At 66.5% G+C, this 57,671-nt stretch carries 33 protein-coding genes (1 of these 33 running past the window's edge); 8 read left to right on the top strand and 25 right to left on the bottom strand.

Annotation, left to right across the window (positions count from 1 at the left end; all coding sequences use genetic code 11):
• The 8 genes from fxlM to ACTMTF_RS00130 form a co-directional block, all read right to left on the bottom strand.
• Nucleotides 1-1,614, bottom strand: the 5' portion of a protein-coding gene (gene fxlM / locus ACTMTF_RS00165) for a methyltransferase, FxLD system (RefSeq protein ID WP_441108648.1). Its footprint begins 636 nt before the window's first position; 1,614 of the gene's 2,250 nt are visible here — the first part of the coding sequence; the start codon lies at nt 1,612-1,614; the stop codon falls past the left edge of the window.
• A 24-nt stretch (nt 1,615-1,638) separates the two neighbouring features.
• On the bottom strand, nt 1,639-2,895 hold the full coding sequence (locus ACTMTF_RS00160) for a lanthionine synthetase C family protein (RefSeq protein WP_441108647.1): 1,257 nt from the start codon (nt 2,893-2,895) through the stop codon (nt 1,639-1,641).
• Nucleotides 2,892-5,990, bottom strand: coding sequence for a lantibiotic dehydratase (locus tag ACTMTF_RS00155; protein ID WP_441108646.1), 3,099 nt, complete (start codon nt 5,988-5,990; stop codon nt 2,892-2,894). The genes ACTMTF_RS00160 and ACTMTF_RS00155 overlap by 4 nt, the downstream gene beginning before the upstream one ends.
• A gap of 67 nt (nt 5,991-6,057) precedes the next feature.
• Entirely contained in the window at nt 6,058-6,231 is a 174-nt protein-coding gene (locus ACTMTF_RS00150) for an FxLD family lanthipeptide (protein WP_441108645.1), read from the bottom strand.
• Between the two features lie 104 nt (nt 6,232-6,335).
• Nucleotides 6,336-6,767: a hypothetical protein gene (locus tag ACTMTF_RS00145; protein ID WP_441108644.1), complete on the bottom strand. Its 432-nt coding sequence runs from the start codon at nt 6,765-6,767 to the stop codon at nt 6,336-6,338.
• A gap of 98 nt (nt 6,768-6,865) precedes the next feature.
• Nucleotides 6,866-7,711 carry a DUF5753 domain-containing protein gene (locus tag ACTMTF_RS00140; RefSeq protein ID WP_441108643.1) on the bottom strand — a complete coding sequence of 282 codons (846 nt, stop codon included), beginning with the start codon at nt 7,709-7,711 and terminating at the stop codon, nt 6,866-6,868.
• Nucleotides 7,712-7,737: 26 nt separating this feature from the next.
• On the bottom strand, nt 7,738-8,277 hold the full coding sequence (locus tag ACTMTF_RS00135) for a DUF6879 family protein (RefSeq protein ID WP_441109807.1): 540 nt from the start codon (nt 8,275-8,277) through the stop codon (nt 7,738-7,740).
• Nucleotides 8,267-8,488 (bottom strand): hypothetical protein, encoded by a 222-nt coding sequence (locus tag ACTMTF_RS00130; protein ID WP_441108642.1) that lies wholly within the window; start codon nt 8,486-8,488, stop codon nt 8,267-8,269. Before ACTMTF_RS00130 ends, ACTMTF_RS00135 begins: the two co-directional genes overlap by 11 nt.
• Nucleotides 8,489-8,838: 350 nt before the next feature.
• Between ACTMTF_RS00130 and ACTMTF_RS00125 the strand changes: the two genes are divergently transcribed.
• A complete protein-coding gene (locus ACTMTF_RS00125; protein ID WP_441108641.1) occupies nt 8,839-10,266 on the top strand; it encodes a helix-turn-helix domain-containing protein in 1,428 nt (475 codons plus the stop codon).
• A gap of 79 nt (nt 10,267-10,345) precedes the next feature.
• Here ACTMTF_RS00125 and ACTMTF_RS00120 read toward each other — a convergent pair whose 3' ends face one another.
• Nucleotides 10,346-10,729, bottom strand: coding sequence for an SSI family serine proteinase inhibitor (locus ACTMTF_RS00120; RefSeq protein WP_441108640.1), 384 nt, complete (start codon nt 10,727-10,729; stop codon nt 10,346-10,348).
• 641 nt (nt 10,730-11,370) lie between these two features.
• On the opposite strand from ACTMTF_RS00120, the gene ACTMTF_RS00115 reads away from it, so the two are divergent.
• Nucleotides 11,371-11,610, top strand: a complete 240-nt coding sequence (locus ACTMTF_RS00115) for a hypothetical protein (RefSeq protein ID WP_441108639.1) — start codon at nt 11,371-11,373, stop codon at nt 11,608-11,610.
• 28 nt (nt 11,611-11,638) lie between these two features.
• Here ACTMTF_RS00115 and ACTMTF_RS00110 read toward each other — a convergent pair whose 3' ends face one another.
• From ACTMTF_RS00110 to ACTMTF_RS00075, 8 genes are all read right to left on the bottom strand, one after another.
• Entirely contained in the window at nt 11,639-13,504 is a 1,866-nt protein-coding gene (locus ACTMTF_RS00110) for an N-6 DNA methylase (protein ID WP_441108638.1), read from the bottom strand.
• The gene (locus tag ACTMTF_RS00105) at nt 13,501-14,427 is read right to left on the bottom strand and encodes a serine/threonine-protein kinase (protein ID WP_441108637.1); all 927 of its coding nucleotides are present in this window, start codon (nt 14,425-14,427) and stop codon (nt 13,501-13,503) included. The genes ACTMTF_RS00110 and ACTMTF_RS00105 overlap by 4 nt, the downstream gene beginning before the upstream one ends.
• Nucleotides 14,394-16,520: a UvrD-helicase domain-containing protein gene (locus ACTMTF_RS00100; RefSeq protein ID WP_441108636.1), complete on the bottom strand. Its 2,127-nt coding sequence runs from the start codon at nt 16,518-16,520 to the stop codon at nt 14,394-14,396. The genes ACTMTF_RS00105 and ACTMTF_RS00100 overlap by 34 nt, the downstream gene beginning before the upstream one ends.
• Nucleotides 16,517-22,888: a DEAD/DEAH box helicase gene (locus ACTMTF_RS00095; protein ID WP_441108635.1), complete on the bottom strand. Its 6,372-nt coding sequence runs from the start codon at nt 22,886-22,888 to the stop codon at nt 16,517-16,519. Before ACTMTF_RS00095 ends, ACTMTF_RS00100 begins: the two co-directional genes overlap by 4 nt.
• Complete coding sequence (locus tag ACTMTF_RS00090) at nt 22,885-27,852, bottom strand: class I SAM-dependent DNA methyltransferase (RefSeq protein WP_441108634.1); 4,968 nt, start codon at nt 27,850-27,852, stop codon at nt 22,885-22,887. The genes ACTMTF_RS00095 and ACTMTF_RS00090 overlap by 4 nt, the downstream gene beginning before the upstream one ends.
• Nucleotides 27,852-30,596 carry a DEAD/DEAH box helicase gene (locus tag ACTMTF_RS00085; RefSeq protein WP_441108633.1) on the bottom strand — a complete coding sequence of 915 codons (2,745 nt, stop codon included), beginning with the start codon at nt 30,594-30,596 and terminating at the stop codon, nt 27,852-27,854. The genes ACTMTF_RS00090 and ACTMTF_RS00085 overlap by 1 nt, the downstream gene beginning before the upstream one ends.
• 10 nt (nt 30,597-30,606) lie before the next feature.
• Entirely contained in the window at nt 30,607-31,608 is a 1,002-nt protein-coding gene (locus ACTMTF_RS00080; RefSeq protein ID WP_441109806.1) for a serine/threonine-protein kinase, read from the bottom strand.
• Nucleotides 31,609-31,744: 136 nt separating this feature from the next.
• Nucleotides 31,745-33,487: a serine/threonine protein kinase gene (locus tag ACTMTF_RS00075; RefSeq protein ID WP_441108632.1), complete on the bottom strand. Its 1,743-nt coding sequence runs from the start codon at nt 33,485-33,487 to the stop codon at nt 31,745-31,747.
• A gap of 446 nt (nt 33,488-33,933) precedes the next feature.
• Between ACTMTF_RS00075 and ACTMTF_RS00070 the strand changes: the two genes are divergently transcribed.
• Nucleotides 33,934-39,969, top strand: a complete 6,036-nt coding sequence (locus ACTMTF_RS00070) for an nSTAND1 domain-containing NTPase (RefSeq protein ID WP_441109805.1) — start codon at nt 33,934-33,936, stop codon at nt 39,967-39,969.
• Nucleotides 39,966-42,005, top strand: a complete 2,040-nt coding sequence (locus ACTMTF_RS00065) for an MBL fold metallo-hydrolase (protein WP_441108631.1) — start codon at nt 39,966-39,968, stop codon at nt 42,003-42,005. The genes ACTMTF_RS00070 and ACTMTF_RS00065 overlap by 4 nt, the downstream gene beginning before the upstream one ends.
• Nucleotides 42,006-42,301: 296 nt before the next feature.
• Here ACTMTF_RS00065 and ACTMTF_RS00060 read toward each other — a convergent pair whose 3' ends face one another.
• Together ACTMTF_RS00060 and ACTMTF_RS00055 are read right to left on the bottom strand one after the other, a co-directional pair.
• Nucleotides 42,302-42,706, bottom strand: coding sequence for a DUF4352 domain-containing protein (locus tag ACTMTF_RS00060; protein ID WP_441108630.1), 405 nt, complete (start codon nt 42,704-42,706; stop codon nt 42,302-42,304).
• Between the two features lie 45 nt (nt 42,707-42,751).
• Nucleotides 42,752-43,111, bottom strand: a complete 360-nt coding sequence (locus tag ACTMTF_RS00055) for a DUF1707 domain-containing protein (RefSeq protein WP_441108629.1) — start codon at nt 43,109-43,111, stop codon at nt 42,752-42,754.
• Between the two features lie 2 nt (nt 43,112-43,113).
• On the opposite strand from ACTMTF_RS00055, the gene ACTMTF_RS00050 reads away from it, so the two are divergent.
• From ACTMTF_RS00050 to ACTMTF_RS00040, 3 genes are all read left to right on the top strand, one after another.
• A complete protein-coding gene (locus ACTMTF_RS00050; protein WP_441108628.1) occupies nt 43,114-45,024 on the top strand; it encodes an ATP-dependent nuclease in 1,911 nt (636 codons plus the stop codon).
• Between the two features lie 831 nt (nt 45,025-45,855).
• Nucleotides 45,856-46,800, top strand: coding sequence for a hypothetical protein (locus tag ACTMTF_RS00045; protein ID WP_441108627.1), 945 nt, complete (start codon nt 45,856-45,858; stop codon nt 46,798-46,800).
• 30 nt (nt 46,801-46,830) lie between these two features.
• Nucleotides 46,831-47,091 (top strand): hypothetical protein, encoded by a 261-nt coding sequence (locus ACTMTF_RS00040; RefSeq protein ID WP_441108626.1) that lies wholly within the window; start codon nt 46,831-46,833, stop codon nt 47,089-47,091.
• A 226-nt stretch (nt 47,092-47,317) separates the two neighbouring features.
• Here ACTMTF_RS00040 and ACTMTF_RS00035 read toward each other — a convergent pair whose 3' ends face one another.
• Entirely contained in the window at nt 47,318-47,596 is a 279-nt protein-coding gene (locus ACTMTF_RS00035) for a tetratricopeptide repeat protein (RefSeq protein ID WP_441109804.1), read from the bottom strand.
• A gap of 66 nt (nt 47,597-47,662) precedes the next feature.
• Between ACTMTF_RS00035 and ACTMTF_RS00030 the strand changes: the two genes are divergently transcribed.
• The gene (locus ACTMTF_RS00030) at nt 47,663-48,577 is read left to right on the top strand and encodes an IS982 family transposase (RefSeq protein ID WP_441108625.1); all 915 of its coding nucleotides are present in this window, start codon (nt 47,663-47,665) and stop codon (nt 48,575-48,577) included.
• 60 nt (nt 48,578-48,637) lie between these two features.
• Here the strand turns inward: ACTMTF_RS00030 and ACTMTF_RS00025 are convergent, their stop codons facing one another.
• The 5 genes from ACTMTF_RS00025 to ACTMTF_RS00005 form a co-directional block, all read right to left on the bottom strand.
• Entirely contained in the window at nt 48,638-49,726 is a 1,089-nt protein-coding gene (locus ACTMTF_RS00025; RefSeq protein ID WP_441108624.1) for a hypothetical protein, read from the bottom strand.
• A complete protein-coding gene (locus ACTMTF_RS00020) occupies nt 49,723-54,126 on the bottom strand; it encodes a hypothetical protein (protein WP_441108623.1) in 4,404 nt (1,467 codons plus the stop codon). Before ACTMTF_RS00020 ends, ACTMTF_RS00025 begins: the two co-directional genes overlap by 4 nt.
• The gene (locus tag ACTMTF_RS00015; RefSeq protein WP_441108622.1) at nt 54,123-54,854 is read right to left on the bottom strand and encodes a hypothetical protein; all 732 of its coding nucleotides are present in this window, start codon (nt 54,852-54,854) and stop codon (nt 54,123-54,125) included. Before ACTMTF_RS00015 ends, ACTMTF_RS00020 begins: the two co-directional genes overlap by 4 nt.
• The gene (locus tag ACTMTF_RS00010; RefSeq protein WP_441108621.1) at nt 54,851-56,452 is read right to left on the bottom strand and encodes a hypothetical protein; all 1,602 of its coding nucleotides are present in this window, start codon (nt 56,450-56,452) and stop codon (nt 54,851-54,853) included. Before ACTMTF_RS00010 ends, ACTMTF_RS00015 begins: the two co-directional genes overlap by 4 nt.
• Before the next feature lie 442 nt (nt 56,453-56,894).
• Entirely contained in the window at nt 56,895-57,068 is a 174-nt protein-coding gene (locus ACTMTF_RS00005; RefSeq protein ID WP_441108620.1) for a hypothetical protein, read from the bottom strand.
• Nucleotides 57,069-57,671: the final 603 nt, after the last annotated feature.

The raw sequence follows: 57,671 nt of genomic DNA, 5'->3' as shown, positions 1-57,671 counted from the left end.
GATCGAGCGGGAGACGCCGCCGCTGATGCGTAGCGGTACGAGCAGCAGGCCGTCCGGGGCGAGCTGGTCGAGCCAGGCGGGAGGGATGTCGCCGGCGCCCACGGTTGCGATGATCCGCTGGTAGGGGGCTGTTTCCGGGTGGCCGAGCGCGCCATCCTTCAGAAGGGCGGTGACGTTGTGGACACCAGCGGTTTGGAGGTTCGCCTGAGCGTCCTGGATGAGGTCGTCGTCCACATCCAGCGTGGTGACGTGCCCGTCCGGGTCGACCAGGTGGCCGATGAGGGCGGCGTTGTAGCCAGTACCGGCGCCTGCCTCCAGTACGTTGTCGCCGGGTTGGGCGTCGAGCTGCTCCAGCATCATGGCGACCACGGTGGGCTGGGAGGCTGCGGAGATCGCTTCGCCGGTTCCTGCATCGTGCTTGGTGTAGAGCGCTGTGTCGGCGTAGGCGTCCACGAGCGGCACGCCGGGGACGAACTTGTGCCGCAGGACGGTGATGACGGCGTCGGCGACGCGGGCCGAGCGGATCGTGCCGCGCTCGCGCAGACCCGTGACGAGCTGTGCGCGGAGGCGAGCGGCTTCTTCCTCGGAGATGGGGCTGCCCATCTGAGCGAGGCTAGGCTCGGCATCGCTGGCGGCAGGGGTGGACACGGTCGGTTCGTGCATGATCACTTCTTTCGCGAGGTGGGAAAGGGCGGACTGCTGCTCGGCGGACAGCCCGGCCCGGTTGAAGGCGAAGATCAGATGATGGGCGAGGACAGCGCGCAGTCCTCGCTGGAGCCGACCAGTGCGGACGAGGCGGGCGAGGTCGCGACCTGCGGTCTCGAAGGCGGCCAGCCGGGCAGGCCAACCTTCGCCGACTCGATGGGCGGCAGGCGTGGCGGTCATCAGGCGGCGCATCGCGGTCAGCGCCTCGGCCACCTGCGCAGTCGACGCCGATGGCGGTGGCGGACGGTGTTTTGCGATCAAGGCCCAGACCGCACCCTGTTCATACCAGTCCAGGCCCGCAGCACGCAGGAGAGCGCTGGCCAGCAGGATCGCGAGTTCGCGAGGACCGGGTCCGCGGTGGTCGGTGGTGTGTCCGGCAGCGGCCAAGGCGGCGCGGGAGTCGGCGCAGAACAGCGCATGGGCCACGTCCATGGCTGCCGGGCCACCGAAGGCGTACTCTTCCGGCTCGTAGATCCCGCGTACCCATCCGCTGATCTGGTCATCGGCGGCCAGGCCGTCCAAGACGGTGGCCAGGCTCTGTTCGGCTGTTTCGTCGTTGGGGGTGACGCGCAGTCGAAGACCGCCCTGTTTGTACAGGAAGTGGTAGCCCTCGATCATGCCGTCTCCCTCAGCTCTGGTCAGCTCGAGTGCGAGCCAGGCGAGCGTGACCGGCGAAAGCCCGTGGCGGGTGTGGCTCCGGTTCACGCCGGTGAGGGTGGCCTGCAGCCAGGCAGGCCGCTCGGCCATCCGTAGCAGGGCCGCCTCCCCAGCGGTTCTGTACGCCTCAACCGCGTGACTGAGGTCGGGTTCGGAGAGCTGGAAGCGACCGGCGACGGCATCGGAGGGCTCCCCGGCCAGGACAGCGAGCACGGCCGGTCCGACGGTGCGAAGGTCAAGCTGTGAAGGCATGGATAGTGCTCCCGACGTGTGGGGTTAGACGACCAGCAGGGCGCGATCCCAGCCCGTGCTCGGCCGTACGGACAGAGCGTGCAGAGCCAGGGCGGTGCCCGCCTTGCCCTCCATCCAGCCCGGATCGCGCTGGCCGGTGAGGCGATGCGTGAGTGCCTCGATCAAGGGAGCGATCGTGCTGGTGAGCGGGTTCGGGGTGGACGAATCAGCGGCCATGAGCCCAGCGATGTGGATCACACCGGCGTGCCCATGGCACAGGGAGGTGTCTTCGATCAGGCGCAGTTGCTCGGGATCGCTCAAGGCCGCGGCGCCGGCGAGCTCAGCTTCTGCTTGGCGTCGTGGGTCGCCGAGTGCGAGCGCGGCCAGTTGCTGGGCGCGGGCCACGCCCAGGGTTCCGTAGCACCAGGAGGGGCGCCGGGGTTGCTCCTCGATCGCCCCTTTGGCGTGCAGTTGCTGTCGGGTGATCCAGTACGGCCACCACGGGCCGACCCGCCTGTGGTGTTGCCACAGGTCCAGCCAGGCCAGGATCCGCGCGATGGCGCTGGCGTGCCCTGTGATCGTGAGTCCCCGACGGTGGGCGAGAGCGAGCACGGCCAGTACTCCGGCGATCCCGTGTGCCATGCCGGTGTTGGCGTGACCGCCCGGGTACTCGGGGGAAAGCGTGCCGTCGGGCCCCATATCGCTCCACCAGCCGGGCAGCAGTTCGTCGCCGTCGGCAACGGGTTCGGTCAAGGCCACCAGGTGGGCCAGCACCTTTTCGAGCGGGCTGGCGGTGGGATCGGCCCGGCAGAGCAGGAGGGCGCCGAGCCCGGCCAGGCCTCGGATGCTGTCGAACTCGGCCAGCGACGGCCGCTGCCGCCGGTTCAGGCGGTGCCGGGCTGCCTCCAGGCGGTGGTCGATGACGCGGTTGGTGGCCTTCTCCAGGGTGGGCAGGTTGTGCGTGGCCAGGCCAGGAAAGTGCGGGGCGGCGGCGTGCATGACGAACTCCACGGCGGGGGCTCCGTAGTAGAGCGCGGCGTTGGAGCCGATGCTGAGCTCGCCGGTGGTGACGAACCGCAGCCAGTGCTGCGCTTGGCTCTGAGGTCCGCGGCCTGTTGCCGCGCGCTCGATATGCAGCAGCGCGATGCCGGCGCCGCCGTGCGCGAGGGACTGTGGCCACCAGTTGGGCAGGTGGCCACCGAGGTGTGGCGGCACGGCGAGCTCATCGGCGAGGCGGTCCGCGATCTCTTCGGCGGTCGGGGAGAGCGCGGGCGGCGTGATGGCTGGGGCGGTGGGGGTCACGCTTCTCCTTCGGCGTGCAGGTAGGCGAGGGCGGCGGTGCGCGCCAAGCGCAAACTGGTGCGGTGATGGACGTCATCGACGCCCCTGGCGCGCACAGCGTGGGCGTGAAGGATCGCGGCGAGACTCGCGTCCAGGTCGCTGCCTGCGTCTTGGATTGCCGTTCGCCGGTAGGTGGCCAGTGCTTGGGCGCGTTCTCGCCACGCCTGCTGGGCGGCCGGCGTGGTGTCGAGCGCGGTGTGCAGGGCGGCGAAGTCGTCAGCCGGATCGGCCAAGCGGATCGATTCAGCGTGCACGGCGCGGGTCACTGGTGGCGGAGCGGGCTCCGGCCGGGCGTGCTCGGCGAGCCAGTGCATCGCGCGGCTGGGCGTACCGAAGAAGCCGGTGGCGAGCGCGGCGATGTTCGCCGCACCGAGCACCGCCGCGTTCACCGAGTGAGGTGTGGTGAGCTGCGCGAGGACCACGCGAGAGTCGGTGTGGAACACGCGCTCCGCCGTCGCCAGCGCCTCCCCGCTCCCCCACCGTCCGGTGTGTGGGGTGTAACCCGTCAGCTGGAGCTCGCGCAGCAGCCCTTGAGCGCGAAGCCCGTTCGCCCAGGCGCCGAGCGCCTCGGCGGCCGTCCCGAAGGCCGCTTCCTCGGGCAGCGTGATGTGCAGCCGCAGGCGCGGCTCCGGGGCGTTGATGCGGTCGAACCACCACAGCGCGCCGGGGACGAGGGATGCCATCAGTTCTGGTATGTGGAGGAGGACGTGGGTTTGTGCCTCTGGGTCGACCGACAGCTCGGTATCCAGGCGTGGACGGGTTGCGGGCATGGATCCGTGGCTTCGGGCGTGGATCATGGCGGAGGCGCGCACGTGCCGTGGCGGCGCGGGAGGTTGAGTGGAGATCAGCGGGACGACGAGGCTGTGGGCTCGCCCGTTGATCCACCCGAGGTCGCTGGGCTCGGGGGCTTCGATCAAGGTTGCTCGCCAGGTCCGGTCCAGGTGGTCACGTAGCAGTTCGGCCGGACCATCCTGATCGAGATTGAGGAGAAGGTGCTGGTCTCCCTCCGCGAGTAGGACGCGCGAGGGAACATACCGCCGCTCCCGCCACGCGTGCAGCGCCTGAATCCACTCGGGTAGGGGCGCTCGTGGGCCGGGCAGCTCCGTGCAGGCAAGCCTCCAACGAGCAGGAATCATGACGATGCGGCCGTAGCGCAGAGCGGGCAGGAACGGCAGCACGCTGGCCGCACCCCAGTCGAACCCGGTGACCTGGGCGACGCCGGCGCGGGCGATCTCGGCCAGGAACCGGCCCAGCGGCGGAGTGTGTACGGCGGTCCGGTAATTCAGGGAGGTGGGTGCCAGCGTTTCGACCGCGCAGCCGCGCGACAGCGAAGCGAGAAACAGCCGGTGATCCTCTCCGCAACCGACCGCCAGATCGTCTACCGGGATCGGGCGAGCGGCCTGGTCGGGGTATTCGCCCAGGCTGATGATCGATGGCAGCATGCGAGGGGACCGCACCACGTGATCGGCCCGCAGGCGTAGCGGAGCGAACGACAACTGTGCGGTGGTGGCCTCGGCGGTGACGGTGGACAGGTGCGTGAACGCGGCGACCATCCGCGCCTGATCGTCCGGCTCCAGAAGGGGGATGAAGCGGCCGGTCATGGTGGCGGCGGCGCGGGAGACACCGAGGACCCGCACGATGAACCTTCCCGTGGACAAGGCGTCGTGCGATTCGGCGAGCACCTGGACGTTGAGCTCCAGATGGGGCGGCCACCGTACCTGCTGCCCGTTTGAGGCGGCTTGCAGATCGGCGATCATCGTGTCGGTCAGAGGGACCTCGGTGACGCGGTCGAGCGCAGCGCGCTGGGCCAGGGCGAGGAGATTCTCATCGCGCGGCGTGTGGACCGGCGGAGGCTGGGGCGCGGAGGTGGAGTATCCGTTCGGGTAGCCCAATCCGGCGAGTGGATCCACGAGTTCGGCGACCGGGACCAGCGTTCCAGGACCGTACCGGCCCGCGAACCGTTCGGCGTACTCACGCCAGGCCGGGCTCCCCTGCGGATAGGCAGCCAGGCGCGCCAGCACCCCGGCCGCGATCTCCACTTCACGAGCGACCGCTTCCGGCAGCACGACTCGGCCATCCAGCCGTACGTCCACGGCCAGCGGTGCGCCGATCACTGGCGCAAGGCCGCGCATTCTCTCGGCCACGACCGCGCGCAACGTCCGACTCGGGCCGGAGAACACCGGCGCCTTTCCTGCGTCCTCCATACATGCGTGGATTTCGTCCAACGCCTGCAGTTGCGGCAGGGTGTCCACGCCGAGCGTGTTGAGCTGGTCGAGAAGATATCCGAGCGGGTCGGGCACCGTTGCGGGTGCGCGCAAGACGCTGATCAGCGCCCGCTGCTTGACCAGGTCGGCGAGCAGTGCGTGGGTCTTGTCCGGGGGCGCGCCCTGGAACTCCGCCGCCAGTTTCGCGGCAAGATCTGCGAACCTCACCGGTGACGCCGCGGTGGCCAAGGCGAAGGTCACTGCGCGGGTCAGCCGCAGGCAGACCTCGGCCGGGGCTGAGCCGTCGGCTGCCGAAGCAGGAATGCGCAGCCGGTCGCCGACGACTCGGCCCAGGATGTTGGTGACGACGGGAAGGCGGGGCAGCAGCACCGGGTCTTGCTCCAGGAGTGAGATCACCTCATCCAGCCAGCGGGCATCCGGCCGCAGCCGGCCGCGATGCTGCTGGCCGAACCGTACGTCGGGCATGGTCGCGAACCTGGCGGGGATAACGCCCGCGAACATGCCGTACGGGGTGGCGCGCGATCCGGCCCGTAGTACGTAGCGGGCGAGCGCGAGCGCCATCCGCCGCGCTCGGCGCTCGTCCACCACCGCGCCGCCGACCACAGCCTCGATCCGGGAGGCAAGAGCCGGGCTCGCGACCTCAACGGAATCAGCGACCCAAGAGTCGGCCCAGGCCAGACGCAGCCATGCAACCCACCGCTCAGCACCGGCTCTGGCCGAGTCCTGCGGCGTCGGCCAAAGCGGTAGCGCCGATTCAACCGGCTGCGTGGCGGCGCGCAGCTGCGCGGCCTCAACACGCCGGTACTCGTATCGGTTCTTGCCGGGTGGCATCACGGAGTCTTTCTGGTCATGGCGGCGGAGCGGATGTGATCGCAGACTCGGCCTGCGTCAGGGGCGGTTAGGCGCCGGAGGACGTGGTGCAGGCGCTCGGGCAGGTGGTGCCGCAGTTGTCGTCCGTCATGGCGATCACCATGTTCGCGTTCGGCCCGTGTTCGATGAAGGTGATGTCCAGCGTGAACAGGTCCTCGAGATCCGTGCTGGAGCTCGTCAGGACCGGCGTCTGAGCGGTCATGATCTTCCTTTCTCAATAGGGGTGGTTGATTCCCGTGGCCTGGACCGTCTCCAGGCCACGAGCTTGGGGAGTGCCGCGGGCCGGCAGAAGCCACGCAGCCGCGGTCATGGGCAGTCGCCGCCGGCCACGGTAAGCAGGACGAGCTCGGCGAGCGGTTCCGGCAAGGGCCGCTTCCGGCACTCGCGATAGTGGGCCAGCAGTCGCGGAGCTGCTGTGGCGGGAGTCCAGGCCATCGTCCACAGGGCGCTTCCGCGCGCGCTGGGGTGGGGAGCCTGCCACCAGATCCTCTGCCCGTCAGTCATGGCAACGAGGTAGGGCCACAGCGAGACGGCCGCCTTGTTCTTGCCGCCTAGGACGTGGGAGGGGACGTTCAAGTGCTCCAGCGTGGTCTGCAGTTCGCAGGCCATCGCCATGGCCGATCCCGCGCCGTCGCCTGGCAGACACGCGGTGCTCAGCGTCGCGGACGGCGGGTTGGCGGGGAGGGCCTGCGCTTGGGACATCTCAGCGATGTCCTGGAGGTGCTCGACTGAAACCATGGGGAGTCTTCCTGCCGATGGGGTGTTGGCCCGTCACCGGCACATTAGGCTCGCCCCTCTCGCCGTCCCCAGCGGTGTGACGGTATGTGACAAGGGACCTACGGGAGCGTCTCGGCAGCGGCCTCGATGAGCTGCCGCGCACGCGCCCCATAGACCGCTGTCTCGGCCATCGTCGCGAAGACCTGGGCATACATCGCGATCTCATGCGGCTGAGTGATCGTCAGATAGCCCGACACCAGCTCGACGCTGACCTGCTCGCTGTCGAAGATCCAGAAGTCCTCAACGGGACGCGAGCCATCACGATCGGGCCCGCTGGGGATCACGCCGAGCGAAACGGAGGGCAACGTGGAGATCTCACGCAAATGAGCGAGCTGAGCGGCGACGACCGCTGCCCCGCCCACGCCGGTTCTCAGCACGGATTCCTCGATCAAGAAGGCGAACGTCCGACCGCCACGGCGCAAGATGCGTTGGCGGTCCATCCGGACCGCGACGGCCGCGTCCACGTCGTCGATGATTCCGCGTCGCCGGGCGACTGCTTGGAGCAGGACGCGTGTCGTTGCCTCGGTCTGGATCAGGCCGGGGATCACCCAAGAGGAGTAGGCGCGGAACATTCTGGTGCGGTCGAAGAGGGGGCGTACCGCCTCTTGGGGTCGGCGGAGCCCGGCGCGTTCCATTCGGCGCCACTCGATCCACATGCCTTCGACGGCATGCAAGGCGGCGACGAGATCGGCCGCCTTCTGTTCCGCGTCGCAGATCTGACACCACGTGCGGATGTCTTGGACGGATGGGGATCTCCGCGCATGCTCGATCTGGGAGATCTTCGTCCTGTCCCACCCGGCGGCGGCCGCGAGCGCGACCGCCGTCAGGCCGGCCTCCTCACGGAGTTCGCGGAGTTCTCTGGCAAGGGCCTGCCTTGCCTGCTGAGCGCTGGATGAGGTGGACATATACGCAAGTTGCGGGCGACGTCGGATTACTTCAGCTCATAGTCTTCATGAGGGATCGCGCGTTCCCACACGGCCTTGAAGGCCGCGGCGCACAGCTTGATCACGCTGGGTTCGGCGCGGAGTTCCTTGTCCCCGGACGAGCCGTCTCCGGCGAAGTGGTTGAACAGCACCGCCCTGTCGTCGAACAGCCAGAAGTCGTTACCGGGCAGGCACAGGTCCGAGGCGTGCCTGCGAGGAAGCCACCGCACCGACTCGCCGGAGCCGATGTTGAGGCGTGCCGTCAGCGCGTGCTCGTACCTGATGTAGTCGGTCACGGGCTCGGAGACGATCCTCGCGCGCCGTACGACCACCCCACGAGCCGCCATTCCACCGACCAGCTCCCCCCATTCGGGCCACCGTTCGAGGGGGTCGAACATGTCGCCGCCCCGCCATCGCAGGTAGTCAGGGTCGGCAGGCGTGTACGCATCCCGCATCTCCAGATGCACTGCCGATGAGGTGCACCCTCGCATCAGGTCGATGAAGGACTGCGGTACCGGAGCCGGTGACGTGGCGTGGTTAGGCAGCACCGGCGACCCCGTGCCGGCCTGGTCCTTGGCGACCGCGTTCGTATCTGCCACTGACGGCCTCCAGAATGATCGACGCCATGATCGGCGGGAGCTTGACGACGGACTCGTGCGCGCCGATGGGGCTGTGGGCTGCCACCTCGGCGAGCGCGACGGGATCCGTCACCGTTTCACCCTGGAACCAGAACTCGCCGGTGTCCTCATCGACGTACACCGCCGGACACTCGTTCACCGGAGTGTTAGGAGTGATCCCAACGAAACTTAGCCGCATCGTGCCCTCCGCTGTCGGATGTGTGACCAAACGTGACCAGGGCAGCTCTCAGCTTCACCCGTCCCCATACCGAGGATCAAGGGAGCGTCCGAACCGCCGGGTTCTCCTCCGCCGTGAGCTGTCGTCTCCTGGCCCCACCCCGATGGTCCGTGCGTACGACGGCCACGTCATTGCGCTTGGCGGCGGGCGTCATTGCGGGCAGGGGTCAATGCTGGAGGTTGTGGCTGTCCATGCTCGTGTCTCTGAGTTACGGTGCAGTCCCAGACAGGTAGCGCACCTCGGAGGCACGGGAGATGCCAGCGGTCACTCGAGCGCGGCGTACCGAGATCCAGCGCGAAGCGGCGCGGATCCGCCAGCGGGGCCAGCTGGACCGCTTTCCGGTCGAGCGCATCGTCACCGCGATGTGTTCGGCCATCCCGGAGGTGTCCGCTCTGGAGGCGTGGCGGCTGGCATTGGGGTGGACGCGCACCGAGGCGGTTCAGCAGGTCGCCGAGCAGTACGTCTCCGATGGGCTGCTGCCGCCTGGCCTGTCCCAGCAGCAGCTCTGCCGATTCGAGCATGGACAGGACAGGCCGGGAAGCGAGTACTCGACCATGCTCGCCCGCGCGTACGGGGCTGACCCGGCGCAACTTGGGCTCACGATCTGCGGCTGCAACCTCGCCAACGGTCATGTTGATCTCGGGTACGGTCAGCCTCATAAGACTCCGACCGCTTGGGCGCACCCCCCATATGAGGTGGAAACGATGAGCACAGCCGCCGGGCTACCTGCCGTCCGCGAGTCCCTCCACCTTGCCGTCCTCGAATATCCCGAGGGCGGGGCCGTAGTGGTAGAGGTGGCCGAAGCCGCCGTCACCCACTACGCGCTGAACTACTCCAAGCACCCGCCGGCCATCCTGTTCAGCGAGGTACACGCCGCCCGTAGCCTGCTCATGAGTCCCATGGCGGCCGTCTCCGGGCAATCCGGTGGCGTCGAGCTGCGCCGCCTGCTGGGGTGGATGTCCGCCTTGCTCGGCAACCTGGCGTTCCACTTGGGAGATCATTCAGGCGCGCGAACGCATCTGCTGACGGCCACCCACCTAGGCAGCAGCACAGGTGATCAACGTCTGACCGCCTGGGCGTACGGGGCGCAGAGCATGACCACCCGCGAACACGGCAACCCCGAAGATGCCCTGCTCCTGGCCGAACAAGGGGTGACGCTCGCAGTGGACGATCTCCAGCGGGCGCAACTCCTCGCCTGGGCGAAGTTGCCGGCCTTGGCCGCCCAAGGCCGATCCGACGACGCGAACGCCGTCTTGACCGAGGCCTCTCGGGCGCTCGAAACCGCACCAGGCGAATCTCCCGGACGCTTCGGGTTCGACACCGCAGAATTCCGCCTTCACGCGGCCGAGTCCCACCTCAGGCTCGGGCACCTCGACGAAGCAGCTGCCCAGGCGAGCGCATCCATCGAAGCCTGCCAACCCGACACTCCAGGGTGGGCCGCAGCCACGCTGGTGCTGGCCCAGGCCGAGGCACCTCGCCACCCTTCCGACGCTGCCCAGCGAGCACTGGACGTCCTTCGCCGAGTCCCAGCGCACAGGCTCCGGGCCACCGCGCGCACGCGCCTGACCGCTCTGAGCCACTCGTTGGCGAACGTTGACGCGAGCGACGTGTCCGATCTCGCTGAGCGCGTACGGTCCTTGCCGGCGCACATCGACTCGCAAGGCGGAGCCGCAACAGCGTAGGTGTCTGGGCTGTGCGCTCCCGGGGGTCGGCGAGCTCCGGTCGTCACCGCGAACGGGGTCAGCGGCGTAGAGAGGAGCTTCAAAAGCGGAAGATGGGTCCTGTCCTGGCGTCGAGCATGCAGGCGTTGGAGTAGGTCTTTTGCCACCCGATAGGCCGGTTCCGCCACAAGCCGTTCATCGTCGCGGTGACAGGGTCATACTCCTTGGTGCACAGGCGCGGGTTACCGGGGAGACGATCGAAGTCTCCATCCACAGCATCGACGATGGCGCAGGTGATCTCGCCGTATGGGTGCTGGTCAGCACGATCCGGGCATTGAATCGCTATCGCGCTGAGCGAGGTGTTTCCGTGGGACGAAACAGCCAGGAAGAGAACGTTCGACTTCGAGGACGCATGGGCCGGCAGCACGGCGAAGACGAGACTAGCGCCAAAACCGACACAGGCGACAGAAAGGGACAGGCGCATGTAGGCTCCAAGCACCTCGGAAACTATTGGTAGCTGTAAAGTTACAGTCTGCTATACGCAGGTGTCTGGTACTCCTTCGGTAAGCCTTATGAGACTGATCGAGCAGCGCGCCAAAGAGCTGTGCGTAGTCGGTCCTCTCCACCCCTCGGAGGACCGCACCCGTCGCCCCTCCTTGACTGCAACGCCCGCGGTATCAACGCCTCCTTGCACACATAAGTCGGGGCGGCGGACCCTTGCCTGACCCGGAGCGGCAGTTGGCGGCAGTCGGAGGTGCAGCCTGGACGAGTTGTGGGCCAGTGGCAGGCGTTCGCCGAACATACGTTTGTGGTCATCGACTTCGAGGGGTTGACCCCGAAGGGGCGTCCGACCGTGCCGATCAAGGTAGCCGCGCTCGCCGTGGTCGCCTACGACGGCGACTTGATCGAACGGTGGCGCTTCGAATCACTGAGCCTTTTCCAACCTCCCACGTCACAAACAGCGCTCCCTGCCCCGCCGACTTGCGATCTTGCTCCGGATCGCCCACTCCCGCCATGATCGATACGCCGGGACGGCAAAATGGCCTCATGGCTGCCATCCCCGACTCGACCAAGACCTCCCTGTCCCAGCGGTTGCGCCAGCACGCCCGCGACCACTAACCCCAATTGACCGGCCTGCGCGTCCGCTACCACGGCCAGTTCGCCTACGTTGAGGAAGAACTGGCCGACGGAGATCGGCTGCCCCTCCTCCGGCACCGATACAACGGGCCAGCCTCCACCTGGGGCTTAGGCCTCTACCTCGCCAGCAGCGGCAAGTACGAGAACCAAATCCTGCCGACCGGGCTACCCATCGACACCGCCCAAGAAGCCCTCGACTGCGCCTGCGATCTCTACCTCAACTACTGACCCCCGGCGAGCTTCCGGGCGGGACCATTTAGCCGTTAGCCGAATTGACAACTCTCCCGCTACCGAGCCCCGTGATCCCCAGGTCAACGAGAGCCGCGCCCTGCTCCGCCACTCTACGGACGATCTCCTCGAGCCTCTCCAGCCGTGTGAACGCCACACCGAGACGACGCTGTTCCTCTAGGGGAAGTCTGGGGATCTCCACCCTGCGGATATCAGATCGCGAGGTTCCTGACTGGCTGCGTCCGGCGGCCTGAGTTCCGGCGATCCGCAGAAATCCGGCCAAGCAGGCGGGGTCGATTCGTGACGGATCCGCTCGGAAGAGATGGAGACCGCTGCCGAGGACAGCGTCTTCTTCCTGGATGATCCGCGCGACGAACGCCCGGCCTCCCGAAGGCACCACCACATCACCCGGCTCCAGCCTGACCATCTCCGCCGAGAGGGAAGTGCGACCGCTGGGATCACGGCCGGCGAGCACGTCATCGACGGTCAGCAAGGGTAGCTTTCCGGAGTCGGCCTGCTGTCGAGCAGCCTGATGTGCGGTGACCGCCCCTGCCCTCACCTGTTCGGCGATCGACGTCTTAGGCAGCTCGGACTGCGTGTCAGAAAGTCCTTGAACGTCGCGCAATGCCTGCTGCAGTTCGGCCACGGCCGCAGCGAGGTCCTGATAGGACGAATTGAATGTTCTCCCTGTGCCGTCCGCCGACTTCCGGGGAGTGAGGTCCACCTCTTCATCCAGCAGCTCGATGACGGCCCTCGCCCCTTGCTCACCTGACTCCGAGGCGAAGTCCCGCCAACCGTCCAGGACCTTCGGGCCGAGCTGCGGCCACGGGATGTCGGAGGCATCGAACATGAGCACGTGCGAGGGTATGGCGTCGCCGAGAGCAGGCTTACGCAGCATCCAGAGATGGGGTGCGCCGAGCGCGTGCGGGGCCGCGCCGACGGGCAGGGACGCCACCGCCCGAAGCGTGCCGCTGCGGAGCAGCTGGGCCCGAATACGGCGTCCGGAGCGCCGGTTGGCGGCAGCAGAGGGCATCAGGACGACAGCATGCCCGCCGGGCTTGAGGTGAGAGAGGCAGTGCTGGACCCAGGCCAGCTCTGATTCGCCGCGTGGCGGCAAGCCGTGTTGCCAGCGCACATCGCTGGCAAGCTCCTCGTATCCCCAGTTGCGTTCGCCGAACGGCGGTGCACACACCACAGCGTCGGCCAAGACGTCTGCGAAGCCATCGGCGCGAAGGGAGTCTCCGGTCCTGATGACGGCGTCATGCCCGCGCAACAGCAGGCGCGCGGTCGCGATCCGGGTCGCGTCCTCGTCCCGATCCTGACCATAGATGCGGGAGGCACCCGCGCCGGCCGCGGAAACCAGGAGGCTGCCCAACCCACACGTTGGATCGATGACCGTGCCCCCGTCTGGCACGACCAAGGCCGTCATCAGATCCGCGACCTCGGCCGGCAACGTGACGACGCGCCGGGAATGCGCCTCCAGGTAACGGTCGTAGAGGAAGTCGAACGTCGATGCGGCACCGCGCTCGGCCGCTAGTTCGGACACTGCGTCGAGCAGCGAGCGGGGAAACGCCGTCGACACTTCCGCGGACTCACCGGAGAGCAGGAATGTTCCGATACTGCCGACCACCCGCGCAAGCTGGAGATCCTCGACCCCGGCACGGAGTTGCTGCCAGACCCGCTCGTTCAGCGGGACCTCGGCGAGTTTGCCCTGGCGGCGCAGCCATTCCTCCACTTCGGTCAGGGAGAACAGTGGGCTGCTGGACGTCCCGCCGACCGGCGCAGGGAAGTCGTCGAACCTGCGACGCCAGTTGCTGACGGCGGCACGCCCGACCCCCGCCAGCCTTGCGATGTCGGCTGCTGCGACCGTGGCGCTGTCCTGCACAACCTTCACCCCAAACCCGATAGAGCCGCCGCCGCGTACAGGTGAACGGGATCGGTGGCCGCGTTCCCAGCCACCCATCCGTGCAGCGGCGGTAGATCATGTATCCAGGGGCGAAGTCCCCGATACACGGTTACCGCGCTGTCCGGTCGCCGCTCAGGTGTCTTGGCGAGCAGTCGCCGGATCAACGCCTCCAACTCGCCGGGAACCTCGTCCATGGCAGGAGGGTCCTCCGTCCTGCTCCGCGTGATCTCCCGTAGCAGATCGTCATGCTGGAACGGCCGGGATCCCGTGCACAGTTCGTACAGCAGGCACCCGACCGTGTAGAGATCGCTGGCCCGGCTGGCCGGCTCTCCCACGAGCAGTTCAGGCGCCATGTAGCGAGCCGACCCGGGGATCTGGCCGGCAGCGGTGATCGTGGAGAACTCCCCCGTGCCAAGCGAGGTCGCGACGCCGAAGTCGATGACCTTGACCAGGCCATTCGGGCAGAGTACGAGGTTCTCCGGCTTGACGTCACGATGGATCAGTCCGGCGTCGTGTGCGGCCGCCAGCACCGCACACACCTGCGCGCCGATGAAGGCCGCCCAGGGGTACGGCAGGCGTTCGTATTCGTCCTTGAGCTTGCCGACACTGTCACCGGGCAGCGACTCCATCACCATGAACAGATCACCGTCGTTGCCGAAGTCATAGACCACCGGCACACCGGGATGGCTCAGCCTGGCCGTGATTCGAGCTTCCCGGCTGAACCGCCGCCGCGCATCCTCAGCCGAGACCAAATCGGCGGAGCTGATCAGCTTGATCGCCACCGGCCGGTTGAGCCGCAGATCCTTACCTCCCCAGACCTCTCCCATCCCTCCCTGCCCGATGGGAGAGGTGACCTTGTAACGCTCGGCGACGGTTCTCATGGCAGAAACCGGCTCTTCCTGCCATTCCACGAGATAACGATGCTGTCCCTGGCCCTCGTGCTGGCCACGAACAGCAGTGACCGAGCCCGTCGCATCTCGCGCCGGAACCGCAGCGGATCGCTCTGCTCGAAGTCCAGATTGCGGGGCACCAGTCCTTCAGCCACTCCTGCGATGATCATCCGCTGGTACTCCAGGCCCTTGAACCGGTGCATCGTCCCGATGTGCACGGGCGCCTCGACCAGTCGGGGACCGTCATTGGTGATGGAGCACGAAACGATCTCGGCTAGCGCGAGATGCCTCTCCACCTGGGCCACCATCGATCGCTGGGGCACCGCGACGGCGATCGACCCGCCGTCCCACTTCTTGACCTGTTCGACGATTCCGTCCAGCTCCGCGGCCCAGGTGGCGTACGGCACGAGCGAAGGCTCGGGACCGCGCAGCACCGACCGGTAGCCGGTCAGGTCGTCGCTACCTTCGTCCAGGTCGTCCCAGTCCTCATGACCCAGCAGTCGTACGGCGGCGCCGAGGATCTCGTGCGTGGTGCGGTAGCTGAGTGTCAGCTTGGCGGATCGACCGCGGATGTTGATGCCCAGGCTGCCCAGCGAGACGTAGTTGCCGTAGATCCGCTGGTGAGTGTCACCCGCGATGAACAGATCGTCCGGACCTTCCGGAATCATCGCCCGCAGCATCTTCCAGTGCGCGACAGACAGATCCTGGGCTTCGTCGACGACGATGTGGCTGTAGCGGGGCCGATGCCAGACGCCGGACTCCCGCTGCAACCCCGCGTTGGCCTCGTAGGACGCCCTGTCCCTGGCCTTCTCCATCTCCAGCCGGGCCGCCCGTTCGGCGAACTGCTGGTACGTCCAGACATCTTTCGCGTCCAGCCGCATCACATAACGCTCGACCAGTCGCCAGATGGCCGCGCGGTCCTCCCGGCTGATGGAACGGCCACGACCCGCACGGCGGACACGGAAGTAGTCGGCCCGGGTGGCGCAGGCCTGCCCGAGGATCACCTGGGACCATTCGGCGTACAGGAAGTCGGCGTCCCAGCGGGATTCGCCCTCCTCCAGCAGCAAGTCCTCCCATTCCTTCAACGCCTTGGTGTCGTCGATCCGCGACCGGTGCCTGCCGGAAGCCGCTTGGGCGACGATCGTGCTGGCGACCTTGTCGACGTTGAGGATCTCCACGCGCTGCAGGATCTCGGAACCGGCCAGGTCGATCAGCCGCTGCCGCAGATCGGCGGCGAGGTTGGTGTTGTACGTGGTCAGCAACACTTTGCCCGAGCCCGGGCCGAGCCGGTCCACCAGATGCTTGACCCGATGCAGCGCGACGATCGTCTTACCGGTGCCCGGACCGCCGCTGACGCGGGCCGGGCCGCTGTAGGACCGTTCGACGATCTTGCGCTGGGTTGGGTGGAGGAACACCCTCCAGCGGCCGAAGTCGCCCTGTTCCAGGATCTCCTGCAGATCGGCGTCGTCGGTCGTGACCGTGGCGGGGCGTACCAGTGCCGCCTGGTAGTCCTCGGCGTCGATCGCCTCGGTGACCGCGACCGGGGTGGTGATCTGGTCCAGCACCTCGTCCGGCGTCTTGCCCGAATACAGCGCGAGCAGGACTTCCCCGGTGAGGTGGGGCGCGTAGGAGGCCAGTCCCAGGAGTTCGTCCTCGGTCGTGATCTTCGCGATCAGGCCGAGCAACGGCTCGGCCACTCCCAGATCACGAAGCTGTTCAGCGGAGAACTTGGCGAACAGCGGCTCCGGTCCGGCCGGCTTCTCGACGAGCGTGGCCTCGATGGTGACCAGGTCGACGAACTCGATGCCGCCCGTGACCGGGTTGATCTGGTAGGCGAACTTGTCGAGGTTGTCGTAGACCTCCTGACGCGGTTTGACCGCGACCAGGATGTAGTCGTGGCCGCCCGCGTGCAGCAGCAGCGCCCGATAGTCGAGATTGATCCGCGCCGAGAACAGCCGTGGATGCCCCTCCAGCCGCTTGAACCTCAGTCCCGGATTGTTGAGGTCCTGCCGGAACTTGTGCTGGAAGTCGTAGATCGCGCCTTTGACCGCCCGGGGCAGCTTGAGAATCTCCTTGTCGGCCTTGTCCAGCAGCCGAAGAGTAGCCCCACTCACGCGATGCCTCCCATTAGTTCCTCGGGCGTCCAGCCCGCCACGGTCCGTGCGTCCCATCCGGCTTCGGCGAACGCGGCATCACGCCGTCGAGTCTCATCGTCGTCTCCGGCGAGTACGATCGCCACCTTTGCCGCAGGCCAAGCCAGCTCCGCCAGCCACAACTGCTCGCCCAACTCAAAGCCCACCTCCGGCACGGGCACCCCCAGGGCAGCCAACTCGTGCACGAAGTCGGCCAGCCCTGGCTCGTCCGAAGCCAGCAGATCGAGCACCTCTTCCCAGCGTTTGGTGATCCCGGGTGCGGTTGCCGCCTGCCGCACCACGGTGACCTCTGCCTCCGACCGCAGCTCCTCATCAAGTGGCATCAGGCTGAGCGCGGACAGGAACCCATCCCCACCCGCCGCAGCGAGCTGCGCCGGGTCGAACAGGTCAAGCCCGGTGTGAGCGAGCTGCGCGCTGTCACCCTGCCCGGCATCGAGGAATTGCAGAAGATTGCCCCAGTAGAGCCAGTCGGCCCAGCGGCGTTTGTGGGTCACATCGTCCGCGACGATCGTCCCGTTTCGATCGTCGATCACGGTGAAGGCGCTGAAGACCCGCTGGTCGAGGACGATCGTCAGCGATTCACCACGGCAGACCGCGATCTTTCCGGGAGCCCCGTCGGGAAGCGGCAGCCCTCGCAACGAGGCGTTGATGCGCTCGGCCACTCCCCCGACGTCACAGACACTCTTGTCCGTCGCCACCGAAACCGCGCCCGCGACCACCGCCTCGGCCCTGCGCAACCACAGCTCCTGATCGGGCGAGCCGAGGTAGGTCAGCAGCGTCTCGATCGGGTTGGCCCACATCGTGCGTACCAGGTCGTCCGGGTCGCGACCGGTGAGCTTCTGATAGTAACCGCGGGCGCTCGCCTGAGCCTTTCCGAGGTACGGCGCGTGCGACGGTTCACGCGAGGAGCCGGGCGCGAATCCGTTCTCCTCCCAGGCGTCCAGGTTCTCCCAGGTGAGCTGGAAGACCAGCCCGCGATGCGCGCGTAGCCGGGAGCGCTTCTCCGCGTCGTCGGCGAGCCGGTTGATCTCAGCGGTCGCGTGGTAGGCGTAGCCGTCGAGGTACACCGAGACCTCCTGCGGCTCGGAGTCGACCAGCCTGAACACCACGTCCGGCCGGGTGCCGCGGATGGTGTTCTGCAGGGTCATCCGCCAGTGCCGAACGTTGCCGTCAGGTCCTTCGATCCGCAGGTCGGCGGTCTTGCGTCCGTTGATCACCTCGCCTCGGGCCAGGGTTCCGGCCGTGTCGGGCCGGCGCGCCCACGATTCCAGCCCGCCGAGGAAACGTGCCTCCAGTTCGCTCTCGACCTGGTCCCACAGCGAGATCTCGCTGGTGTTGACGACGTCGGTGACCTGCCAGTCGTCCAGCAGTTCGGCGAGCATCTCCTCGGCGTCCGCCCGGCTGACCTTGTCGTAGTCGCTGCCCGGCACATGCGAGAGCAGGCAGCGGTGACAGGCGCGTTTGGTGCTGTCCTGCTTGCACCGGCACTCGGACACGATCTTGTGCGCCTCGGCCAGCACCTCGCGAAAGCCCTCGGGCGCGGCGAGCCTGTGCAGGTAGCCGGTGCCGCCGGGCAGGGTGTCGTGCAGCACGAGGAAGCGCCGCCGCCGTCCGGTGTCCTGATCGGGCATCGTGGCCGTGGCGATCGACAGGTGGTCGGGATCTCCGCCGTACTTGGCGGCCACCCCGGCCATCAGCGCCGCGGCGAAAGTGGCGGTCCGCTCCGTGGCCATCAGCGTGGCGATCGGAAGCAGGATGCGCAGCGCCTCGGTGTTCAGTTCGTGCGCGAGGATCACCTTGACGTGCTCGGTGTCCTGGGCCGCCCGCCGGAAGACGCACCACGGCCGGTGATGGCGACGGCTCTTGTCCGCCCACGAAGCCGCCAGCAGCCCGTCCGACTCAGCGGCGGGGGGACCGTCCACGGTGGTTCCGCCGCAGGCCGGGCAGACGTGGAACGGGTTGAGCCGGGCGTCCTCGCCGGCGAACTTCTTGTAGTCCTGCCGGTCGTTCCGCATCGTGCCCAGGTTGAACCGCCGGATGGCGGCCTTTCGGGTGAAGTCCACACCGAAGACGGCCTTGTGATGCCGCCACGAGCCTTGCTCGATGTCGGCTGCGTCGATGTCGACGGCGACCGCTCGCTCGTAGTAGCGCCGCTGCCGGTCGTCGCTGTCGTCGCCGATCTGGGCGTCGTCCCTCCGGTCGTGCGCGTAGACCCTGGTCGGCCGCAACACCTTGTAGAGCGACTCGACCTCCCCCAGCCCGGCGTCGGCGCAACGCGGGCAGGGGGAGGTGTCCTCGACCGCCTGGCCGGTCCGCACGTAGCCACAGCCTCCGCAGACCCGCCAGTCTTCCCACGTCGGCCGCGAGGGCGTGCCGATGTCCAGACCGGTGACCTTGTGCTCGTATCCGCGCATGTAGAAGGAGTTGCCCGGCGCCAGTTCGGTGAGCGCCAGCCGCGCCGACCGCTTGTACTCGCGCACCTCGGAGTGATATTGCTTGCCGCCCGGGATCTGCTCCTCCCAGGTGATCGTCGCTTCCAGCGCGGTGGCCGAGTCGATCAGGGAGTAGTTCGGCAGCAGCCCGAGCTCGACCAGCGCGCTCTGGGCGTTCTCCCGGCCGATCTCTCCGATCAGCTTGGCCACGGCTCGCCGCTCGGCCATGAGAGATCGCTTGACCGCCCGCTGCATCTGATCAGCCTCGACCAGTGCCTTGATCGCCTCGTCCATGGCGGTCAGCCGTTCCCGGAGGTCTGCCAGCCGCTGATCCCACTCCTCAGCGGCATTCCGTACAGCCTGCGCCAGCCCAGCTCCGGCGAACGCCCGCAGATCCGAAGCCGCCTCAGGCGTCACGGCGGCCCCGAACAGATCCAGGAAGCCCGCGACGGCTCGCGAACCGAGCGCCACCGGGACGAACGAGGCCAGCCAACCGGTCTCCCCGAACAACGCGGAAGCCCGGCGCGGCAACGCCAGCACCCCGGGAAGCCGCCCACGGGCACAGAGGTCGACCAGGTGCGCGAAATACTGCCTGCGCAGGATCTCCACCGCCGACAGGTAGCTGCCAGGAGGCACGATCTCGCCGGCGATCATCTCCGTCGGCTCGTTCAGGAAGTACAGGTCCCGGGGGGAACGCCCGACCATCGTGACCATGAAGGCGTTACCCGTCTGGCGTCCCGCCCGCCCGACTCGCTGCACGTAGTTGGCCGGTCCAGGCGGCAGGGAGGCGAGGATCACCGTCGACAACTCGCCGATGTCGATGCCCAGCTCCAGCGTGGGCGTGCAGGACAGGACGTTCGGGTCGTTGTAGCGGGTTCCCGCCTTGAAGCGTTCCTCGACCTGCTCACGCTGACGGCGGGTGAGCGCGCCGGTGTGCTCGGCCGTCACCACGCGGAACGGCTCGTGTCCCAGGTAGAGGCCGCGGTAGTAGTCGTTGAGGTACTTCCTGGTGCCCCGGTCGGTCAGCCGGCCGCCGCAGCGGTAGCGCGGGCACGGCTGGCCGTACCACTCCGCGACCAGCTCGGGCCGGATGGTCTGCTGCCAGGCACACTGATCACAACCCAGGCCCGCGTCGTTGACCTGCTCGTCCCCCAGCGCGTGCACCATGATGTGCCCGGGTTGCAGCCCGTACACCCCGGTCGAGCCATCGGCCACCCTCTTGGCGACGACCCCTTCCGAGGCGAGGACCGGCAACAACCGCGCCAGGTACTCCCCGGCCTGGCCCTTGCCCAGCGCGAGGCACCGGGTCGCCCAGTCTTGCGGCCATCCCTGGTCCGCGTCGATACGGTCGAACTCGGACTTGTTCTTGAACCGGTCAAGCAGGAAGGTCGGGGCGCTCAGTCCACGCGGGAACGCCGGCATGCCGTCAGGCCGCTGTCCCCAGATCGCCCGGTACCTGTTGGTTCCGGCGATTCTGATCCACTCATCCAGCCACGTGTGCTTGATCGCGCCTCGGTAGCGCAGCCGATCCAGGAATCCGCGGACGAACGCGAGATAGCGCTTGTCGTCCTGCCGCTCGATCATCCCGGACAACCCGACGTGCACATCTCGCGCCAGCTCAGCGATCTTCTGCGGGTCTTCGAGCACCACCTCGCCGACCGCGGTGCGGGTCAGGTCGAGGGTACGGCCCTGCCTGCTGCGCAGCCCGAACTCCAGAACCGTCTGGAAGGCCAGCCGTTGCCCGATCAGGTCCCACGCCTGTGGAGTGCCACTGGTCGTCTCTGCCAGGATCGCGTCGATCTCCGGCCGGTCGTGCAGGTCGGGGGGGACCACGGCGGGCAGTACGCCGGACTCGCTGGCCGCCGCCGCCAGGTCGCCGATCAGGTCGTTGAGCAGGATCGGCGCCTCGGTGTCCAGCCGGGAGCTGATCAGCCGCCGCAGCGAGAAGGCGAACGACCGGTTGGCGACGAACCCGGCGCGGTGGGCCGCGTCCTGCACCGAGTCGTTGAACAGCAGCGTCTTACGCTGCTCAGCCTCCAGCTGGCGGCCGGCGAACAGTTGCGTGACCGCCACCGACGCCAGCGACGCCAGGCCGGCACCGAGGAAGCGGATGCCCTGCTCCATGTCGCAGGCCGGGCAGCGGTCCTGGGTGGCCGCGTGGTTGCCGTCCTGCTTGGTGCTCAGGTTCGCCAGCACGAAGACGATGTCGCCCTTGCCGTACTCGTCCCGCGCGGGGTCGTAGGGACGGACCCGGTCGCCGTCGAGGATCTGCAGGCCCTTCGCGTTCGCCGCGGCCTCGCCCTCGGTCGCCCGGATCAGCGCACGGACCCGTTTCTTCTCCGCGCCGATCGCCGAGCGGTAGATCTTCTCCGGGCTGGTGACCAGCTCGGACGGGTCCTTCTCCGGAGAGAACGCCGCCCAGCCCGAGCGTCCGCAGTGACGGCAGTAGACGGCCGGGAGCAGGTTCTTGCCCAGCACGTTCAACGTCGAGTCGGCGTCGGTGACCGGCGACTCGCCGATCCACGCGAACGCCGGGGAGTGGTGAACCAGCCGCAGCAGCCGCGACACCGCCCGTATCCACATGTGCGTCTCGACCATGAGAAGCGGCCGGTTCGGTCTGCCCGGCACCTTGTTGGGAACCCGGGCCTGCGACAGCAGAGCGACGAATCTCGCGAGCGCGGTGGCTGCCTTGGCCGGGTTGGCGCGGATGTAGGCGCCCCAGTTGTAGGCGCCCTTCTTCGGCAAGCGCTCCAGCATCTCTCCCAGCGTCTTCGGCTTCCCGTCGCCGAGGAGTTCGAGCACGGCCTGGGTGAGGATGTGCTGCTTGAGTATGGTGCCGAGTTCGATGTCGCTGATCGTGTTCTTGCCGGTGACCGCGGCGGCGAGCTGGCTCATCGCACCTGGGCTGATCAGCGGATCACCGCACGCGATCAGGTCTTCCGGCCCCGGGAGCGGCAGCGTGAAGTCGATGTCGCCGATGAACTCCTCGGCGGTCAGCCGGTCCTCACCGATCACGGCGTCCTCGGGGAACGCCGTGCCGAAGACCTGCTCGGCCACCTCGCGGATGACCTTGCCGTCCCCGCCTTCGCCCAGGGTCGCCGAGGTGGCGACCGGGCAGATGTCGCCGAGCGGCTTGCCCGGCTGGGAGTGCCCGGTCGCCGCGGCGAGCCGCCGCAGGAGCATCGCCACGTCGGTGCCCTGCGCGCCATCGTAGGTGTGGAACTCGTCCACCACCACGTACGCCAGCTCGGCCTCCTGCCACAGCGGCAGGTCGTCGGCTCGCTGGAGGAGCAGGTCGAGCATCTTGTAGTTGGTGATCAGAACGTCCGGCGGATTACGCCGGATCTCCGACCGCTTGGTCAGCACCTTCGGATAGCCGACCTCGGGGGTGTCACCGATGTAGAGCGCGGCGGTGACCTCCTCCATCCCGGTCTGCTGGAGGTAGTCGTTGATCCGGTGCGCCTGGTCGGTCGCGAGGGCGTTCATCGGGTAGAGCAGCACGGCCTTCACCCCATGCTTGCCCTGCGCTCTCTTCCGCCGGCAGTGGTCCAGCACCGGCAGCAGGAAGGACTCCGTCTTGCCCGAGCCCGTGCCCGTCGTGATCAGCGTCGGCTCGGCCTGCTTGCCGAGCGTGCTCAGCCGCTCGAACGCCTTCGCCTGGTGCCGGTAGGGCGTGAACCCGCTCGGCACCCATTCCAGCCGATCCCGCCACCCGTCCTCCGCCGTCCGGAACGGCGTCCTGATCCGCAGGTACGGACCCCGGAAGATCCCCTGCTCCGGGTGGTTCAGGAAGAGCTTCAGCGCATCCCTCGCCGTGGTTTCCGACAGGGCGAATGTGGTGGTGAGGTACTGGGTCAGACTTTCCCGCAGTTCCTCGGCGGCGAGCGTCGGTCTCACGCGTCACCGTCCTTCTGCTGTACGGCCTGCGCCTGCTGAAGGCGTTCGGCGAAGACCGCATGGGCCTGCCGGTATTCACCCTCACGGTCGGCCTTGTAGAAGGGCGCGGCGTAGCCGTCGGGCACCGGGCCGTTGATCTCGGGGTCGAGGTGCGCCATGAGCGCTTCGAAGTCCGCCTTGGTCTGACCGTGGCCGTAGGTGTTGTGGTTGGCCGCGAGCTTCCGGCCGTTGGCGTCGAACCAGATCTGCGCCTCGTAGTCCGACAGGACCGGGTAGCGGGAGCGATAGATCGCGACGAGCTGGTCGACGGTCATGCCGAGCCAGAGCGCGACCATCGCGTCCAGCTCCACCAGGGCGGCGCGGCGCTCACGCTCGGTGCGGAGCGGGGTGCTGTGGTGCCATTCAGGGGTGACGCCCTCAGCGATCGGCTTCAAACCCGGCCAGTCGACAGCCCAGGTTTCGTGCTGCCAGACAGGCTCGCGGAGCTCGGCCCACAAGTCGGCGTAGGCGTTGGTCAGGCAGTTGAGGCGCAGGGTGCGCAGGAGCAGCGCCGAGGCCAACGGGTGGTCCGGATCGGCGGCGGGCATGGCGTTGGCCTCGGCGTATTGGAGGTGCGATCGCCCGGTGATGCGCAGCACGTAGTCGAGCGGAAGCGCCGCCCAGAACCCTGCGGCCAGCGCAGTGCCGCGGTTGTTGGGCAGTGCCAGCGTGTGCACGGTATGCACGTGCGCGGGACCGGGCGGGATCAGCGCCGCGAACAGCGATCGCTCACCGTTGAACGGAACCATGACACGCCAGGCCAGGCGGTAGAACTCGGCATAGCGACGGGTACTGCCGTCGGTGGTCTCCCAACGGTCCTGCGCAGCGCGGTAGGTGTCCTCGTCGCACGCTCGCTCGTAGTTAGCCGCATGCACTGCGTCGATCGCGAGAGCCCTGAGATCCTGCGGCTGGTCGGAGCTCTTGAAGAGCGGCGGCTGCTTGGCGAAGGGCGTGGCGACGCTGATGTGCGGCCCCTGGAGAATCACGTCGCCCGGCGAGCCACGCCCACCCGGCGACCAGCGAATCAGTCCGTCGTCCTTGGCGGTCTTCTCATGGTAGCCGGAACCGATTCGCGGGCCAGCGAGGCCAAGTCGTCGTGAGTAGTTTGCCAGCGCCTCAATCGCACCCATTTCTGCGACGGTCACGGGATACAGCAACGGCGTCTGCTCCAGCGGAATGTCATCAGCATTGAGGAGTCGTCGCCACTCACGCAACACGTCATCATCGACCTGGATGATCCGCGCGCGGTGCGGCCGGATGTCCCACCTACCTTCGTGCTTGATACCTGGGAGGGGTCCTTCGCCGTCATGCTCCAGCGAGCGCGGCACGACTTCTACGCCGTAGAGGTCACTGAAGTGGGCGAATCCAACCTGACGCCCTGAACCATAGATATGGAGACCAAACTCCTGCGTCCGGCTCAGGTCTTCAAACGCCCAGTTCGCCGCATTGATGAATTTTGCATGGACTCGCAGGTGACGATAGGCGGCAGCGCGCAGTCGACCTTCCTTGACGCCACCGAAGTGAGTGTCCGGATGAATGAGTCCGGCTGCTCCCATGTCTCCGAGGTTGGCCCATGCGCGGCACATGAACGCGCGATATAGATCCGGCTGAGTGGCTGCGAGCAGCGGATAAGCGATCCCTGAGCCAAGGAACTCGGTGGTCCCCACATTGGCGGACAGTTCGCCCAAGAACGAGACGCTCGCCGCATCACCAGCAAGCACCTCGGTCTTGCGGTCGCGCCATTCAGGCACGCTCGGCTTGTCCACTAGCTTGAACCACGGCTCCCACTCGGCGAGAACCGCATCCTCCTGCCAGGTAGGCCGGACCCAGGGCGGGTTGCCGACCTGGAGGTCGAAGCCGCCCCTGTCGAAGATCTGCGCGAACTGCAACTCCCAGTGGAAGAACCCCTGGTCCTCCGCGATGTCCTCGGCCACTCCCAGCCAAGGGAACCGCTCCGACAACTTGAACGCCGAGTCCATCCCCATCCACGCCGGAAGCTGGTCCTCGTAGGTCTCCAGGTCAGCCAGCGACGCGAAGCTCGCGACCAGCGAATCCTCGGGAATGTCCGCCCGGCCGAGCACGGCCTCGGCGAAGTCGAGCCAGTCGTTCAGGTCCGCCAACGGGATGACCTTGCGCACCGGGTCAGGCTGCGGACGTGGCTTGGCCGCCTTCTTCGGGCCACCTCCGGTAATCGTCTTCGCCTCGGACAGGTCGAGCTGCTTGTCTCCGGCCTCGAACAACGACTCGGTGACGTACACCTGCCCGAACCCGAGAGACTCCTCCGGCGCAGCCCGTACAGATGACTCGGCCAGAACGACTGACTCCAGTTCGGCCGTCGCGGCGGGCGCGTAGATCGAGTGCGTGCCGTCGAGAAGACCGGCCTGGTCGAGCGGCCAGAACCACAGCGCGCACCAGGCGTCCATGACCTTCTTGAGCCGCCAGTAGGGCGTCCCCGGCGAGGTCAGGTCCTCGTACACCTTCTCCTTGCCCACGGCCTCGGCAGGCTGGGTGATCCAGTCGGCCTCCCAGACGTCGATCTTGCGGCTGATCTCCCGCTCGGAGATCGTGAGGCGCTGGACCACCAGGTCCCACAGGTATTCGGCCCGGCCGGACAGCGCCTGGAGCCGCTGGAGCTGGGACAACCGCCGGCCGGTGGACTTCTTGTCGGAGACCTTGGCGCGGATCTTTTTCTGCCAGGCCTTGAGCTGCTTCGCCTCCTGCGGCGCGAGGTTCTTGGCTTCCTTGGCGTCGGCGACCGCCGCCCAGCCCTCGGCGGGCAGCAGGAAGTGGTGAACCTGGCCGGAAGGCACGGCCCCGGCGGAGAAGGGCAGATCGGCCGGGGCCGTCTTGAGCCACTCCCCCTTGGTGAGTTGTGCCGCGCCGTACACCCGACGCCCTGCCCCGATGAGCGAGTTGCCCCGCCGCAGGTGCAGCCCGAACCAGGGGGCCTGCAGGCCGGGGTGCATGACGTTGAGCCAGACGGAGACCTCGGCCAGCTCGATCGCGGTCTCGTTGAGGTCCACGCCGTAGGAGTTGTGCAGGGCGACGTACGCCTTGACCCGCTGCAGCTCCTCCTCGTACGACTCGGGCTCGATGGAGAGGCCGCGCTCCTGCTGGCGGCGCTTCAAGTACAGCTCGGCGACCTGGTTGATGGCCTCGTTCAGGAAGGCCCCGGAGCCGAGAGCCGGCTCGCAGATCTTCCACGACAGGATGTCGCGCGCCGTGGTCTCATCGGTGACCCGGTGCTGGAGCGCGAGCTGGACCGTGACGCGAGTCAGCGACTCAGGCGTGTAGTAGGAGGCGCTGGTCTCGCGGTCACGCCCGGCGAGACGGTAGACGAACGAGCCGGCCGGATAGCGCACGTACTCGTCGGTCTTGTTGCCGTCGTCGTCGACCCGGATGACGAAGACCTCGCTCGGGTAGTCGTCCACCTTGGAGGCGGGAATCATCCACGAGCCGTCCTTCGGGTCGCCGCCCTTGGCGACCTCGTACAGCTCCTCGGTGGCGATGAACCCGGTGTAGGACATCAGGCCCTCGTACACCGCGCCGAGCTGGTTGATGCCGAGCTGCGCGTAGGAGATGAATCCGCCGCGTTCGCGGCGCCGGCCGCGCGTGAGCATGAGCTTGCGCAGCACCTTGTAGAGGGTCTCGTTGCGCAGGCGGGTGTCGATCGTGCGTGGGTCGTCCTCGTCGAGGGGCAGGTCGCGGCGGATGAGGCCGATGGCGGCTGGTTCGAAGAGCCCGGACTTCAGCGGTTCGAAGCGCAGCCCCTCCTCCTCTGAGACCTCGTCCTCGGTCCGCGGGCGGTGCCCCTCGTTGACCATACGGAACAGCAGGTCGAGCGACTCGTACAGATGGAAGCCGTTCCTGGCCTCCTCTCCGGTCAGGTCACGGACGACCAGGTCGCCGAGGCGGGCCAGACTGTAGCCGCGGGTGTAGTCCCCGTCGTCGGTCGGCAGGATGCCCAACTCAGGCCGGGCCTCGGCGTACAGCAGGAAGAGGATGCGGTACAGGTAGCGCAGCGACTCCCGGCCGAGTTCGCGAGCCAGAGCGGCGGGCTCCATGATGTCGCCGGCCTGCACTCCCGCGGCGCGGATGCGAGCGAGAACCTCGTTCGCGATGAGTTCGACCGACTCCTTGAGCCCGTCGCGCAGTTCCTTGGATACGCCGACCGCGTGGTTTCGCGAGCTGGCCAGTAGGTCGGCGAGCGGCTCGGCACCGCCCTCGGCAGGAGGCAGCAGCGAGTCCGCGCCGAAGAGCGCGGCGATGACCTCCAGCTCCGCGGGGTCGTTGCGGCCGAGCGCGACGTCGAGGGAGACGGCGAGGTAACGGCCCTCGCCCCAGGTGGCCCGGTCGGCGAGGATGACCACGCCGCCGGCCAGGATGAGGACGTAGCGGGGCGGGTTCTCGCCGGCCAGCAGCCAGGAGGCGAGCTTGGTGGCGTCCTCGATCTGCTCGCGGCCGTCCAGCTGGACGGGGTGCAGGAGCTGCCCGTCGAGACCGGCGTCGACCTCGGCGGCCCAGCCGCACTCGATCGCGACCAGGTGCTCGTCGGCGTAGGCGACCTGGACCGGGTATTCCTTGCCCGCCCGCTCGACGGTGATCTCACGTGGCTGGGCCTGGTAGCCGAGTGCCTTGAGCACCTGGATGTGCAGCTCGCCGAGCTGCTTGCGCCACTGCGGCAGGTCCTCGGGGATCTCACCCTCGCCGAGCCGTACATCCATGTCGGCGAAGAAGGGCCGGTCGGTGAAGTACGGCTTGCCGAGCGCGCGCAGACCCTTGCGCGGCGTGGTCAGGCCGTCCTTCTCCTGACCGGTCCAGCGGGCGAGCAGGCCGTCCTTCTTCTTCAGGTCCTTGGGCAGCACCTCGGCCAGGTAGTGGGCCGAGAAGTAGTCACCACGGTTGACCAGCGAGTCGAGTCTCATCACACATCCTGAGGAATGAGGACGGCGAGGACCCGCAGCAGCGGTTCGCCGGTGGTCTGCATGGAGTCGAGCAGGCGCTGCTGCCGTTCGACGGTGTCGCGGACGCTCTGCTCCTTACGCGTGCGCTGGGAGATGTGCACACCGTCGAGGGTGAGCTGCTGCCAGGTGTCGAGGTGATCGCGGTAGTCGTCGAGCGGGGCGACGACCGCCGCGTCGTACGCGGCCCGGCGGGCTTCCAGGTGCCCGCGGGCGGCTGCGACCGCCTGCGGGAGGCGGTCCTGGAGCGGCTGGAGGTCGATGGGGCGGCCGGTGTTGGTCATGCGCGGCCCGACCTCGGCTTTGGCGATGATCTCGGTCATCGGGTCGTGAAGGACTCCTTCGCCGCTGACCGCCATCCACTCGACCACGGTCGGCTGGCCGAGAGTGTTGGAGTAGATGCCCTGAATAAGGAAGGTCGGCTCGTCCACCTTCGCGGTGATGACGGGAGCCTTCTGGCGGCCGAGTCGTACCAGCACCTTGTCGGTGATCCAGTCGACCAGCGGGTGCAGGTCGGACAGGTAGGCGATCTCGGGCCACATGGTCTTGGTGCGCCGGGCCTCGGTGAGTTTGCGCTGCGCGAGCGCGCGGTCGAAGGTGACCTTCATCCGCTTGCGGACGTCGTGGGTGCGCAGGTAGTCGATGGGCAGCGCCGACAGCCGGTGGACCAGGTCAGGCGGCGGGGAGAACGCCATCAGCTCGCCGTCATCCTCCAGGTCCGTCAGCAGGCCGAGGGTGGCGATGGCCTCCATGACGAAGGTCTCGGACGTGTCGAACAGCCTGGGGACGTCCGCCTTGAGCGGGTCCGGATTGGCAGGCTCGGCGCCGATCGAGCCGAGCAGGTCGGCGAGGAAGTCGTCGATCGGACGGTCCTCGATGGACTCCTCGACCGTCTTGCCTTCGAGGAGGTCCTGGATGAGGCGGCGTTCCTCGCGCTCGGCGCGGTATTCACCGGTGACGGCCTCGGCGGTGCCGAGGGTGCGGTGTGCGGTGGCCTCCTTCTCCAGGAGTTTCTCCGCGACGGTCCTGTCGTCCTTGGCGCCCTCCACGTCGGAGGTGAGGATGAGCGCCTTGAACTGCGGCTGGTGCTCCTGGCCGTAGCGGTCGATACGGCCGTTGCGCTGCTCGATCCGGATCAGGCTCCACGGCACATCGAAATGGATCATGTGGTGGCACTGCCGGTGCAGGTTGACGCCCTCGCTCGTCACGTCCGTGGTGACGAGCAGGCGAACCGGGCTCTCGGCCAGGCCGAAACGCTCGATGACGTCCTGCTGCTGCTGGTCGGACATACCGTTGCCGAGCATCACGTCGACGGCATCCGGCTTCAGACCGAGGCGTTCGGGGAGGACGGCGGCCAGCCACTTGACGGTCTCGACACTCTCGGAGAAGACAACGACCCGGTTCTTCTTCAGGTCGATGGCCCGTAGCTCGCCGATGAGCGCGGTGAGCTTGGCGGGTTCGTCGATCTGCGCGGTCAGGTGCTGGAGAGTCTTCAGCGCGTCGATCTCCCGGGCTTCCGTGGCGTTCTTCAGCCGGTTGGCCACCGTCTTCGCGAGTGCCTTCGGGCTGGACAGAAAGGCCTTGAGCAGCGTGTAGGGGAAGAGCCGGTTCTTGGCGGAGACGACAGGGCCGCCGATGCGCTGGTCGCCCGCGAGCCACACCTGGGTGAACTCCTCGAAGATCTTCTCTTCGGCGAAGGTGGCCGTACACCTGACGGGGACGGAAGGCCCGCGGTCGGGCCACTTGCTCCCCATCTGGTCGCGCACCTCGGGGCTGATCTTGGTGCGGCGGATGTAGAGGTGGTCGATGTCGCCGGCGGAGTATTTGCTGTCGTCGGCGATCGCCGCAGGGTCGAGCATGCGGATCAGCTCGGCGAAGGACTCGCTGTTGCCGTTGTGCGGGGTGGCGCTGGCCAGGAGCAGCGCGTCGGTCTGGCGGGCCAGCAGCTTGGCCAGCTTGTTGCGGTCGGTTTTCTCGCCCATCAGGTTGTGGGACTCGTCGATGACGACCGCGTCCCAGTGCAGCTTCTCCAGGTGCTGGCCGTACTTGCCCGCGTTCTTCAGCGTGTCGATGGAGACGATGATCCGCTTGTAGTAGGTGAACGGGTTCCGGCCGGCCGGGATGTCACGCTGGATGCGCTCGACGCCGACCGAGTCCAGCCGGATCAGTGGGATGGCGAAGCGGGTCCACAGCTCGTGCTGGAACTGCTCCAGAACTTGTTGCGGGGTGACGACCAGGATGCGCTCGCCGCGGCCGCGCTTGATCAGCTCTGCCAGGATGAGACCGATCTCCAGGGTCTTGCCGAGACCCACCACGTCGGCGATGAGAATGCGCGGGCGCAGGCCCTTGAGCGCGAGTTCGGCGGGGCGCTGCTGGTAGGGCAGCGGGTCAAGGAGGAACCGGTCACCGAGCGCCAGGCCCTTCTCCGTCTGCGGGAGCGGAGTCCTGCGCAGGACCGCCTCCAGGAACAGCCGGCTCTTGGCAAAGCGGGAGGTCTCATCCTGTTCCAGGACGGTCTCCTCGGGCCTGAGCAGGCTGACCTCCTCCAGCGCGGTGAAGAAGACCGCGTCCTCGTCGCGGACGAACTCCGATGCGCCGACCGCCGTGATCTTGTATCCGTCATGCGCGGTCTTCGCGCACGTACGAACGATCCACTCGGCGTCCCGGACTTCGATCCGGGCACCGGGAGGATAGGAGGTCTCGGTCACTGGGCTGCTCCTAGAAGGCGGCGTTGGCGGAGTAGACGGAGCGCAGGCGGTCGGCCAGCATGGCGACGACCGAGCCGGGTCGCACGACCGCGGACAGGTCTTTTCTCGGTGGTCTGGGTGGCGGCCCGACCTCCTCGGGATCGCTTTCGCGCTCGACGTAGGTCGCTTCGACCAGTCGCTTCAACGGTGCACGACCGCACAGTTCCTTCAGCCGGTCATCTGACTGTGCGACGGTCGGGCGTGCGGCGGGGTCGTGCGCGAGCATCTTCACGAACAGGGGTCTTGTGCTGTCGGACAGACCGTCGAGATTCGGCTGGGTGTCGGCGCTGATGATGTTCATGAGCATCGCCGCGATGTTCCCGCCGTCGTAGGGGTAGTGCTTGGTCAGCGCGAACAGCAGCGTGGCGCCGAGCGCGTAGACGTCGGCGGCGGAAGTGACCTGCTTGGGGGTGTTCGCCTGCTCGGGCGACATGCACGCGGGGGTTCCCAGCGTCGACTCGGTCGTGGTCAGGTCGGTGGGACCTTCGGCGAAGGCGACCAGGCCCAGGTCGATGACCTTCGGCCCGTCCTGGCCGAGCAGGACGTTGGCGGGCTTGAGGTCGCGGTGGAGCAGGCCGACCGCGTGGATGTCCCTCAGCGCGCCTGCCAGTACGACACCGAGCGCGGCCGCATCCGCTTCCGACAGCGGGCCACTGGTCTCGACGAACTCCTTCAGCGTCAGGCCGCGGACGAACTCGACCGCGAGCCATGGTCGTTCCTCGTCCTCATCCGAGGCATCCACGAGTGCGGCGATGTGTGGGCCCTGGATCGTGCGCAGCGCGTCGGTCTCGCGGGCGAAGCGGGCCCGCACCTCGGCTCTGGCGACCAGATCCTCACGGATGACCTTGACCGCCACGGCCTCGTGATCGTCGGTGACGCCGTAGAACACGCGGCCCATTCCACCGAATCCCAGACGACCGCGCAGCGTGATGTCGCCGATCCGCTTGGGATCGGAGCGGTCCAGAGGATCCATGCTCACCTGCCTCCACCACAAAGAGCCTCAGGGTATGCGGCGGTGCTCAGTCGGATGTCCAGCAGCGCCTGGCACCACACAGTAGCGGACACGGACGACAAGGACCACCTGTGTATCGGATTAACATGCATCTCATTCACGCTGGGACGGCGTGCTTGTAGCCGGTGAGGTCGGTGGAGGCGATGATCTGGTGGAAGCCCTTGGCGTCAGCATCGTGCGCGCCGAGGACGAAGAAGGAGACCTTGGACTGCGGCAGGTGCCAGATCTTCATGATGTAGGACCCGTGGTTCCAGCACGGAATATCCCACTTCCGGTAGAACGCCCTTCTGCCGTCGGCCAGCTCGACCAGTCCGGAGTAGTCGAGCTTGGCACCATCGTTGTCCGCCCTCTCGTAGAGGCCGTACTCTCCCGTGTAGATGTCATAGGTGCCCTCCGGGTCGCGCCAGGTCCGGCCGTCTCGCAGGCAGGGCATCGGGTCGTTGATGGACCACCCCCACTGCGTGTCCTCGATGGAGCCGCCTGGCCAAACCTTGTCGCCGGAGCCGGTTTTGACCGCCATGGCATCGGGCCGGCAGTCGAAGTCCCAGGGGCCGCTCGACCCCCGCGAGCGAGGAGATTCGAGGCAGACCAGATCCTTGCGCGCCTTGATCATGCGCCACCCCTTGGGCAGCGTCATCTTGATCCCCTTGAACGATACGACCTTGCCCTTGGACCGGGGCTTCTTCGACGGCGCCGCAGATACCGTCGCTGTGGGAAACACGGTGGGCGTCCCGGTACGTGTCACGGTCGGGGGCGGCGGCTGGACCTTCGCCTGGATCACGGTTTCCGTGGCGGAGCCGGGGGCGAACGAGACAATCGCGGTCACCGCGATCAGGGTCACGGCCACGGCGGTGGCAACGTAAGCGAGCACCCAGGCCGGGCGTCTGGCCACGGCCGGCGAGGGGGACGTCCAGGTGCCGGTCACCCCCGCAAGAGCCGCCTCGGACCAGTCGGGGGTCTCGTGCGGCTGCATCACCCAGGTGCGCTGGATCAGTGCGGTGGCGTCCGCGACCGGCTCCGCCTCCTCCGGCTGGCCGGGCCAGGCCCCGAGCACCCCCGTCAGCAGCTCGTCGGCGAGGGGCCTGTCGGCCGGATCCTTGGACAGGGCCCGGCGTACGAGCTCACGCAGCCCTTCTGGAACGGCGCCGGTTTCCGGCATCTCCGCACGCACTCGGTAGGCCAGCACCTCCGGACGGCCGGTGCCGTACGGATGCTCGGCCGTGGCGGCGAAGAGCACCAGCATCGCCCAGCCGTACACGTCGGCCGGGGTGTCCGACGGGCCGTCGCCATACTCCTCCGGACTGATCCAGCCGGGCGAGCCGACGAGCTGGCCGGTGCGCGTCATCGACGTGCCGTCCAGCACCTTGGCGATGCCGAAGTCGATCAGCCGAGGGCCATCGAGCGAAAGGATCACGTTCGACGGCTTCAGGTCGCGGTGGACGACCTGAGCCGCGTGCATGGCCACAAGAGCTTCGGCCAGCCCGGCGGCCAGGCCGTATAACGCGCTCTCGGACAGCGGGCCCTCGGCCTGCGCGTGCTGCTCCAGCGTGGGACCGGCGATGTACTCACTCGCCAGCCACGGCCGCTCGGTGCCCGAGTCGCAGGAGAGGATCCGCGCTATGCAGGCCCCCTCGATTTCGCCGACCACCGAGATCTCCCGGCTGAACCGGCGCCGGAACTCCACATCCACCGACAGAACTTCGTGCACCAGCTTGACAGCCACCCGCCGGCCGGCGGCGTCCACGCCCGCGTAAACCACGCCCATGCCGCCGGAACCGAGCCGGCCCACCAATCGGTAAGTGCCGATCTCACGCGGATCGCTCGTCAGCAGCGCCAGCACACGTCCTCCGGAAGATTCGTCACTTTAGAGGGATCATCTCACAGAAGTAAGTGTATTGGATTCACGGAAATTTCCCCGTGAGCTCGTTGCGCAACATGATGGCGGTCGGTAGCATTCACCCCAATTCCTCTCCCGGATGGGACCCGTACAAGACATCGAGCTCCCCTCCCAGAGCCGACTACTCGCCTGTACTCCCGCGGGAGAACTGAAGCGTCACTAAGCAGTCACACCGCGTCGGCGCCACGGTCGAAGTCGGCTCGGTCATCGTCATGACGCGAACGAAGCAGTAGCCAACCCGTGACCCACCGCCTTTACGGTCGAGGGCATACGCAGAAGGGCGGCGACAATTGCAGCAAAGCTCCAGCGCCAAGGGCTCGCATGGATCGCACTCAAGACCTCTGGGCAGCGTCAGCGCCACTGCGGCCTTTAGACAGGCCGACTTGATCGTGGCGGACACGGCGGCCAGGGTAACAGAAGATGATCTTCTCGCGATCCGCGCCTACCCGGCGCCGCTCCGCAAGAACATTCTGAGCCATGTCGGGCTTCGCGACATGCGATCGATCACCAAGCTGGTGGGCGTCAGCCTCGCCCGGACGCTGCATGGCAACGACAGACGCCGACGCTCATCACTGATCCGTAATCTGAGCAGGCCTTTCATCTCGGGGTTCGAGAATCACGATGAGCTCTCCCAGGGCGAGTGCGTGGATCTGCTACGCCCTGTCTCTGCTGCGGCTCCGCTCTCCAAGGCACACGCGCTCGTCGAGATGCTGGCGAACACCAGAGCTTTGGGTGCTTCCGTGACCGACCTTGTTCTCGCGGAGATCTACCGGCTTGACGTGGCGCTGTCTCCCATCGCGCTCGCGTTTCTCACCCATTCCAGCCAGCGCATGGCGCCAGCCGCTGCCGGCGCAGTCGGTTCAGCCTGGACCGAGCTTCGTGCTCTCTATCCCGTACTTCCCGAACAGCCGATCTCGTTCCACCAACTCAGAGACGTCGCGCTGTCCCTTCCCTCTCCATCAGCACCGATCGCAGAGGTCGCGCCGGTCGAGGACGAGGGCAGCGCGCAGGAACGGAGTGAGATGACCCCTCATGAGCCGAGCCAGGTAAGCGCTCCGTCCTCAACCGATGCTCTGCGAGCGGAGTTGGACCTCCTACGTGAGATGTTCCTGATGGCGGCCGACGCCGCCGAACGGGCACGAGTGGCGTTCGCTGACGGTGCGCGTCCGTCAGACCAGGACGCCGACGTGATCGCTCGCGGTGTTCAGGATTTCGACGGTCTTCGCGACATGCTGGAATCCGCGCAAGGTGCCCCCATCGCCGCCCTCACCAATGACGCCCTCGCTGAAGCGCTCAACGCTCTCGAGTCCACTGGCGCTACGCGCCACGCGATTCTCGCGCTCGCCCAGGTCAGCGGCCCGCCTCAATTGGAAGGGTTGCTTCAGGAAGTTCGTGAAGCAACTGCCGTCGAATTGCCCGCCCTGGAGATCCTCGCCGAGCTCATCCGTCTTGCCGACGATGACGAGGCCATCATGCAGGTGGTTGCGCTCCAGGAGCGATTCCGGGAGGAGGCGCCCGGCCACTGGGTGCCACTGGCGACAGCCGCCAGTAGAGGCATGCTGGTCATTCCCTCCGTCCCGGTCATAGCTGATCGGGACGTTGCATCCCCCTCAGACGAAGGAGCCGGCGGCGTAAGTGGAACTGCCGACGAGCCGCAGGAGCCGTCGGCACCAACCGCTTTGGAGGCGGAGCCGACCGGGGAGAACGAACTGGCGGATCTGGACGCCTTCATCGCCGGCAATAGAGCGCAGCTGGAGGTGTCAAAGCCCGCACGACCGTCGAAGACACGCGCCGCCGTTTCGCGGAAGCAGGAGCAGCCTCCAGCCTCGGCTTTGCCAGCGGAACCCGAGCGGCCGTCGGCCGAACCACCTCAGACGTCCTCTCCTGCTCCGGCTGCCAGCAGCCCGAGCATTGCGGGTGACGTAGCCGAAGCCGAGGCGCTGATGCTCCGTTCCAGGCGGTTCGGGTTGGCGGCCTGGTTGCGTGACGCCGCGGGCAGGCCATCCGCCGAGGCGAACGCCCGGCGATGTGCCGCGATAGCGGCCGACATGAGCGAGTTCGCCGGCCGGCTGTCGGCCGCCTTCACCGAATGCGCTCGCGGAGTGTCGATGAAGGCTCTCGGAGATGACACGCCTGGTCAGTTGCTGGCGTGGGCGGCTGCGCTGCGTACCGGTCTCATCCACCCGACAGCGGAAGCCGCCGATCTGCTGGATGAGCACTCATCGATTCTGTCTCCCTACCCTGGGCTGGCCGCATACGGCGAGGCTTTCAGCGAGATGGCCCGGGCCGGCGCCTATCTGGTGCCGGGCTTGTCCGGTCGGATGCACAACGCCTCGCAGGCGGAAGCCGATCGAAACAGGGCCGCCGCGGCCGCCGCCAGATTCCTGGAGGACGGCCCGTCCCAGAAGATCAAGTTCGCTCTGGCCACTGAGGTGTGGAAGTTCCTGCTGCTGGACGACAAGAGCGTGGGCAGGCTGCTGTCCATCGCCGCTCAGGATGACGCCTTCCGAGTGCGTGAGGTGACTCAGGAGCTCGACGCCCTCCGAGCCGGAGGCGCCATCGATCGGATGATCGACGAGTCTACCAAGACCAGGTCCTCCCGAAAGGGGGGCAACCATATCCACTCCAGCGCGAGGGCAAAGCTCGTCGAGAAGATCGACAGAGCGCTGGACCTCGTGGCGGACTGGGTGACGGCGGTACGTGAAGTGGAGTCGCTGCGGACGGACGACACCGGTGTCTCCTGGGTCGTGAAACCGCTCGACAAGCTACGCACGATCGTCAACCGCAACCGGCCGATGGCCCAGGAAGAGCTCGCAAGTCTGGCAGGGTCGGCTGACCCGCTCATCGCCGCGGCGGCGGTCGGCGCCTCACTGCTCGTCGGCGACACCCTGCGACTGCTGGACGGCGGCACGCTCGAGCAGCCAGAACCGTCTGCCGCGCAGGTTCTCCATGCAGACCTTCTCCTTTCACCCGCAATCCGATTCGACGGGGACTCTGTTTCGCCGCTGGATGAGCCGGAGCTGGCTGACCTGCTGACCGCCTGCGCGGCGGGCGACCGGGACTGGCGTGCCGCCTTCGAAGCCCGAGCCGCTCGCGGTGACCATGCCGGCACCCGGGCTCTGCTGTCGGTGCTCGGGTACGAGGATCCGGCACTGGCCACCGAGCTTCGCGGACGCAGGGAGAAGCTCGTCGATGCGGCCCGGCGCGACCGTGACGACCGGATCGAGGACATCCAGGACCGAATCGCCGAATGGCGGCGGGACGGTGTGCTCCCCGAGACGATCGCCACCCGGTTCGTCGCGATGTTGCAGGCGCTCGGCAACGATGACCGGGACGACTTCGACGCCGTCTCCGAAGCTCTCAGCGTGGTCGCGCAGGAGGCAGCCGGGATCCGCCAGGAGCAGATGGCCACCGAGCTCGCCGCCCTGGACAGTCTTAGCGCCGAGAACACTGATGTTGCCACAGTCCGGGAACGGATCCGGGCTTACATCGAGAGCGGAGACCTGACCACCGCCCGCGAGTTCACCGCGCAGGCCAAGGCCGGCAACCAGCTTCCGGAGATCTCCGACGCGGTCGATCACTTGGAACAGTACTTTCCACACTTTCCTCAGGCATTCGAGGCCATGTCCGCCAGATTGCCGGGCAGGCAGAAGGCCCGTGAAGGAGCGGAGTGGCTGCAGAAACTCAAGGACGCGCTCCACAGCGGCAACGAGATCGGTGATTCCGCCCTGAGCAACCTCCTGCTCCACAGCGGACTGTCCATCTCCGCCATCCCCAGAGGCCGCCGCGGAGTCTCCGAGAACGGGCTGCGTTTCTGGCAGCACATGGCCCAGGGGCCGAAGTCCGTCGGCAACTTCAGAAGCACCGTTACGGGAGTGCTGCAGATGATCGGCCTCGAAGGCGATCAGGAGGCGTCCCGTGAGGAGCAGAACCGGATCTGGATCACGTTGAACCGGGTCCGAACGATCGGTGACCCACTCCTGCCCTCCTTCGGGTCCCGGATGAGCCCCTCAGCCGACCGGCTCCGCCTGCTGCTGGTGTGGAAGTCGCCGGGGCCTCAGCAGGTGATCGAATGGCTCAAGGATCAGCCGGAAGATCAGACCGTGTTGGTCTTCTACTTCGGCATCCTCACGACCGAGCAGCGTCGCCAGCTCGCCGCAGCGAGTCGCCGCCGGCCGGCGCCGGTCGCGGCGGTGCTCGACGACACCGCGATCAGCTACCTCGCCTGCCTGCCCGAGGCCAACTGGTCCTCGACCGTGAGCCTGCTGGCCCCGTTCACCTCCACCAACCCCTACGCGCCTACCGGCGACGTTCCCGAGGAGATGTTCTACGGTCGTCTGGACCAGCTGCACGAAGTCACCAGCAGGACCGGTTCGTCGTTCGTCTACGGAGGGCGCCAGCTCGGCAAATCGGCCTTGCTTCGCAAGGCCGAACGGAACGTTCGCAAAACCGACGAGAACCGGAAGGTCATCTCCGAGATCATCCAGAACATCGGCAGAATCACCCCCGTCAAGGCATTGTGGCCGATGCTCACAGGAAAGCTCGCCGAGGCGCAGGTACTCCCCGGCACGGCGGACAACCTGACCGACCCGAAAGACATCTGCGACGAGGTGAAAGAGTGGATCGGCGCCGACCCCGCCAGGCAGTTGCTGATCCTGCTGGATGAGGCCGACGAGTTTCTCAACACCGACGCCAGGGACGCTGCCTTCAGCAACGTCATCGCCTTGCGCAACCTCATGTCTGACACGGACTATCGGGTCAAGGTCGTCTTCGCGGGACTGCACCAGACAGCTCGATTCAAGAGCCATTCCAACCAGCCGATCACTCACTTGGGCACTCCCATCGCGGTCGGGCCGCTCGAGCCGCAGGACGCCTACAGCCTGCTGACCAAGCCGCTCCAGGCGTTGGGGTTCCGCTTCGCTCCACGGCTGGCGGCACGAGTCATCGCCGAGGCGAACAACGCCCCAGCCCTGATCCAGCTGTTCGCGGACGCTCTGTTGACGAGGCTGCGCCGGACTTCCTCCACCCACGCGGCGGTGCCGTACGAGATCACCCGCGAAGACGTGGACAAGGTGTGGCGGGACAGCAAACTCGCTCGGGGTTTCCGCGATCGCTTCGAGTGGACATTGAATCTGGACAAGCGATACAAGGTCATCGCCTATACCGTGGCGTTCCGCGCCCTCAATGAGGGAACCGACGTCACTCTGACGGCCGGCGAACTGCGGTCCGAATGCCAGGAGTGGTGGCCGCAAGGGTTCCGGGATTCGACTAACGACGGCTTCCGCGGTCTGCTCGAGGAATGCGTCAATCTGGGCGTGCTGGCCGCTGACGGTGAGAGCTACCGGCTGCGTACCCCGCACATTCTCAACCTGCTCGGCGGCGCCGACGAGGTCGAGGCCGTGCTGGAGCAGGCCGAGACCTTCGAGCGCCCCGACTCCTTCGACGCGCAGTCGTACCGCGACGCCTACAAGGACAACGGCGAGTGCTCCCCGCTGACCGGCAGCCAGGTCACTCGGTTGCTCAGTCCGCGCAATGTCCTGCATCTCATTGCCGGTTCCCCGGCGCTGCAGATCGACCGGGTCGCCACCGCTCTCGAAGAGGCGGCATCACGGCACAAGCAGGCCCAGACGTGGCGAGTGGAGCCGGGCGGTCTCACGTTCAAGGGAGCGCTGCAGCGTGCCGCGCAAGGCTCGGATCACGATGTGGTGATCGTCGACCTCACTGGGGAGCCGCACAAGAAGGCGACCACGATGTATCGCGCTGCGGCCGACGCGCTCTCCACACCGGCTCAGGGCACGATCTCCATCGCACTCATCGCACCACCTGAACACGCCTCCATGTGGCTTTCAACCAGCCGCGGGGCGTCGACTGGAGACAACGAGGCCACAGCACTGACGGGTGCGGCCGAACTCATCGAGCTGCAGCGGTTCAACCGCCCCGCCATCCGGCAATGGATGTACGAGGTCGGACTCGGATTCCAGGAGGACCCGAGCCGTGCCGCGCTGCTCCGGACCACCGGTGGATGGCCGCTGCTGATCAGCAAGGTCATCAACACTCTCGCTGATGGCGACACCGACCGCGAACATGCTCTGGAGTTCTGCCAGGCCTATCTGGAACGGGAACCGAAGCGGTTCGTCCAATCGACTGGGGTCCTGTCGAGCATGGCGATCAGCTCGGCCTGGCGCATGCTGGTAGAGGTCTCCGACATCGCCGACACGCCCGAGACACTTGCCGGCTTCCTGGCCTCGGGGGACGACGGGCATCCGCTGGCAGAGGCGGGTCTACAGGAGGAGGGCTACATCTCCACCGCGGACCTGGTCGAGGTGTTGCGAATCCTCGGTGCGCTCGTCCCTCAGGACGACGGAATGCTCAAGCTGGAGCCCGTTCTCGCGAGGGCCACTCAGCGGATGGGGCTCCCCAAGTGACCTCCGATCCGCTCCTGCCGATTCTCCAAGCAGCGGCGCGCGTGCTCCTGTCCCGGCCTGGCATGGCCGGGCAGGAGCATGACGTGGAACAGTTCGCCGCCGAACGGCGGCAAGTCATCATCGACGCACTGATCAAGGTACGTGGGCTTCGGAACAAGACCCGCGATGGGCTGGAGATCCGGCGTGACCAGTCTGAACTCCAGGCGTTCTCCACTCTGGTCCTGTCCGCGGACGATGACGTCGTCCGCGCCGGCGTGCGACTGCTCGAACAACTCGCCAAGGCGGAAACAATCCGCGAGACTCTGCGCTCCCGCCACCAAACCAAGGTCAGCGGATTGAGGAGCAGGCTGGAGACGGAGAGGGGCCGCCACGAGCATGCCGTAAAGGCGCTGCAGAGCTCCGCCAACGCACTCGCCGACGCGGAGAAACGTGCGGAAGAGCTGGATACGCATGTCTCGGCGCTCCAACGCCGACTACACGACCCACGTGTCTTGGCCTCCAACCTGCTCGCCGTCCTCCAGTGTTCTCCTGACCTCACCCATGAGAGCCCTGAGACGCGCGACCCGCGCAACGAGCGCCGCGATGATCAGGTGCCGCCTCCTGTCGTAGTGGCGGCCGAGGCCGCGGGGATCGCACCGGACTCCCTCGTCGCCGCCCTTCAGGCGATCATTTCGCCGCCGCGATCCCAACAGGAAAGTCCCCGGGTGACCGTCTCACGAGAACGGCGCCTACGTGTGCACCCGCTAGGAGGCGCCACCGAGATCGGCGGCTCATGCGTCCTGATCGAAGCGGGTGAGACCCGCCTGCTAGTGGACGCCGGACTGATCCCGGGCGATCCGGCACGCCCACCACGCCACATCGATGCGGCCTTGTCAGAGCCCATCCAGGCCGTGGTGGTCACGCACGCTCACACCGACCACTGCGGGTACGTTCCAGCCCTGGCCGCGCACCTTCCGGACCTGCGCATCATCGCCACCCCCGAGACCACCGCGCTGATGCCTCGCATGTGGGCGGACTCGGCGAAGCTCATGGGGGAACGGGAGCGTCTCCATCGCCGATGGGGCACTGACAGCGAGCCGCTGTATCAGCGTGACGCCGTCGAGCTGACCGCGCGGCGCTGCGAAGAGGTGCCCTTCGGCGTCACGCGCACGATCGGCGATCTCACTGTGGAGTTGTTCCCCGCGGGGCACATCCTCGGCGCGGCCGGAGTCGTCGTCCGAGCCGGTGACCAACGCGTGGTCATCACCGGCGACATTTCAGGCTTCCGCCAGGAGACTGTGGACGGCTACGCGATTCCGGACTCCGCACGGGAGGCAGACCTCCTCCTCATGGAGACCACGTGCTGCGCCGAGGAGCATGACTCCCGGGAAACCCGCGTCAAGGACCTGGTCCGTGCCGTCGAAGACGTATACGCGGCCGGAGGGCGTGTGCTCGTCCCGGCCTTCGCACTGGGACGCGCTCAGGAGCTCGCCATGATCATGCGGACGCGTCTACCGCACGTACCGGTGCTTCTCGACGGCATGGCAGCCGATCTGACCTCGTCCTTCGAGAGCGTGACAGCGGACCGGCACTCGCCCCTGCGCATCTTCGGCAGCAACATCAGCCGAGCCGAACGGCCCCAGGACCTGGACCTGTTCACCTCTGGTGTGGTGATCACGACCTCGGGGATGCTGACGGGAGGCCCTGCCATCGAATGGGCGGCCAGAATCCTCCCCGAGGCCCGCAGCGCCCTGTTCCTGTCCGGGTACCAGGATGAGGAATCAGGCGGTGCCAAGCTTCTCAGGCTCGTCGAAGACGGCGCCTCCCACCTGACGATCAACGACCGCGGCAAGACGAAGGAGATCCCTCTCAAAGCGCGGATCGAGATGATGCGTTTGTCCGCCCATGCCGACAAACGGGGTCTCCTCGACATCGCCGACGAGGTCTGCGCCGATCAGATCATGCTTGTCCATGGCATCCCACATCGCCAGCAAGATTTCCGGAAGATCTTGGAAGTTCGAGGGCATCGCTGTGTGGCGACCGGGCCTTGGCGGTAGTCATACGTCCGGCACGGTGGCCTTGGCCATGAACGAGTCGAGCACCGCTCCCCGCTGCCAGCCCTGCCTGACTCATCAGGCCTGAAGTTTCGCCTCTCAGATCTGACCCGTCCGGCGCTGAAGGGACGACCGGCGTATTCATCAACGGTGACGCGACCGGCCAGAGCCGCGGGTGCAGAGGTTGAGCGTCATCATGGGCTTGACTTCAGCCTCGTGGCCCTGGTGCATGAGATCGTTCACGGTTCGCCGCTGTGGAAGAGCGCATGCCCGTGAACGAGGGGACCTTGGAGGTGATGTCAGAGGCGGAAGCTGGTGCCAGCCGATCCTTCCGTGGCGAAGACAACCAAACCTGCCGGACGCACTTCCTTGGGAATGTCAAATACCAGGACGACCGGCGCACTCAGCCCGGGATTGATTCCGTCCGCGGCCCGGTTGTCGAGATCGGAGTTGGCTCCGCTCGAGGTCCAACTATCGGGCTGATACTCGGTTCCGTCAGGCCCGCGCAGGTGAGCCGAGCTGTCCTGGATGTGGTACTTCTGCGGGGTCTTGCTCACGATCTTGAAGGTCACGGTCGCCACCACGAACTTCCCTGAGCCGACTCCGTTTCGCCCCACGAGACAACGGTGGCGGTCTCCAGCACCTTGCTGACGGCCATCGTGTACGGCCCCTCTTGCGGGACAGCACCTCGGCGACCGGCGCATCTGTCGTATCGCCGGAGGTCTCGGAACCCGCGGCCTTCTCGACGACTACGGGCGCGGACGGAGCGGCCTCCGGCACATCGCTTCCGCTGGCCTGCCCCAGCAGGAATGCGCCTGCCGCCAGGACAGCCACCCCGCCAGCAACGGCTTCAGCCGCCCTGAACCTTTCGTGGCCTGCGCTGGGGAGGTTCCGCGGAGCCCTGCAAGGACGGCGCCGAGGTCAGCCTGGGTTCGGGAGGTCATCGCGTTCTCGAGGCGCTGGGCGAGTTCATCCGAGGTCAGACGCCCCGCCGCAAAGGCATCATGCAGGTGTGCGATCGCGATGTCGGAAAGTGGAACATGAGCCGTTGTCTCCGGCCTACCATGTTGCGTAAGGGTCCTATGCGGCTGCCGGTGACGTCCTGCCAAATGTGACGCCGTCCGATCAGAGCCACCTCGCCATTGCCCCAGTGAACGGAGCCAACCAGCGCGTGTACCTTCACAGCTTCTCTGTCCGGGGCTTCCGATCGCTGCTGAACGTACGGGATATCCCCGTCAGCAAGCCAACCATTCTTGCCGGACACAACGACGGTGGTAAGACCGCGATTCTCGCTGCCGTGGCCTACCTGGCCGGCGGGTACGCGCTTTCGGACGATGACCGGACGTACATCGCAGAGTCCGCGGTGCCAGGACTGGCCTCGGCGCGGTGCGAGATGACTGAAGTGGAAGGGCTGTTCACCCTCGACGCCTGGGAGCAGCAATCCTTTCGGTTGCCGGCCGAGGTACGCCTTCGCCGATCAGCCGGCGCGGACCTATCGTCACGCCTGGAGTGCTGGCTGCCAGTTCCGCTCGACGAAAGACTCCGAGATTTGTCTCCCTACAAGGTGCCGGATCTCAAGGCTCTGGTGAAGGAATTCGGGCTGTCTCCCGCTTCGCAACTGAAGGCCGACCTTGAAAGCGTGGTCCGCGAATACGCCGAGCAAAACGCCGGGCCGGAAGGCTGGACACAAGCACCCCCCGCACTCCAGCACCGCATGCCGAAAGTCTTGCCCTTCGGCGGAAAATCCGCTGAGCCCGACGAAGCAGTGAAGTCCGTTCTTCACGGTTGCCTGCAGACGCATATGGAGGATGAGAGTCTGCACGGACAGCTCCGAACCATCGAAGCCGACCTCAAAGAGCGGCTACGTGCAGATGCCGAGTCCTTGTGCGATCACATTCGAGACCGCTGCCCAGACCTGTCCGAGGTCTTCGTAGATCCCGACATCTCCTTCTCGCAAGGATTGCGAGCGGCGCCGCTGCGTATAGCCCGAGCCACAGGCGAGCATGTTGGCCTGGAACGCTCCGGTCTCGGCAGCAGGCGGAGAATATCCCTGGCAATCTGGGAGTGGACGAGTGAGTTCCTCACCGCCGAACATGATGTCGGTGCGGATGCTCTCGATGAAGGCGGTGCAGGCCCAACACCCACGCCGCTCCAAACGATCATCGTGTACGACGAGCCCGACACCCACCTGGACTACGCCCACCAGCGTAAGATCATGCAGTTGATCCGGGAGCAGAGTTCGGTGCCGTCCGTGAACGTCATCGTCGCCACGCACTCCATGAACCTCATCGACGGTGTCGACATCAGCGACGTGGTCAACCTCAAGTTGGAGGATGGCCGCACCGTCATGGAGCGACTCGGCGTCGACGACCATGACTCCATTGACCGGCATCTCCAGGGGCTCGCCTCCTCACTTGGGCTTCGCAACTCGGTGTTGCTTCACGAGCGCTGTTTTCTGGCGGTGGAGGGCCCTTCGGAGCAACGCGCCATTCCGCTGCTGTTTCGTCTCGCCGAGGGCATGTCACTGCAGTCCGCCGGGATCGCTCTATGGGCATGCAACAACAACGAGGGTGCTCTGAACCTGGCCCGGTACCTAGTGCAGCACGGGCGTTCGGTCGTGCTCATGGTGGACGCTGACAGCAAGAATCTGCCCAAGAGCATCTTCAAGCCCGAGCGCCTGCGGCACACGTTCGGCCGGGATTACGACACCGTCGTTCAGTTCCTCGGAGAGCCGGACAGCGCCGATGAGTTCGAAGAGGTGTTCAGCGACGAACTGTGGGCCGAGGTCGCCAATGCCATCTGGGGTAAGGACCTGCCTTGGCTGGCTGAGGACTTCCGCGCACTGCGGGACCAGGGCAAGTTCAGCACTGAAGTCCTGCAGATGCTGCAGAGTCAGAGCAAGGACGGCCCCAATGGCAAGCCGGACATGATGTTCCAGCTGGCGTCGACGTTAACTGAACCGACGCAGGTGCCCGCCCAGCTCAGACGTATTTTCGCCCTGCTCAGGCAACGAGCGGCCTGAAGCAGGCGTCGGTCTCCTCGGGTGGAGCGCTGCGGCTGCGCCGCCTCGCTAGCATGCGCTCTTTACGCTGCTCTGCGGTAGGTTCTGTCCAGCCGTGCCACCCTGCGGGGGGCTTCCACCGCTGGGCGTGCTCGCGCGCCTCCACGCCACACCAACGACAGCCGTTGGGAGAGGGCATGGGCTGATTCGGGTCTTGAAGGTTGCGAGACATATGTCCTCCCTTCTGCCCTTGATTCTTCCTTGCAGGACCGACATTTCCCGGCCGGGCCGATTTATGCGAAGACACGCCAGAACACCTGCCTGTGATCGCACTCCAGGCAGTGCCGGTGCCGGTGCCGGACGAATTTACCGCGCGACTGGCAACTCGCGCCGGTGGAACGGCCGGTGAAGTACGTGCTTGGACTCGCTGTCCATGGGGATCTTCCGGCCTGCGACGTCCGCCGGGTCCTCCCGGACAAGCCGCAGAACAAGCATGCGGATGGAGCGCACGGTGGGCCGACAGGAGCGAGCGTGGCGCCGTTTCAACAGATCGCGGTGCCAGCGCAGTACCGTACCTGGACGCACGAGAAGCCGCAGCCGACGCAGAATCCCGCGAGGCAGCGATGTCAGGAGCGCGGCGAGGAAGGCCGATTCTCGGGTGCGAACCTCACTCTGGTACCGACGCCGAGCTGCCGTTCGAGAACGGTGATCTGATGGCACAGGGCAAGGATTTCGATGTCCTTGTCCCTATCCCCCAGCGGTAGCAGCCGCAGCGCGGCAAAGGCAGGGTCGCAGGCCGCGGTTATCCCGTTCGCCTTCCACTCAGTGGCCGAAGGTGGTACACGAGAGAGCATGGCGGACCTCGGCAGGCTCGAATCAGTGCCCTTACGTTCGATCTGGCCAAACGAGGCCAAGGACTTCACCCCTTGGCTCGCCGACAATCTCGACGTCCTCGGCCAGGCGGTCGGGCTCGCGCTCGAACTGCGACATCGAGAGTACGCCGTCGGCCGGTACGCCCTGGATCTTCTACTGGAAGATGCGCAGGGGCGCGTCGTCGCGGTCGAGAACCAGCTCGAGCAGACCGATCACGGACACCTGGGGCAGCTCCTCACCTACTGCGCCGGCACCCAAGCCGAGGTCGTCATCTGGATCGCCCATGCTGTGACCGAAGAGCACGCCGCCGCGCTGGAGTGGCTCAATGCCAACACCGTCACCGGCGTTGGGTTCTTCGGCGTGGAGGTCGAGGTGCTCCGCATCGGCGACTCCGCGCCCGCCGCGAACTTCAAGGTCGTGGTCAGGCCCAACGACTACACCAAGGACGGCCAGCGTAACCGCACTCGGGCCACCGCCTGGAGCTGGGAGGCATACATGGAGGAACTGCGGGTTCCACGCGAACGGGTCGAGGTCGGCCGACGCCTCCTCGAGGCCCTCACCAGCGGGATCGAAGAACGCGGATTGGCCTGGCAACCAGTCATGAACAAGGGGTACGTCGCCATCCAACGCCCAGGCGGCTACAACGCTTTCACGATAGACGTGTACTGGAACCGGGCACCACGACTTGCAGCGAAGCTGCCGGCGTCTCCAGACGAACTCGGTCTCGCCAGTCCCTATCCAGACCTGCAGGACGTGTGGACCACCGCCGAGCGCGAGTGGGGCTGGACAGTTCCGCCAGGCACCGAACTGCCAGACCTCGACCTACTCTTCGACCTCGTGCTGCCTTTCCATCCCGCCACCGGCCCCATGCCGGCCCGCTCGCAGACCCACACAGCGGCCACACAGGGTCTGTACGATCACTGATGTAACTCCTGACCAGGGAGAGCACGCCTGATGAGTACTGTGATCCAGGCATCGACGGAGATCGGCTTGGAGGACGCTGGCGGGGCGCGTAAGCAGACCAAGGACAGCGCCGCTAACGAGCTGGATCGGGAGCTGGTGGCCCGGCTGGCCGACCAGGCCCGTACCGAGGCCGTGGAACTTGTCGAGAACGGGCTGCTGGGCTGGCTAATGAGCGGTCGCTCAAAAGGATTGAGCGGATGCTCAAGTGACACTGAGCATCCATTCCAACTAGAGCGACCATTCTCGGGCTAGCATCAGGTCAGAGCGGTGACGCATTTTCGGCACACAGAGAGTAGGCGCGTCTTGCTTTAGGGTACGGCCGCCATCTACCGCGACCACCCACTGCCGAACTTGCTCGGGGACGTGCTGGTGCTAAAGGAATGTGCCTTGCGCAGGCCGGCCATGTACGACGCCGCAGGCGCGGTTTTCGCGGGCACACCCACCGGTCCAGTCTTCCACGACCCTGGCAAGGTGGCGATCAATTCCGGTCGTCGAGTACGCGCAGCCTGTCGCGGATTGGTCCGGGGAAGACGTGGCCGGGATCCGCGTCGCCGATCTCGATCGCGATATCGAGGGCCTGTTGCCACACGTGGCGGGCTTCGGCGATCCGTCCGGCTGCCTGCAGAACGTCGCCCTGTTTGCAGAGAGACTTGATCTGCCCGTATCGGTCCCCGAACGCCTCGAACAGCTTGAAGGCTTCCCGGTGGAAGGTGAAGGCCTCGGTGTGAAGGCCTGCCCGGTAGTGGGCGGAGCCCAGCGCGTCTAGATGATTGATGCAGAGGCATAGCTGCGGAGATAGGGCGAGGGTGCCGATGCTCGATGTGTGACCAACGAGTTAGACACCCTCGCAACCGCACTGTACGTGCGAATCGATGACGCGGTGAAGGCCCAGCCGCACCTGGCTCCGTGGCGGCCGGAGGTCGGCATCGCTCCTACGCTCAGTGACGCTGAACTGGTGACGCTGGCGGTGCTGTCGGCGCTGCTGGGCTTCACCTCCGAACGCCGGTGGCTGCGTCACGCGCGCGCCGAGCTGAGCGGGATGTTTCCGTATCTGCCGGGCCAGCCGGGCTACAACCGGCGGCTGCGTAAGGCCTGTGGGCTGGTCACTCACATGATCCGGATGCTGGCCGCCGACACCTCGCTGTGGAGTGACGACGTCTGGGTGGCCGATTCCACGCCCATCGAATGCGGCCGCTCCCGCGACACCGCCCGGCGCTCCGAGCTGGCCGGGTGGGCACAGTACGGCTACTGCGCCAGTCACTCACGGTATTTCTGGGGGTTACGGCTGCACCTGCTGTGCACGCTGGGCGGGCTGCCGGTGCTGTTCGCGCTCAGCGGCGCCAAGGCCGACGAACGCGAGGTGTTGCTCGGCATGCTGGAGGCCGCCCCCGACGTGCTGGTCACCCACCCGCACCAGACGATCATCGCCGATCGGCAGTACTACGGTCGCGCCTTCGAACGCGACCTCACCGAGCGTGAACTGCATCTGTTACGCCCGGCCCGCCAGGGCGAGCCCGAACGGGCCGGAGCATCGCTGTTCAAACCACTGCGCCAGACCATCGAATCGATCAACCAAACCTTCAAAGGCCAACTGGACCTGGAACGCCACGGCGGCCGCACCCACGCCGGCGTCATCATCCGGGTGCTGGCCCGCATCCTCGCACTGACCACCGCGATCTGGCTCAACGACAAGACCGGCCAACCGATCAAGCGATCCCTGATCGCATACCACCACTAACCGTAGCCGGACCCCTTGACATCAATCATCTAGGTGGGGAGCTCAGCGGCACCCCTCAGGTCAAAGACGCTCGCCTACGGCGAAGCCATCCCAGAAATGTGGGTGGCGACGCAGCGTCTTGAGACCGAGCCATTCCTGCGGCACACGCAGGCGGGCGGAGAGCAGTTCGACCGCCCGCGGGCGTAGCGCTGGAGGCAGCCAAGAGCAGACCGCGGGGTAGTCGGTGCCGGTGCGCTGGTTGCTGGCATCGTTGCTCCGCCAGCGTGACGGCCCATCCAGGAGAAACTGGTAACAGGAAGAAGCTGGACGCAACGTCGGAAGTCCTGCGGCGACAGCTTGCGCGGCGGCGTTGGCTGCGGTGAGAAGCCCGGCGAGGTCGAGATCTCCGAAGTAATGCACGACGCCGGGAGCCGGTTCGAGCAAGGGGATGCTCAGGACGCTTTGCGCGAAGCCGTTGCCATGGCCCCAGGCGAGGTGCAGGTCGGGTCTCGCCGCTGGATCGAGGTCACGCAGGGCGGTGAGAAAGGACGTGTAGGTGGCGCGGTTCTCCAGGACGAGCAGTCCGGTGAGTCCGGCGCCCGGCACGTGCTGCGATACGAACGGCAAGGCGGGCGGGAAGCAGGCCAGCAGCTCCAGGGTGAGGGCGCCGGAGGTGAAGAGTCGGGTTTTCAGGTAACCATCGATGGCCTTCTCGTCGTCGAAGAGTTCCAGAGAGCGTTCCTGGATGGGGACGAACTCTGGGAAGGGGTCGTCACGAATCCAGGTGGCGATCCGATCGAGGATCTTCCGTTCGTCGGCTCTGGTGGCGATGATTCCGGCGGCTTCGAGCAGATGAGGCCACACACGCGGAGAATGAGACGGGCGCATGACAGTCAGCGGTTCAACGCGCATGACCCAGAACGGGATGGCGGGAACAGTACGACGATCCCAGCCAGTGGCCGATCTCAGCGCCGGCAGCGTGATCTTCTCAGCATTCTCAAGTTCGCCAAGGGCGCTGCGGAATCTGGTCAGTCCCTCAGCATCGCCGACCAACCCAGGATCGAACCTGCTGGCCTCACCGAATAAGTCGGTCACGGGGATCCGTTTGCCGCGGAACCGAATGACGAGCCGGGCGAGCTCGGCGGCGAGCGGTGACATCAGCTGGTTCATTCGGCGCTGTCCCATGGGTGGTCGGTGTGTGCGACACGGATGCCGGTGACGTAACTGGCTTCGGGGACGATGTAGCGGCGGTTGTGGGTGCGTCCTTCTCGGTTGTCGAGCCGGATGACGTTGGGGAACTGGACCACGGCGGCCGGGTCCTTCACTCCGGTGGTGTAGATGAGCTGGACGCCGTGTGAGGCGGCGACATCGCGCTGCAGCCGTATCAAGGAGGCGGACGAAGCCCGGCCGATGGGATTGTCCAGCAGCAAGACCCCTCCGGAACGTCCCTTGCGGCCGATGTGCGCGGCTCGGAGCGCGGCGAGGGTGCAGTAGAGCGCGACACATACGGTCAGCTTCTCGCCGCCGCTCCACTTGGCGAGGCGGCTGATGTCCTCGGTGGTACCGACGGTATCGTCGGTGGGTTTGAGGACCTTGACGGTAAAACCTCGAGGTCCTGCGGCTTCGTGAACGGCGGCCTTCAACAGCGGCATGCCTTCAGGCTTGAGCCCTTTCTCCACGAGCCTGTCGATGACCCTCTCCGCGTAGACGACTAGGTCGGCGTCACCGGGCCGGTCGAAGCTGATCCGCAGGACCTTCTTGTCGGCCCACGATCCGGAGCCGGTCTTCATGTGGGAGGCGCGTTCTGCTTTGCCCAGCATGTCGAGGCTGTCCTTCACCAGGTGCGCGAGCGCCTCGCTGAGGATGGCCTGGTCCTGGGCGATGGCACCGAGCTCGTCGACCAGGGTCTGCGCCCGCAGCCGCAGTTTGCCGCTCAGCTCGTCGGCGTGCGGGCCGAGAAGCGCGGGCGGGTCGTTCGCCACCCGGTCCTTCATTGGTCCGGAGATCCCGGTGAAGCGAGCGGCAGTGCGCCGGAGCCGGTCCACGGACGTGTTGAGGCCAGCCTCAGCGCTGGTAAGGGTCTTGGCCGCCGTACTCACCGCATCCCTGGCTTGCCGGGATCGAGTGCGTGCCGAATCCTCGTCTTCGGCGAACGGCTCCGCAAGCTGCTCGCCCGGATCCGGGAGTGATTCCAAGAGCGTGCCGAGGAGCGTCTTGCGGTGCTCGGCCTGCGAAGTCTGCTGCTCGACGCCATCGATGAGGCCTTCGGCCTGGCTGAGCCGTTCCTGCGCCCCTTGGCTGCTGAGCTCCTGCTCGGCGGCGAGGGAGTCGGCTTCCTGGGAACTGGTCGGGACGACGAGCAGGGTCCGGCGTGGAGGCTGCCGATAGACCTTTTCGATCGCCTCCAGTTCGGAAGTACGTTGTTTCACCTGATTTCTGGCCGCGCCGCGTTCGTCGGTCGCCGCTTCCGAATCCTGCCGGGCGCGGGCGAGGGCGGCGGATCGGAGGTCCGGCTCCTGGCCTTCGGGAGAGGCAAGCAATCGCCCGGCGGCCGCGCGATCGGCGGCAGGCCGTTGCATGAGTTCGCGCTTGGCGTCGGCGACCTGCTGAGCGAGGTTCTGCACCCGGTCGGCCAGCACCGATTGCGCAGCGCGGTTTTCCAGAGCCTTGAGTGCGTCTTGCTGGCGGCGGCGCAGAGTATCCAGAGGTGTAGCCGGATCCCCCTGCACGTCCGGTGGGTCAGTCGTGGTGCCGGGGAGGCTGTCGCATTGTGACCGGTAGTCAGCCGCTCTGCCGCGCTCGGTTTCGGCGGTGACCTCCCACTGCTTGGTCTCAAGGAGGGCTTGCCGGGCATCGGCATTATGCTGGTGGGCGCGACGGTCCGCATCGGCGCCGCGCTCTTGAGCGGCTGTCAGCTGCTCGCGCCAGCCGTCCGCATCGGCCAAGACGAGGGCGAATTCTTCCAGCCAGTTGATGGTAGCGTCGGCCTTGCGAAGATCGGTGTTCAGCATGTCACGAAGGGCGTCGTCCAGACGGTCGCCGTCATCGAGGCCCTGAAGTTCTGCGCTGTTGGCCTCCTGTTCGTCGGCGATGGCCTGCAGCTTGCGGTCAAGCCGGTCGATCTCGTCATTCAGGATGGCCAGGTGTCCGGCAGGACAGTCGTCGAGAAACTGGGTGACCTGACGACGCAGCTCGTCGTCGGCCGTGCGCTGCCGGGCCAGATCCTGGTCCTTGAGCATATGAGCGTGGGCGCGCTCCTTGAGCAGCCGGACCGCTGCCTCTGCCTCGGCCTGGTCGACCAAGCCCGGTTGCAGCCGGGTCCAAGCTGCGGTGGACAGGGAGTCCGTCGGCACCTCGCCGTCCCGAACCAGGAGGTCCGCGGCTTCGGCGGAGTAGACCCCGATGAGCGAGGTCGTGACAGCCGCACGCGAGTCCAAGATTCGGATCGCGTCGGCGACCCGGCTGGTCGGGACCACCACTCCACAACCGAGCCGGGCGATCTCGGGCAGGTTCAGAGCAGTCATCAGCTGGTGAGCGGGCATGACCGAGCGCAGATGGGCCCAGCCTGTCTGGGCAGGTACGTCGGCATCGAGGAGCTCGCGTTCAATGCGTTCGGCATCCAGGCTGGACGGCAGGACATGATTGCGTTCCTGCGCCTCGATGCTCCGCCTGTCTGCGTGTTGTTCGGCTCTGCGCAGAATGCGCTCGTCGTCCGCCGCGATGACCGCGTCGCTCAACCGGCGCAGCAGGATCGGGCCCTCGGCCCACAGGTCGATGGTCTCGTCGACGGCAGTCTCAGCCAGCCCGCGCAGCCGTTCGGAACCGGTCAGCTCGGCCCGCGTGGCGTCCAGATCGGAGTGCCTCTGGACTGTCTGAGCGCGCGTCGCGTCAGCGGAGTTGTGCTCGCCCGCCAGGGCGGCGTCCCGGGCGGTGATCTCGGTGCGGCGGGCGCGGCGCTCCTCGCACCGTGCCGCCAGTTCCTTGAGCTGTCGAGCGAATCCGGCGCGCTTGGCGGTCACCATGTCCAGGTGGCTTTGGAGGGAAATGCTGCGGCTGGGCAGGTGACCGCGGGCGACGCCGTCTCTACGGCGTTGATCGAGAATGTCGAGCTGGGTCTGAGCCTGGGTTTCTTCGGTGGTCGCCTGTGTCTTGTCGGTTCGCGCTCGCTCCTCCCGCTCTGCATGTTTCGTGAGGGCCTCTCGCGCGGTCTCCTCATGCTCGTCGGCCAGCTCGGCCGCGAAATCGGCTTCTTCGGCGAGCGCGTTCAGACGGTGTCGCAGCAGAGCTGCATGCCGAGCGTGTTCTTCGCGGAGTGGGGCGATCTCGGCTTCTTCGGCTGCGGCCACCAGCTCAGCCTGGGCCAGGCGTGACTCCAGTTCGGCGAACGTGGCAAGCTGGACGGTGGTCTCCCAGGCCTGCACCAGAGCTCGCGCTTGGTCGACGTTCTGGCCCGCCTCCTGCTCTTGGGTTTCGGCCTCGGCCAGACGCAGCCTGGCGCCTTCCTTCCGGTACAGGTAGGCCAGGTCAGTGGCCGTGGAGCGATCGTTGTTGGCCGCGGTGCGGGCTTCTGTGAACACCGTCAGTTGTGTTTTCAGGCTCGCCTGGAGCTCCTCCGCGGCGGCGAAGGCGGCGGCGAAGGACGCGGCCAGGACCTCCGCGGCGGTGGTGACAGCGGTCAGTTCGCCCGCAGCGGCTTGCACATGCTCATAACTGGCGGCGACGTCGCTCAGATCGTCGGCGGCAGCGCTGCAGAAGTCGCGCTCCTCCATCTTCTGCGGCTTGGCCGCCAGCAGGGCCGTGACGCTCGCGAGCCGGGTCGCGACGCTGGTGGCGGTGTCCGGCTGGGTGGCCAGATCCAGCAGGAAGTTCACGAAGTCCTTGGCAGCTGGGAACTTGAACAGGTCTTCCACGCCGCCCTCGACGTGGTTCATCTGCTTTTGCGTACGGAAGATCTCCGGATCCAAGTGCCGGTCTAGGAGCGCCTTCGTCCAAACGTGCTGCTTGTCGGTCACCACCAGGTTCGCGTGCCGGGCATGTGGTTTGGCCAGCCCGCGCAGCTCCTCCAGGAACCCGGTCAGCCGCCTGGGGCGTCCGGAATCATCGCAGAACGGCAACGTGTCCGGCTCCAAAACGCCGGAGACGGCGTGGAAGACGTAGAAGTAGCTGCTCAGCTTGTCCTTGGAGTCGGCGGCCTTCACAGGCTTGCGCAGGTCCGACCATTCATGGACCACACCGGTGACGAGGATTTCCTCCGGGTCGCCCAGTAGGGTCCGGCTGGTGTCATGAGGCTGCCATGTCGCGATCACGTGTGAGGTGTCGCCTGTGTCGACGTAGTCGGTGAGGCTACGCTGCACGGTCTTGCCCATGAAGTCGTTGGCATGCGGCAACAGGAGCGCGTACGTCAGGGACAGGATGCTCGACTTGCCTCCGCCGTTGCGCAGCCAGACGACCGAGTCCTGAGGTACGGCGGCGCCGTCGACCGGCGCGGTGAAGTCGAGCGGAAGATCGGTGAATCGGGCGGAACGTTCGCCCACGGTCCGAAACCGCAGCGCGGCGAGCTGATAGGTCATCCGCGGGACTCCTCTCTGCGGTGCAGCTCGGCGATGAAACTGTAGGCCCGCTCGAGAGCGACCTCCTTAGCGTGCACCCGAAACCGTTCCGTCAGCGTCCAGGTGTCCTCGGCCGAACTGTCGACGCGGGCCATGCCCTGTCCTGTCAGCCAGGTCAGGATCGTTTGCACCCAGTAGCGGGTGCAGCGGCTGGTCAGCTTGCCGGAACCGCGGCCAGCCTCCCCGTAATGCACCGACGGCAAGGCCAGATAGGTCCGCCAGGCCTCGTCCAGCCCCTCTTCGGGGATCACGTCGCCGGCGGCGTCGTGAGAGCGCAATCGCTCGCACAGCTCCCGCAGCCATGCATCGAGGTCCCTGGCTGAGATACGCCGGACGCGGTCGTCGTCGAGCTCCTGCGTACTGGGGTAGGCGAACGCGACCAGGCCGGTGAGAACCAGACCGGCCAGCAGTTTGTTCTCCGGCTTTCCCGTGTAGGGCAGGTCGGAGATGCGGAAGGCCAGCGGAGACTCGGGCTCGATACCCAGGATGAGCCCGAAGTCACCGTCGGACAGAACCCGCGCGCCCAAGCCGTGCAAAATCGCGTTCGTGGCGGTCTTGAACTCCAGCTCGCTCCGGTAGCGGCTGAGAACCCGCTGGTAGTCAGGGTTACGGCCGGGCCGCTGAGTCGGCCGAATCGCGAACGACACCAGGATGCCTATATCGGTGTGATCGGTGTCGATGAGACTCATGCTGACTCCCTGCTGGTCGGGACCGGATTCGCATCGGCGAGGGCATCGGCGTCGGGTGCGACGATGACGTCGTCACCGTCCCATCCGGGCAGTTGCAACGGGGTTCCGTCAGTGTCAACGGCAGTGCGCGTTCCCAGGATGCGGGCCATCAGGTCATCGGCCATCCGGCCACCCTCATCGTCGGCGTCCTCAGGGGAGAAAGCCCACAACACGGCCAGGTTCAGGACCTCCGCACCCTGCTGGCGGACACGAGGAGATGGAGCTTGGGCATCGTTCAAGCAGGCCTGCAGCAGCCGGGACAGCCGGGCGGGCAGGCCGACGCTCCGCACGGCGCGGATTGCCACATCGACGACTTCTGCCCGGATGAGTGGTGCCGGCAGGTCGGCGAGCTCGGTCGCATCGTCGCTCCGCTCACCTGCGGCGGCACCGCCGCTGCGCGTCCACAGGTCGTTGATCAGCCGGTAGAGGCGGGGCAGTCGCGGGGTACGGGGGCCCGCCATGTCGATCAGGAACCGCTCGGTCAGACTGCCCGCCTCTGCGCTGCCCAGCTCCAGGACTGGCAGGAGAATCTCCTGCTGCGGATCTGGCAAGTTGACCAACGCGGGCGGGCGGAAGGCTTGGCGTTCCTGCTCCTCCAGGAACACCCCTCGGGCCGCGATGACCCGATGATGCAATGACTCGTGGCGGCGCTGGCATTCCTCCAGCAGCTGAGCGATCCGCACCGCAGACGTAAGAAGCTTCGCCTCGCCGTTCACCAGCGCATCCCGGACCTTCCCCAGCAGGTGCCGTTCGGTGTTCAGCCGCTCCCTGATGTGCGTGCGAGCAGCCTCCAGGCTGTCCGGTACCGTCGCGGCCCATTCCTCCTCCACGATTCGCAGATCACGGCGCGTTTGCTTCAGCAACCGGTCCAGCCCTTCCACGAGGCTGACCGACAGCAGCCGGGCTCGTTCTGCGGACTTCAACGCCGCGTCGAAGGCGTTGCGCGCCAGCTGCCGTTCCAGCACCAGCTCCGTGGCGACCTGCTCGTCTTCGACATCGAAGTCGAGACCGCCGATCAAGGCGTTGATAGCGTCTTTCGTGGCGCGGAGCACATTCTCCTCGCGCGACGCATGATCGTGCTCGACCAGCAGGGAGAAGGGGACCTCGCGTTGCCGGTGGCCGACTTCGTGATCGGAGTAGTCGCTGGTGACGTATCGGAAGGGAGCTTGGCCGCTCGACCGGTTCAGCAGGGCGTCCACCACGAACATCGCGACGTCCATGTGCTCGCCGACCGGGCGTTCCGGAGCCGCCACCCCGGACAGCACCGATAGCGCGTCTACCACGTCCTGCCGGGTGGCTTCGAACTCGAAGCCTTGTCGCGCCACGACTAAATCGATGGCGGTTAAGGCCAGAGTGACGATGTCATAGATTCCCTCCGGCCAGTCCCGGCGGTGAGCCGCTTGCGCGGCTTCGATCACCGGGCTGAACCTCAGGAATGCCGCCACACGTGCGGGAAAAGAGGACTCGTGCACGCTGAGCCCGTCGGAGCCGGTGGCGAACACATCCGCCGCAACGGGCCCGCTTTCTGACTCGTCCGCCTCCTCTAAAAACGGCGTCATAGGCCTCCTTCGACAGCCGCGCCCTGCTAAACCGAGATGGTACGACCCGGCTACGACAACTTCCGCCCGATTGGCGAACCAGCACCTGCGCTTAGGTGATCAGGTTTAAAGTGATCGAGGCCATGGTTCCCTTCGAACTGAACGTGTCGAGTTCCAGCGAATGGGTCACGGCTCCACGATCTTTGATCCAAAACTCGAACAAATACACGATCAGAACCCTTAAGATCAACTCATGAGGGCCCTGTCGCCATAGATGGGGAACCCCAAATCCCGCTTGAAACCAGCCGCAGGTTGAACTTCTGATTCGTCGCCGCCACCGTGTCCCGCTTGGGATAATGATACGTGTCCCGAGCTGCGGTTGAGCAGAGTGGTGGCGCTCACTGAGCATGCCGGCAACCATCGGTTCTAACGGATTAATTGCAGGTCGTTCAGGTCGGCCACGTCACGGAAGGGCGGCGCGCGACGCCTGGGGGCCATTGCTGTCGGGATTGGCGCGCTGGCGCCCACTGCAATAGCTCAGGTATCCATGGAGCAGGCGGGCCAGGTGGCGTTCATTGAGGATCAGGACTCGGTCCAGAAGTTCATAGGACAGGATGCCGATGACCCGCTCGTCCATCCATACAAGGCAAGCAAGCCGCGTATCACAGCCGAAATCGGCTGCATGCGATCCTGGCTCGCGTACGCAGACTGCCAGCCAATGACTGCTCGACAGCTGCTCATACACGTTCGATCTGCCGTGAAACTCAAGCCTCTCACGAAGCCATAGCCTTGGGCAGCCGCGCAGAATATGGAACATTTCGACACATAATGCCGATGGCAAAGACCGCATGGTTGCTCGGTGGTTGCTCGCGTGTGCACGGTACGGGCCGGCACGCACTGACAGCAACCGACACAGCGGTGAAGAAAATCACGGAAAGAGCAATACAAAACAACACATTGCGATAGCGGACGACACTAACCGAGGATTCTCATAATCCGTGGGTCGTGGGTTCAAGTCCCACCCGCCCTACTCTCCACTACCGCGTTCCACCTGGGGTTTCTCGGTTATTGCCGGCCTCGGATCTCGTTGTTGATCATGGTTGATTGCTCGGTGGTTGCTCTTGTGTGCGGACCGTGTAGCGCGGTAGATCGTTTAGAGCGGCAATGTCAGCTCAGACCTCCGAGACGATCATCGGAAGACCAAGCCAGAACGTCTCTGCGGGCTGGCCGGTCAGTGATG

It is taken from the genome of Nonomuraea sp. ZG12 (assembly GCF_052068115.1).
In the GTDB taxonomy this organism is placed as follows: Bacteria; Actinomycetota; Actinomycetes; order Streptosporangiales; family Streptosporangiaceae; genus Nonomuraea.
Note: the sequence above shows the minus strand (reverse complement) of the source record. Positions and strands in the feature narration are given on the sequence as shown.

Bases quoted from the DNA above. Each gene is read 5' to 3' on its own strand.
- ACTMTF_RS00155 (WP_441108646.1), bottom strand. From the start codon at position 5,990: ATGCCACCCGGCAAGAACCGATACGAGTACCGGCGTGTTGAGGCCGCG.
- ACTMTF_RS00150 (WP_441108645.1), bottom strand. From the start codon at position 6,231: ATGACCGCTCAGACGCCGGTCCTGACGAGCTCCAGCACGGATCTCGAG.
- ACTMTF_RS00145 (WP_441108644.1), bottom strand. From the start codon at position 6,767: ATGGTTTCAGTCGAGCACCTCCAGGACATCGCTGAGATGTCCCAAGCG.
- ACTMTF_RS00140 (WP_441108643.1), bottom strand. From the start codon at position 7,711: ATGTCCACCTCATCCAGCGCTCAGCAGGCAAGGCAGGCCCTTGCCAGA.
- ACTMTF_RS00125 (WP_441108641.1), top strand. From the start codon at position 8,839: ATGCCAGCGGTCACTCGAGCGCGGCGTACCGAGATCCAGCGCGAAGCG.
- ACTMTF_RS00120 (WP_441108640.1), bottom strand. From the start codon at position 10,729: ATGCGCCTGTCCCTTTCTGTCGCCTGTGTCGGTTTTGGCGCTAGTCTC.
- ACTMTF_RS00090 (WP_441108634.1), bottom strand. From the start codon at position 27,852: ATGAGACTCGACTCGCTGGTCAACCGTGGTGACTACTTCTCGGCCCAC.
- ACTMTF_RS00080 (WP_441109806.1), bottom strand. From the start codon at position 31,608: ATGGATCCTCTGGACCGCTCCGATCCCAAGCGGATCGGCGACATCACG.
- ACTMTF_RS00060 (WP_441108630.1), bottom strand. From the start codon at position 42,706: ATGCGCCGGTCGCCGAGGTGCTGTCCCGCAAGAGGGGCCGTACACGAT.
- ACTMTF_RS00045 (WP_441108627.1), top strand. From the start codon at position 45,856: ATGGCGGACCTCGGCAGGCTCGAATCAGTGCCCTTACGTTCGATCTGG.
- ACTMTF_RS00040 (WP_441108626.1), top strand. From the start codon at position 46,831: ATGAGTACTGTGATCCAGGCATCGACGGAGATCGGCTTGGAGGACGCT.
- ACTMTF_RS00025 (WP_441108624.1), bottom strand. From the start codon at position 49,726: ATGAACCAGCTGATGTCACCGCTCGCCGCCGAGCTCGCCCGGCTCGTC.
- ACTMTF_RS00020 (WP_441108623.1), bottom strand. From the start codon at position 54,126: ATGACCTATCAGCTCGCCGCGCTGCGGTTTCGGACCGTGGGCGAACGT.
- ACTMTF_RS00015 (WP_441108622.1), bottom strand. From the start codon at position 54,854: ATGAGTCTCATCGACACCGATCACACCGATATAGGCATCCTGGTGTCG.
- ACTMTF_RS00010 (WP_441108621.1), bottom strand. From the start codon at position 56,452: ATGACGCCGTTTTTAGAGGAGGCGGACGAGTCAGAAAGCGGGCCCGTT.
- ACTMTF_RS00005 (WP_441108620.1), bottom strand. From the start codon at position 57,068: ATGGACGAGCGGGTCATCGGCATCCTGTCCTATGAACTTCTGGACCGA.